The 57,671-nt window shown below is 36.5% G+C and carries 52 protein-coding genes (1 of these 52 running past the window's edge); 25 read left to right on the top strand and 27 right to left on the bottom strand.

What is annotated here, in order from left to right:
* The 3 genes in view from AP75_RS04115 to AP75_RS04105 are tightly spaced (at most 24 nt apart) and all read left to right on the top strand, a layout consistent with a single transcriptional unit that may run on beyond the window.
* Window positions 1-650: the final stretch of a DNA topoisomerase IV subunit B gene (locus tag AP75_RS04115; protein WP_088263667.1), read on the top strand. Its footprint begins 1,234 nt before the window's first position; only the last 650 of its 1,884 coding nucleotides appear in the window; the start codon falls outside the window, past its left edge; it ends in the stop codon at window positions 648-650.
* Window positions 651-674: 24 nt separating this feature from the next.
* A complete protein-coding gene (locus tag AP75_RS04110; RefSeq protein WP_031502794.1) occupies window positions 675-1,154 on the top strand; it encodes a hypothetical protein in 480 nt (159 codons plus the stop codon).
* On the top strand, window positions 1,154-3,757 hold the full coding sequence (locus AP75_RS04105) for a DNA gyrase/topoisomerase IV subunit A (protein WP_088263666.1): 2,604 nt from the start codon (window positions 1,154-1,156) through the stop codon (window positions 3,755-3,757). The genes AP75_RS04110 and AP75_RS04105 overlap by 1 nt, the downstream gene beginning before the upstream one ends.
* Window positions 3,758-3,820: 63 nt before the next feature.
* On the opposite strand, the gene tamL is transcribed toward AP75_RS04105, so the two are convergent.
* The gene (tamL, locus tag AP75_RS04100; protein WP_088263665.1) at window positions 3,821-6,397 is read right to left on the bottom strand and encodes a translocation and assembly module lipoprotein TamL; all 2,577 of its coding nucleotides are present in this window, start codon (window positions 6,395-6,397) and stop codon (window positions 3,821-3,823) included.
* Here tamL and AP75_RS04095 point away from each other — a divergent pair.
* A complete protein-coding gene (locus AP75_RS04095) occupies window positions 6,383-7,111 on the top strand; it encodes a TrmH family RNA methyltransferase (protein WP_031502789.1) in 729 nt (242 codons plus the stop codon). The genes tamL and AP75_RS04095 overlap by 15 nt on opposite strands.
* A gap of 27 nt (window positions 7,112-7,138) precedes the next feature.
* Here AP75_RS04095 and AP75_RS04090 read toward each other — a convergent pair whose 3' ends face one another.
* The 5 genes from AP75_RS04090 to porQ form a co-directional block, all read right to left on the bottom strand.
* Window positions 7,139-7,636 (bottom strand): hypothetical protein, encoded by a 498-nt coding sequence (locus AP75_RS04090; protein ID WP_031502788.1) that lies wholly within the window; start codon window positions 7,634-7,636, stop codon window positions 7,139-7,141.
* A 3-nt stretch (window positions 7,637-7,639) separates the two neighbouring features.
* Entirely contained in the window at window positions 7,640-7,948 is a 309-nt protein-coding gene (locus AP75_RS04085) for a phage holin family protein (protein WP_088263664.1), read from the bottom strand.
* Between the two features lie 76 nt (window positions 7,949-8,024).
* The gene (locus AP75_RS04080) at window positions 8,025-8,408 is read right to left on the bottom strand and encodes a YtxH domain-containing protein (protein ID WP_088263663.1); all 384 of its coding nucleotides are present in this window, start codon (window positions 8,406-8,408) and stop codon (window positions 8,025-8,027) included.
* A 102-nt stretch (window positions 8,409-8,510) separates the two neighbouring features.
* Complete coding sequence (gene cmk, locus AP75_RS04075) at window positions 8,511-9,185, bottom strand: (d)CMP kinase (RefSeq protein WP_031502785.1); 675 nt, start codon at window positions 9,183-9,185, stop codon at window positions 8,511-8,513.
* A 74-nt stretch (window positions 9,186-9,259) separates the two neighbouring features.
* A complete protein-coding gene (gene porQ / locus AP75_RS04070) occupies window positions 9,260-10,258 on the bottom strand; it encodes a type IX secretion system protein PorQ (RefSeq protein WP_031502783.1) in 999 nt (332 codons plus the stop codon).
* Between the two features lie 133 nt (window positions 10,259-10,391).
* Here porQ and pyrH point away from each other — a divergent pair, with 133 nt between their 5' ends.
* The gene (pyrH, locus tag AP75_RS04065) at window positions 10,392-11,105 is read left to right on the top strand and encodes a UMP kinase (RefSeq protein WP_031502781.1); all 714 of its coding nucleotides are present in this window, start codon (window positions 10,392-10,394) and stop codon (window positions 11,103-11,105) included.
* A 114-nt stretch (window positions 11,106-11,219) separates the two neighbouring features.
* Window positions 11,220-11,774, top strand: a complete 555-nt coding sequence (gene frr, locus AP75_RS04060) for a ribosome recycling factor (protein WP_031502779.1) — start codon at window positions 11,220-11,222, stop codon at window positions 11,772-11,774.
* Between the two features lie 57 nt (window positions 11,775-11,831).
* Here frr and AP75_RS04055 read toward each other — a convergent pair whose 3' ends face one another.
* The gene (locus AP75_RS04055; RefSeq protein ID WP_088263662.1) at window positions 11,832-12,488 is read right to left on the bottom strand and encodes an NAD(P)H-binding protein; all 657 of its coding nucleotides are present in this window, start codon (window positions 12,486-12,488) and stop codon (window positions 11,832-11,834) included.
* Between the two features lie 101 nt (window positions 12,489-12,589).
* Between AP75_RS04055 and AP75_RS04050 the strand changes: the two genes are divergently transcribed.
* Entirely contained in the window at window positions 12,590-12,943 is a 354-nt protein-coding gene (locus tag AP75_RS04050; protein ID WP_031502355.1) for an MmcQ/YjbR family DNA-binding protein, read from the top strand.
* Here the strand turns inward: AP75_RS04050 and AP75_RS04045 are convergent.
* Window positions 12,940-13,860 carry a bifunctional riboflavin kinase/FAD synthetase gene (locus AP75_RS04045; protein WP_031502357.1) on the bottom strand — a complete coding sequence of 307 codons (921 nt, stop codon included), beginning with the start codon at window positions 13,858-13,860 and terminating at the stop codon, window positions 12,940-12,942. The two genes, AP75_RS04050 and AP75_RS04045, sit on opposite strands and share 4 nt — an antisense overlap.
* Before the next feature lie 100 nt (window positions 13,861-13,960).
* Here AP75_RS04045 and atpD point away from each other — a divergent pair, with 100 nt between their 5' ends.
* Together atpD and AP75_RS04035 are read left to right on the top strand one after the other, a co-directional pair.
* On the top strand, window positions 13,961-15,472 hold the full coding sequence (gene atpD, locus AP75_RS04040) for a F0F1 ATP synthase subunit beta (protein WP_088263661.1): 1,512 nt from the start codon (window positions 13,961-13,963) through the stop codon (window positions 15,470-15,472).
* An 80-nt stretch (window positions 15,473-15,552) separates the two neighbouring features.
* A complete protein-coding gene (locus AP75_RS04035; protein ID WP_031502359.1) occupies window positions 15,553-15,834 on the top strand; it encodes a FoF1 ATP synthase subunit delta/epsilon in 282 nt (93 codons plus the stop codon).
* Window positions 15,835-15,887: 53 nt separating this feature from the next.
* On the opposite strand, the gene AP75_RS04030 is transcribed toward AP75_RS04035, so the two are convergent.
* The 4 genes from AP75_RS04030 to AP75_RS04015 all read right to left on the bottom strand — a co-directional run bounded on the left by AP75_RS04030 (window position 15,888) and on the right by AP75_RS04015 (window position 21,087).
* Complete coding sequence (locus AP75_RS04030) at window positions 15,888-18,068, bottom strand: B12-binding domain-containing radical SAM protein (protein ID WP_088263660.1); 2,181 nt, start codon at window positions 18,066-18,068, stop codon at window positions 15,888-15,890.
* Between the two features lie 101 nt (window positions 18,069-18,169).
* On the bottom strand, window positions 18,170-18,580 hold the full coding sequence (rnk, locus tag AP75_RS04025) for a nucleoside diphosphate kinase regulator (protein ID WP_088263659.1): 411 nt from the start codon (window positions 18,578-18,580) through the stop codon (window positions 18,170-18,172).
* Between the two features lie 84 nt (window positions 18,581-18,664).
* The gene (locus AP75_RS04020) at window positions 18,665-19,939 is read right to left on the bottom strand and encodes an aminotransferase class I/II-fold pyridoxal phosphate-dependent enzyme (protein WP_088263658.1); all 1,275 of its coding nucleotides are present in this window, start codon (window positions 19,937-19,939) and stop codon (window positions 18,665-18,667) included.
* Window positions 19,940-20,049: 110 nt separating this feature from the next.
* The gene (locus AP75_RS04015; RefSeq protein ID WP_088263657.1) at window positions 20,050-21,087 is read right to left on the bottom strand and encodes a PLP-dependent cysteine synthase family protein; all 1,038 of its coding nucleotides are present in this window, start codon (window positions 21,085-21,087) and stop codon (window positions 20,050-20,052) included.
* 221 nt (window positions 21,088-21,308) lie between these two features.
* Here AP75_RS04015 and AP75_RS04010 point away from each other — a divergent pair, with 221 nt between their 5' ends.
* The 4 genes from AP75_RS04010 to AP75_RS03995 all read left to right on the top strand — a co-directional run bounded on the left by AP75_RS04010 (window position 21,309) and on the right by AP75_RS03995 (window position 28,748).
* Window positions 21,309-24,794, top strand: coding sequence for a glycosyltransferase family 117 protein (locus AP75_RS04010; RefSeq protein WP_088263656.1), 3,486 nt, complete (start codon window positions 21,309-21,311; stop codon window positions 24,792-24,794).
* Window positions 24,795-24,796: 2 nt separating this feature from the next.
* Window positions 24,797-25,321 (top strand): DUF1697 domain-containing protein, encoded by a 525-nt coding sequence (locus AP75_RS04005; protein WP_088263655.1) that lies wholly within the window; start codon window positions 24,797-24,799, stop codon window positions 25,319-25,321.
* Window positions 25,322-25,474: 153 nt separating this feature from the next.
* A complete protein-coding gene (gene kdsA / locus AP75_RS04000; RefSeq protein ID WP_031503963.1) occupies window positions 25,475-26,284 on the top strand; it encodes a 3-deoxy-8-phosphooctulonate synthase in 810 nt (269 codons plus the stop codon).
* Window positions 26,285-26,570: 286 nt separating this feature from the next.
* Window positions 26,571-28,748 (top strand): TonB-dependent receptor plug domain-containing protein, encoded by a 2,178-nt coding sequence (locus AP75_RS03995; RefSeq protein ID WP_242589761.1) that lies wholly within the window; start codon window positions 26,571-26,573, stop codon window positions 28,746-28,748.
* Between the two features lie 56 nt (window positions 28,749-28,804).
* On the opposite strand, the gene AP75_RS03990 is transcribed toward AP75_RS03995, so the two are convergent.
* From AP75_RS03990 to AP75_RS03975, 4 genes are read right to left on the bottom strand one after another with little or no spacing between them, the layout of a single operon-like run.
* The gene (locus tag AP75_RS03990; protein ID WP_031503962.1) at window positions 28,805-30,322 is read right to left on the bottom strand and encodes a carbon-nitrogen hydrolase family protein; all 1,518 of its coding nucleotides are present in this window, start codon (window positions 30,320-30,322) and stop codon (window positions 28,805-28,807) included.
* An 18-nt stretch (window positions 30,323-30,340) separates the two neighbouring features.
* Window positions 30,341-31,387 (bottom strand): anhydro-N-acetylmuramic acid kinase, encoded by a 1,047-nt coding sequence (locus AP75_RS03985; protein ID WP_088263654.1) that lies wholly within the window; start codon window positions 31,385-31,387, stop codon window positions 30,341-30,343.
* A gap of 29 nt (window positions 31,388-31,416) precedes the next feature.
* A complete protein-coding gene (gene lptC / locus AP75_RS03980) occupies window positions 31,417-32,007 on the bottom strand; it encodes an LPS export ABC transporter periplasmic protein LptC (RefSeq protein ID WP_031503960.1) in 591 nt (196 codons plus the stop codon).
* 3 nt (window positions 32,008-32,010) lie between these two features.
* Window positions 32,011-33,285 (bottom strand): hypothetical protein, encoded by a 1,275-nt coding sequence (locus AP75_RS03975; protein WP_088263653.1) that lies wholly within the window; start codon window positions 33,283-33,285, stop codon window positions 32,011-32,013.
* Window positions 33,286-33,553: 268 nt separating this feature from the next.
* Between AP75_RS03975 and AP75_RS03970 the strand changes: the two genes are divergently transcribed.
* Complete coding sequence (locus AP75_RS03970) at window positions 33,554-34,672, top strand: DNA polymerase III subunit (protein ID WP_088263652.1); 1,119 nt, start codon at window positions 33,554-33,556, stop codon at window positions 34,670-34,672.
* Between the two features lie 107 nt (window positions 34,673-34,779).
* Complete coding sequence (locus AP75_RS03965) at window positions 34,780-35,439, top strand: LuxR C-terminal-related transcriptional regulator (protein ID WP_031503956.1); 660 nt, start codon at window positions 34,780-34,782, stop codon at window positions 35,437-35,439.
* A 64-nt stretch (window positions 35,440-35,503) separates the two neighbouring features.
* Here AP75_RS03965 and AP75_RS03960 read toward each other — a convergent pair whose 3' ends face one another.
* From AP75_RS03960 to AP75_RS03935, 6 genes are all read right to left on the bottom strand, one after another.
* Window positions 35,504-37,006 carry a carboxypeptidase-like regulatory domain-containing protein gene (locus AP75_RS03960; protein ID WP_088263651.1) on the bottom strand — a complete coding sequence of 501 codons (1,503 nt, stop codon included), beginning with the start codon at window positions 37,004-37,006 and terminating at the stop codon, window positions 35,504-35,506.
* Between the two features lie 6 nt (window positions 37,007-37,012).
* Complete coding sequence (locus AP75_RS03955) at window positions 37,013-38,392, bottom strand: CsgG/HfaB family protein (RefSeq protein WP_088263650.1); 1,380 nt, start codon at window positions 38,390-38,392, stop codon at window positions 37,013-37,015.
* Between the two features lie 18 nt (window positions 38,393-38,410).
* Entirely contained in the window at window positions 38,411-38,827 is a 417-nt protein-coding gene (locus AP75_RS03950) for a curli assembly protein CsgF (protein WP_088263649.1), read from the bottom strand.
* Between the two features lie 12 nt (window positions 38,828-38,839).
* Window positions 38,840-39,568, bottom strand: a complete 729-nt coding sequence (csgH, locus tag AP75_RS03945; protein ID WP_031503334.1) for a curli-like amyloid fiber formation chaperone CsgH — start codon at window positions 39,566-39,568, stop codon at window positions 38,840-38,842.
* Window positions 39,569-39,580: 12 nt separating this feature from the next.
* Complete coding sequence (locus AP75_RS03940) at window positions 39,581-39,994, bottom strand: hypothetical protein (protein WP_143755806.1); 414 nt, start codon at window positions 39,992-39,994, stop codon at window positions 39,581-39,583.
* A 199-nt stretch (window positions 39,995-40,193) separates the two neighbouring features.
* A complete protein-coding gene (locus AP75_RS03935) occupies window positions 40,194-41,078 on the bottom strand; it encodes a hypothetical protein (RefSeq protein WP_051872658.1) in 885 nt (294 codons plus the stop codon).
* Between the two features lie 279 nt (window positions 41,079-41,357).
* On the opposite strand from AP75_RS03935, the gene AP75_RS03930 reads away from it, so the two are divergent.
* From AP75_RS03930 to AP75_RS03915, 4 genes are read left to right on the top strand one after another with little or no spacing between them, the layout of a single operon-like run.
* Window positions 41,358-41,966 (top strand): TetR/AcrR family transcriptional regulator, encoded by a 609-nt coding sequence (locus AP75_RS03930; RefSeq protein WP_088263647.1) that lies wholly within the window; start codon window positions 41,358-41,360, stop codon window positions 41,964-41,966.
* 39 nt (window positions 41,967-42,005) lie between these two features.
* Entirely contained in the window at window positions 42,006-43,355 is a 1,350-nt protein-coding gene (locus AP75_RS03925) for a TolC family protein (protein WP_088263646.1), read from the top strand.
* A gap of 6 nt (window positions 43,356-43,361) precedes the next feature.
* Window positions 43,362-44,423: an efflux RND transporter periplasmic adaptor subunit gene (locus AP75_RS03920; RefSeq protein WP_031503327.1), complete on the top strand. Its 1,062-nt coding sequence runs from the start codon at window positions 43,362-43,364 to the stop codon at window positions 44,421-44,423.
* Between the two features lie 4 nt (window positions 44,424-44,427).
* On the top strand, window positions 44,428-47,616 hold the full coding sequence (locus AP75_RS03915; RefSeq protein WP_088263645.1) for an efflux RND transporter permease subunit: 3,189 nt from the start codon (window positions 44,428-44,430) through the stop codon (window positions 47,614-47,616).
* A 495-nt stretch (window positions 47,617-48,111) separates the two neighbouring features.
* Here the strand turns inward: AP75_RS03915 and AP75_RS03910 are convergent, their stop codons facing one another.
* The 3 genes from AP75_RS03910 to AP75_RS03900 all read right to left on the bottom strand — a co-directional run bounded on the left by AP75_RS03910 (window position 48,112) and on the right by AP75_RS03900 (window position 51,482).
* Window positions 48,112-49,488, bottom strand: coding sequence for an MATE family efflux transporter (locus AP75_RS03910; RefSeq protein WP_088263644.1), 1,377 nt, complete (start codon window positions 49,486-49,488; stop codon window positions 48,112-48,114).
* 61 nt (window positions 49,489-49,549) lie between these two features.
* Window positions 49,550-50,734: a sigma-54-dependent transcriptional regulator gene (locus tag AP75_RS03905; RefSeq protein ID WP_088263643.1), complete on the bottom strand. Its 1,185-nt coding sequence runs from the start codon at window positions 50,732-50,734 to the stop codon at window positions 49,550-49,552.
* Between the two features lie 79 nt (window positions 50,735-50,813).
* The gene (locus AP75_RS03900; protein ID WP_031501811.1) at window positions 50,814-51,482 is read right to left on the bottom strand and encodes a YggS family pyridoxal phosphate-dependent enzyme; all 669 of its coding nucleotides are present in this window, start codon (window positions 51,480-51,482) and stop codon (window positions 50,814-50,816) included.
* A gap of 92 nt (window positions 51,483-51,574) precedes the next feature.
* On the opposite strand from AP75_RS03900, the gene AP75_RS03895 reads away from it, so the two are divergent.
* From AP75_RS03895 to gpmI, 6 genes are all read left to right on the top strand, one after another.
* On the top strand, window positions 51,575-52,099 hold the full coding sequence (locus tag AP75_RS03895) for a hypothetical protein (protein WP_088263642.1): 525 nt from the start codon (window positions 51,575-51,577) through the stop codon (window positions 52,097-52,099).
* Between the two features lie 11 nt (window positions 52,100-52,110).
* Window positions 52,111-52,788: a hypothetical protein gene (locus AP75_RS03890; protein ID WP_143755804.1), complete on the top strand. Its 678-nt coding sequence runs from the start codon at window positions 52,111-52,113 to the stop codon at window positions 52,786-52,788.
* A complete protein-coding gene (locus tag AP75_RS03885) occupies window positions 52,785-53,555 on the top strand; it encodes a sensor histidine kinase (RefSeq protein ID WP_031502238.1) in 771 nt (256 codons plus the stop codon). Before AP75_RS03890 ends, AP75_RS03885 begins: the two co-directional genes overlap by 4 nt.
* A gap of 5 nt (window positions 53,556-53,560) precedes the next feature.
* Window positions 53,561-54,205: a response regulator transcription factor gene (locus AP75_RS03880; RefSeq protein ID WP_088263640.1), complete on the top strand. Its 645-nt coding sequence runs from the start codon at window positions 53,561-53,563 to the stop codon at window positions 54,203-54,205.
* Window positions 54,206-54,540: 335 nt separating this feature from the next.
* A complete protein-coding gene (locus AP75_RS03875; protein ID WP_088263639.1) occupies window positions 54,541-55,059 on the top strand; it encodes a GNAT family N-acetyltransferase in 519 nt (172 codons plus the stop codon).
* 79 nt (window positions 55,060-55,138) lie between these two features.
* Window positions 55,139-56,668: a 2,3-bisphosphoglycerate-independent phosphoglycerate mutase gene (gene gpmI, locus AP75_RS03870; protein WP_088263638.1), complete on the top strand. Its 1,530-nt coding sequence runs from the start codon at window positions 55,139-55,141 to the stop codon at window positions 56,666-56,668.
* 82 nt (window positions 56,669-56,750) lie between these two features.
* Here gpmI and AP75_RS03865 read toward each other — a convergent pair whose 3' ends face one another.
* Window positions 56,751-57,191, bottom strand: a complete 441-nt coding sequence (locus AP75_RS03865; RefSeq protein WP_031502240.1) for a hypothetical protein — start codon at window positions 57,189-57,191, stop codon at window positions 56,751-56,753.
* A gap of 166 nt (window positions 57,192-57,357) precedes the next feature.
* Window positions 57,358-57,671 (bottom strand): transposase (locus AP75_RS03860; protein WP_143755802.1); only part of this gene is annotated, 314 nt, incomplete at its 5' end.

Raw genomic sequence — 57,671 nt, 5'->3', positions numbered from 1 at the left:
TCATCACTGAGGGAGATTCTGCTTCCGGTTCCATTACCAAATCCCGTGATGTGGAAACCCAGGCGGTATTTTCACTTAAAGGAAAACCTTTGAACTGCTTTGGTTTAACCAAAAGAGTAGTGTACGAAAACGAAGAATTCAACCTGTTGCAGGCTGCATTAAATATTGAAGATTCATTGGAAGACCTTCGTTACAACCACGTAATCATCGCTACTGATGCTGATGTGGATGGTATGCATATTCGTCTGCTGATGATTACTTTTTTCCTACAGTTTTTTCCGGATTTAATTAAGAATGGACATCTTTATATTTTGCAAACTCCACTTTTCAGAGTCAGAAATAAGAAGGAAACCCGCTATTGCTATTCTGAAGCTGAAAGAATAAAAGCGTTGAATGAATTGGGTAAAAATCCGGAAATTACACGATTTAAAGGATTAGGAGAGATTTCTCCGGATGAGTTCAAACATTTTATCGGTAAGGATATTCGTTTGGAACCGGTGGTTTTGGGAAAAGACCAAACAATTGAGCAAATTCTGGAATTCTATATGGGGAAAAATACGCCTGATCGCCAAACATTTATCCTCGAAAATTTGGTGGTGGAAGATCCAGATATCGATAAAAAAGAAATATTAACGGACATGTTAAGCTAAACTAAAGTCAGGAAAACTAATGATATGAGACTCAGCAACCGAAACAAAGCAGGATATTTTCAATTTCTTAGCACGCTTGTCACCGTCGGGCTATTTTTAGGAATTTTTTTGTTTTTTTTGGAGCGGTATCGTTACCATTATTTAGGTTGGTCCGAGTTTCTGTTAATCATTATTCCGATTCTAGGCATTCTGATTTTTTACCTCAGAGGTCGACAGATTTTTGAATATGATAGTGATGGTGAAGCGCTTAATTTCAAGAACAGAAATGTTGTCCTTTTCCTAGACAAAGCATTGAGTGACGAGTTTCCGAAGTATAAACTGAAAAACTATGAAGTCCTGAATGCCATTATTTTAAAAAAATTATACATCACGATTTCAAGTAAAAAAAATCATTCAATCATCTTAAAATATGATATTTCTTATCTTACCAAGAAAGAACTGAATGATTTGAAAATATCCTTAAGTAAAGTGATTAAAACCAATAAAGAGAGAGAAAATAATTGATGGAAGAACAAGAAAATCACCACGAAGAATCGCTGAAAAAGGTTTCCGGGCTTTACAAGGATTGGTTTTTAGATTACGCCTCTTACGTTATTTTGGATCGTGCGATTCCTTCTATTTTTGATGGTTTCAAGCCGGTTCAACGCAGAATCATGCACTCCATGCGAGAGTTGGAAGATGGCCGCTACAACAAAGTAGCGAATATCGTAGGAAATACCATGAAATATCACCCTCACGGTGATGCCTCCATTACCGATGCAATGGTGCAAATTGGGCAAAAGGAACTTCTCATCGATACCCAAGGAAACTGGGGAAATATCTATACTGGAGATTCCGCCGCGGCTGCGAGATATATCGAGGCAAGATTAACGCCTTTCGCTTTGGAAGTCGTTTTCAACCCGAAAACAACGCATTGGTCAAAGTCGTATGACGGACGAAACAACGAACCGGTCGATCTTCCGGTGAAATTCCCGCTCTTGCTTGCATCCGGAGTGGAAGGGATTGGGGTTGGACTTTCTACGAAGATTATGCCTCATAATTTCAATGAGTTGATTAATGCCTCCGTTGCACATTTGAAAGGTAAAAAATTTGAGCTTTATCCAGATTTCCTCACCGGTGGAATGCTCGATGTATCCAATTATAACGATGGTGAACGTGGTGGAAGAATTCGTGCAAGAGCTCGAATTATTCAGAAAGATAAAAATACGCTCTGCATCACAGAACTTCCTTTTGGTAAAAATACCGGCGATTTGATTGATTCCGTTATTAAAGCCAACGAAAAAGGGAAAATAAAAATTAAAAAAATCGAGGACAATACTTCGGATACCGTTGAAATCAATATTCACCTTACCAACGATGTTTCTCCCGATAAGACCATTGATGCGCTGTATGCTTTTACCGATTGCGAGATTCCGATTTCTCCCAATGCATGCGTGATTGTTGGTGATAAACCCGAATTTTTAACTGTTTCGGAAATCCTCAGAAGAAATACCGATCACACGGTTTCTTTATTGAAAAAAGAGCTTGAAATTGAGCTTCATGAGCTGCAAGAAAACTGGCATTTTGCTTCGCTGGAACGAATTTTTATCGAGAACAGAATTTATCACGATATCGAAGAAGTGAAATCTTGGGAAGAAGTAATCGCAACTATTGACAAAGGCCTTAAACCGCATACCAAACATTTGCTTCGTGCAGTAACCGAAGAAGATATTTTGAGGTTAACCGAAATTAGAATTAAAAGAATTTCGCGCTTCGATCTTGATAAATTTAAAGAAAATATCCTCGCTCTGGAAGGGAAAATAGAGCAGGTGAAATACCATTTGGATAATCTAATTGCTTATGCGATAGATTATTATACCAACATACAAAAAAAATACGGTAAAGGTAAAGAACGTAGAACAGAATTACGGGTTTTCGATAACATCGATGCGACCAAAGTGGCGGTGGCTAACGAAAAATTCTATGCAAATTTCGAAGAAGGTTTTATCGGAACTTCATTGAAAAAAGATCAGTATTTGTTCGATTGTTCGGATATTGATGATATCATCACGTTCCAAAAAGACGGAACGATGAAAGTGGTAAAAGTGGAAGCCAAAACCTTTATAGGAAAAAATATCGTTCACGTTGCGGTTTGGAAAAAGAACGATAAACGAACGGTCTACAACATGATTTACCGTGAAGGTAGTACAGGACCATATTATATGAAACGATTTTCCGTAACGGGAGTTACCCGAAATACCGACTATAAACTATCATCCGACAAGAAAGGTTCGGAAATGCTTTATTTTTCGGCCAATCCAAATGGTGAAGCAGAATTGGTAACTGTTTTATTGAAGCCCAACGCCAGAGTAAGAAAGAACAAAATTGAAATAGATTTCTCTGATCTTGCGATTAAAGGAAGAGATTCTAAAGGAAATTTGGTGACGAAATATGCGGTAAAAAAAGTAGATTTAAAAGAGGAAGGTCACTCCACTTTGGCGCCTCGAAAAATTTGGTTTGATGAGACTGTGCGGCGTTTGAATGCTGATGCAAGAGGGACATTGCTCGGAAGTTTCAAAGGAGATGATAAAATCCTCACCATCAATTCCCAGGGAGAAGCTAAATTGGTTTCTTTTGACTTAATGAACCGCTTTGATGATGATTATTTGATCCTCGAAAAATGGAAACCGGAGCAACCGATTACTTGTATTTATTTTGATGGCGAAAAAGGAATTTATTTCATCAAGAGATTTTTGCTCGATAATACCACCAATGTGCAACACTTCATGCCTTCGGACCATCCGAAATCTTTTATAGAAAATGTAATCGTGGCTAATAATTCTACGTTAGAACTTGTTTTTGCGAAAGACAAAGACAAGGTGAAAGATCCGGAAACCATTACCACAGACGAGTTTATCGCGGTGAAAGGAATTAAAGCAATTGGAAATCAGTTAACCAAGAATAAACTGAAAAGCATTAACATCACTATTCCGGAGCCGGAGGAAATCAATGAAGGTTTTGATTCGGTGGAATCTACCGAAGGACATATTAGTTTTATTGACCAAGATGTGAGAGACGAAGATTTCCCCGAAGAAGGAGTCATCGGGGAACTTTTTGATCTCGAATAAAAAACTTGTATAGACACAAAAACCGCCTCCAATGGAAGCGGTTTTTTTATATTAATTGTATCATTAAAAAGGATAACCAAAGGCAAAATTGAGCACAGGTTTCAGAGGTTGCCATTTCTGAATCACCCATCGGTCGCCGACGGGTTTGTTGGGATCATAAACTTTGTAAGCTGCGTCCAAACGAAGCGTGATGTACGCCACATTAATCCTTAAACCAATACCGGTTCCGACTCCCATTTGGGAAAGGAATTTATTGAATTTAAACTCGTCACCAAAACCATTGTCCTTTAAACTCCAGATATTTCCGGCATCGATAAAAGCAGCGCCTTCAAACATTTTGGTAAATGGCATTCGATATTCGATATTAGTCGTGAGTTTTACATTGTCCATGATATAAGCGCGCACTTTTTCGTCCAATTGAGAATCTGCAGGACCTAATCCACCGAAAACTCGCCACGCCCGAATATCATTGGAACCGCCATTGAAATAAGATCGTACGAAAGGCATGGTAGAAGAATTTCCATAAGGAATTCCGATTCCGATAAACTGGCGTAAAGCCAAAGTATGTTTATCATTGAAAAAACTAAAATATTTTCTTACATCAAAATCGAATTTCACAAATTGAGAATAGGGAATGTCGAAAATCTTTTTAGAGCTTCCTGAAACCAATCCTGTTACTTCTTCTCTACTATTGAAGATGCTGAAAATATTCCCGGCAGATTCAAATTTAGCATTCAAATAAAAAGGATTTGGCCTGTCTTTTTTCCCGATTTCATTATAAATAAAATTATAAATGACCGAAGAAATCAAGACATCTTGCGTTTGGCGGTCTTTGTTGATTAAAGTTTGAATAAAAGTGGAATATTGGTTTTGCTGATCTGGGTTAAGACTATTTTGAAAATCTAAGTCATTATTAATCGTCTGCGATACTTGGTCGAAAGTGATTTCTCCATTATTCAATTGGGTTTGTATTTCGGGATGCGACTGAAAATAGATTTGATGAACATTGTCTACCGCCAATCGATCGTTCGGGAAGAAATCGTAGTAACGATCTTTGTTTCGGGTTAAACTCAGCTGGCTGTTGAAAAGCGTTAATCGATGGGAAACAATGTCGTTCACATTTGCAAAATAATTTAAACCAGCATTAAAACCAATTCTTCCCAAACCGATATTATCTTGAACCGAAGCTCCCAAAACAATTGATGAAGTAGGAGAGTAGCGTTTGGGAATCACCTTCCAAGATTTGAATGGTAGCAGAAGTCTTGGAAAATTTAAGGAAGCTTGTGCGGAAATTTCGTATGCTAAACTTCGTTTCGTTTCATCTTTTGTATTCACTACCGAACCGAAAATTCCGGAAACACTGGTCGTAAGGTTTTCTGCGCCACCAAAAATATTTCTCGTCGTTAAATCAACTGACGGCGAGACTCCAAAATTGAGAATTTGCGAGTAGTTGATATCAGTAGCCACTTTGAAATCGTATTTCGCAAGCGGAGAAAGGTAATAACTCACATCCAAAATACTGTCGTTTCCTTTGCGAAGAGTTTCGTTGTACTTTAAAATGTTGAAGTTGTTCATCGAAGCGATGTTTCTTTTGGTAAGATCCAAGTTTCGCTGATTGTAAACTTCACCGGTTTCCAGGATGATTGGTCGCCAAAGTGAGATCGATTTGTACTGATCATCAAGTTTATAGAAATTTATTCCTAAAAGTGAATCTTTCACTGTTTCTAAAGTATCCGATAATTTTTCGACATAATGAACTTTGATGTCTCCAATCGTTGTGATTCGATAAGGAGTATCCAAAGAATCGCTGTGAATGTCCATGATCAGAGGAACTTGCTTTCTGCTTTGAAGCGTATCCGCAGTGAAATATATTTCTTCACTGGAATTATTGAACTTATAATATCCACGATCTTTCACCATTTCGTTGATTCTTTTTACCTCATTTTCCAATGTAGTTTGATCCAGGATTTGCTTACCTTTTACCAAACTTTTAGATAATTGCTCTTCATAGATGCTTTTAATCGCTTGGTCGGGTATATTGTAGTAATATTCGCTAATGTAGGTAGGATCTTTATGAGTAATCAAGTAATCGACTTTCGCTTTTTTCGATGCAGAATCTAAATCGTGACTGAATTTCACATCAGTATCCCAATAGCCTTTAAAAACAAAAAATTTTCGGATGGAATTGGCGCTTGTTTCGGTTTTTCCTTGGTCTAAAATTACCGGTGGTTGCCCAATACTGTGCATGAATCTTTCATAAAAAAGACTTTTACCAACATATTCCGGATGATTGTATTTAATGAAAAGCGAATCCCGAAGTTTCTGGTTTCTCATTTCCGAAGGATACGTCATGTATTCATTCAAAATCGAGTCGTATTTCGGATCCGTTGCATTGTACATCCAAAGTCCGATGGGAAACAGGAAGAGATTTTTTTTATTGGGTTTTTGGCTTACGTAATTGGGGATTTGATCTTCAAAAATTTTCCCGTCTTCAAATCTGTAATTGTTTTTTGTAAGAAGAAATTCACCATCGGGAACCTTTTTTGTAGTGCTGCAGGCATATAGAAATGCTATGGTCATTGCAGAAGCAAAAAATAAGTAATACTTTTGGAAATATTTTGATACATGCTTACGGCTCATAAAATAAAAATTTTACAGTCTTTATACAAAAAGAAGTTCAGACAAAAATACAATTTGTTTTTGGTTGAAGGTAATAAAACCATCAAAGAAATCCCGCTTTCTCGCTATAAAATTCAAGAAATTTTCACAGTAAATCCCAGCGAGTTGGGAATTGATGGTGTGAAAATTATAGAAATTTCGGATTCAGAACTCAAAAAAATAAGTTTTTTGCAACATCCGAAAGATTCGGTAGCGGTTTGCGAACTGCTAGAACCTAAATTTTTGGCTGATGTTCCTATCCAATTGGTTTTGGATGGAATTCAGGATCCTGGAAATTTGGGAACAATTATCCGGCTTGCTGATTGGTTTGGAATCGAACAAATAATTTGCAGTGAAGACACGGTGGATTTTTATAATCCGAAAGTGATCCAAGCGAGTATGGGATCTTTTCTTCGAGTTAATATTAATTATCAGAATATCGAAAATTATCTTCAAAATTCCACTGCAGCAATTATCGGAACCGATATGGATGGGGAAAATTTCTATCAGTTTGATTTCCCAGAAAAGTTTAATTTAATCCTCGGAAACGAAGGAAACGGAATTCGTCCGAATATTGAAGAACTTTTAACCCATAAAATCACGATTCCCCGTTTTGGCAAATCGAAATCTACCGAAAGTTTAAACGTTTCGATGGCAGCAGGAATTATTTTAGGCCAGATTTTCTCAGAAAAATAAAAAAAACCGCTTCATTGCGGTTTAAATTTATATCAATTGCTCAAGACTTGAAGCGGTTTTGTTTCTTTGGTAATTTTCCAGTTTTTCTCGAATAAATCTCAAAACGATTGGCGCTAAATAGATGAGAGCCAAACCGATGATTTTCTTTTTCCAGCTCGCGTTGTAAAGACTTTTTTTAGCATAATTTCCTACAAAAGAAACAGCACCAATTTTTAAGGCATTTTCAACGAGATTCATTCCGGCGTCGCTTTTGGCGAATCCGTAAACGGAATTTCGGTTGAGAACTTTATCCTTCATGCTGTTAGAAAATTCTTTTACAATTTCGTTGGTGTTAATTGCCAGTTTTTTTTCGCCATCGGGTTGGGTTTCTTCCTTCAAATATTTGTCGGTAAATCCGTTGGTGAACGCACTTAAGCTTTCCTTAGTATTATCAAAAGTGATCAAATCCTCCATCTCGGCGATTTCTTTCTTCAGAAGCGCTTTTTTTCTTTTCAGCTCGTCTAAGCTATTGTATTTCGATCCCATAATTTAGTCGTTTAATGATTTAATGATCTTATTGGCGATGGAATTTTTGATAGACTTCCGTGCAAGAATTACAATAAGAAGAATTAAAAGATAAAATCCCGATATAATGAGCAATCCGTATGCATAATTCCCCAAATAGCTTCCGATGAGAAATCCAAGTCCAAAATTGAGTAAAATAATAAAGAAAAAACCTGCAATGGCGACCATTATCAGAATGGCAAGAGTTCCTGCGGTGATGGATGATTTCTCCGTAGCTTCCATTTTCAGGAGGTCTAATCTTTTCGATGCGTATTCTTTTACAAGGTCGAGCATAATATTTTTTTTAAAATTACAAAAAAAGGAACTTAAGAGAAAGTTCCTTTTTATTTTAAAGAATAAAAACGGAATCTTAAGAGTTCAATCCGTCTAATTCGTTTTCTACATCTTTTACAACTTCTGTTGTTTTTGCGATCGCTTGGTCTTTGTATTTATCGTAACCTTCTTTTACTGAAGATACCACTTTATCAGCAGTTTCTTTCACTTGAGAAGAAATATTACCATACTGATCTTTTACTTTTCCGGATACTTCCTGAAATTGCTCTTTTGCTTTTTCTGTAACCTTTCCGTATTGGTCAACTGCTTGATCTTTTAAATCGTTGGCCTTGGTTTTAATTTTTTTTCTAGTTTCTTTTCCTTCCTCAGGTGCGTAAAGCATTCCTAATACTACTCCTGCAGCAGCTCCTGCAAGCAATCCTGCTAATACTCCAGCTGCATTATTTCCTTTTTTAGACATTTTGTTATTTTTTAATAGTTAATAAATTTTTTAATTGCGTTTCCACGACCATAAAGTTACAATTTATATACCAATTAAATTGATTTCAGTCTTAAAATTTTGTTAAATATCAGAAATAAAAGAAAGCATATAATTAATTGTTTGCTCTTTGGTCATTGAAGAATTATCAACTAAGATTGCATCGTCCGCTTTTTTTAAAGGAGCAATTGCTCTTTCACTATCAATTTTATCGCGTGAAATGAGATTTTCTCTTATTTCATCCTCAGTGGTTTCTATTTTTAAACCTTTCAGTTCCAAAAAACGTCTTTTCGTGCGCTCCTCAATACTTGCTGTAAGGAAAAATTTGTAATCAGCATCCGGCAAAACTACTGTTCCGATATCTCTACCATCCATTATTACACCTCCTTTTTCGGCAATCGAACGTTGGGTTTCCATCAAATAATCGCGAACCTCTTTCTGGCTAGCTATTAAACTTACATTGGCAGAAACTTGGTTGGTTCGGATTTCTTTTGAAATATCTTTTCCATTGAGAAAAAGAATAAGTTCTTCATCTATTTTCTTGAATTCCAAATGAATCTGATTCAAATTTTTGAAGAGTTTTTCGAGATCAATTTTTTCGTTTTCGTCAGAGCATTCTTTGATTGCGAAGTAGGTAACGCCTCTGTAAAGCGCGCCGGTATCCATATGAATCAGTCCGAGTTTTTTGGCGATGACTTTGGAGATGGAACTTTTTCCGGTGGAAGAATAGCCATCAATGGCGATTACGGGTTTTCTCATGACGCAAATTTCATCAATTTTTTTGAATTTGAGAAATGATTAAAAAGGAAAAAGATGATTTTTGAATTGAATTTTTAGCGACGGTTTCCGCCCACTTCAATCAGATCCAAGGTAAGCCCAAACATATTAACATTCGAAGAATTATGATATCTCATATGGGAATAATCGAAACGGAAAGATGAAATTTTGATTCCAAAACCGGCAGAAAGTCCGGTGAAGCTTCTCTGATCCAGCACTGCAAGCTCATTTCCGCGTTTTACGTTATAGCCAAACCGAATGTTGAATGCTTGTTGAGGAAATAATTCCGCACCGAAAGAAAAATGATCAGCAAATTTTCTTGTCCAGTTGATTTCTTGGCCGTTATTGTTATAATCCTGAGAAATATTTAGTTTCTGCAAATCGTGTGCGGTAATCGTAAGAGCGACCGGAAATTCATCGAGAATTTTTGTGTAACCCAAATCTACCCGGAAAGCTACATTTTCTCGAACTCCATTGAAGGTTTTAAATTGATATCCGAAATTACGGAAAACTAAAGCCAACGTTTCATTGGTTTTCTCGTTATGATAGGTAATTCCGGCATTTCCAACTACGGCCATCGAAGTATAATTGTCGATTTTTGAACTTACGAAATTGGCGCTTCCGGCGAAAGTCCAATTTTCTTCAAACTGATAAGCGTAACCAACACCTACAGATGCGTCCATCGCTCCGAATTCTCCGTCGATAACGGCACTTTCATCGGTTCTCGGCATCCTTCCATAATCCATGTATTTTGCATTAAATGAAATGAGATGTCCTTCTTGCAAATCTTTTACATAACTGATCGTTCCATATTTTGAATCTGCTAAATAAGAAGCGTAATTCAATGAAATCATTTTGTCTTGTTCCAGATTCATCAAACCGGGGTTAGTTGCAACAAAACTTACATCATAATCCCGAATAGAAACCGCATCACCACCCAACGCTGCTTGTCTTGCAGAAACCGGCGTGTTGAGGAATGCATATACATTGGTTCCTTCCTGAGCCAAAAAAACGGTTGAAATAAGCAGTGCAGAAAAGGCAGTAAGTTTTTTCAAATCTGTATTAATGTTTGCAAAAATAATTTTTTTAATTTTTTTTCAAAATATTTCTCAGTAAATATAAATCTATTAACGGAATTATTTGCGTTTCCTTATATTTGCAGAGCAAAAAAAGTAATACTAGTAAAAAATGAAATACAAACGAATTCTTCTCAAACTTAGTGGCGAAGCTTTAATGGGAAACCGACAATACGGAATTGATAATGACCGACTGAAAGATTATGCCGCAGAAATAAAAAAAGTTGTCGATAAAGGCTGCCAAGTTGCCATCGTAATCGGTGGCGGAAATATCTTCCGCGGTTTAGCCGGTGCTGCAAAAGGGATGGATAGAGTTCAGGGCGATTACATGGGAATGTTGGCAACCGTAATCAACGGGATGGCGTTGCAAGGAGCTTTGGAAGATGCCGGAATTTTTACAAGATTACAATCTGCAATCGAAATGGACAAAGTAGCAGAGCCTTTCATCAAAAGAAAAGCAACAAGACATTTGGAGAAGGGTAGAGTGGTTATTTTCGGAGCAGGAACGGGGAATCCTTATTTTACTACAGATACTGCAGCTACTTTGAGAGCTATCGAAATTGGTGCTGATGTTATTTTAAAAGGAACCCGGGTAGACGGAATTTACGATTCTGATCCAGAAAAAAATGATAATGCGGTGAAATTCAATTCTCTTACTTTTGATGAAGTTTTCGAAAAAGGATTAAAAGTGATGGATATGACAGCGTTCACCTTGAGCCATGAAAACAATTTGCCAATTATCGTTTTTGATATGAATAAAGAAGGCAATTTACTGAAAATCGTAGAAGGCGAAAACATTGGTACTTTGGTGAACAGCAATAAATAAAATAAATCTCCCGTTTTATCGATCGGGATCATTCAATTTAAAAATTAAAAAAGTTTATTCACAACAATATATAATAAGGTGAATAAGATTTTCAACCCCAGAAACTAAACATTTATGGAAGAATTAGAACTTATTGTAAACGTGGTGAAGCAGGAAATGGATGCAGCAATCAAGCATTTGGATCACGCTTTTCAGAAAATCAGAGCCGGGCGCGCTTCAACAGCGATGGTTCAGGATGTAATGGTAGAATATTATGGAGCGCCTACACCTCTTAATCAGGTTGCAAACGTGATGGTTCCCGATGCGATGACGATTTCAATCCAACCTTGGGACAGAACTGCAATTGGTGCCATCGAAAAAGCGATTATCAATTCAAATCTTGGTTTTGCACCGATGAATAATGGTGAAAATATCATTCTTAATGTTCCGCCTTTAACAGAAGAAAGAAGACGCGAACTCGCAAAAACTGCAAAAAGTGAAGCTGAAGCAACGAAAGTAACAGTGAGAAATGCCCGCCAAGACGGCATGAAAGAACTGAAAAAACTAGAAGGTGTTTCCGAAGATTTGATCAAAGGAAGTGAGGCAAAAATTCAGGAACTTACCGATCAGTACGTGAAAATGTGCGATGAACATTTGAAATTGAAAGAAGCTGAAATTATGAAAGTATAACTTTCAATGAGATGTAATACAAATAAAAGCCCTGGATTTCAGGGCTTTCTGTTTTATTTATCCATTGGTTTTCTCCGCAAAAGCAAAAATACTTCCGAGTTTTATTTTGGCATAGCCGTACGATTTTATTTTAGAAGAATTAATCATTGCTTGGGCTAAAATATCGGTTGGCAAAGGCTTTTGCTGAGTCAGAATTCCAAATTTATTAGCGAATTTGATAATTTTTCCGCCCAAAACTTCACCGGTTCTTTCGGTGTCCTTTCGATCGAGCATTCCGGGTTGAAAAATTGTTAGTTTGTTGAAATGAAGTGCTTTTATACTTTCTTCCAGCTCGCCTTTCATCCGCGAATAGAATATTTGCGATGTCGGGCTGGCTCCGTAAGAAGAAACTAAAATAAAATCTTCCACATTATTTTTTTTTGCCATTTTTGCAAAATTGTATTGATAATTATAATCCACTTTTCGCTGAGCTTCCTTGCTTCCCGCTGCTTTCAAAGTAGTTCCTAGACAAGAAAAAGCAACGTCACCTTTTACCAAATCTTTCCATTCTTCGGGTTTATCAAAATCTACAACATGGGTTTTCAGTTTCGGATGCTGTATATTCATCGGTTTCCGAACGAAGATATTTACTTCATCATAATCTTTGTCATTCAATAATTTATAAACCAAATCTTTTCCCGTTGCGCCAGTTGCGCCGATTACAAGTGCTTTCATTTTTATTGAATTATCGTTAATGAATATTTTTCTTTTTTAAAATTACTAAATTTGTTTGAGATAGTTGTTCTAAAAATCAGATTTAATCATTATTTAAAATTATGGATGCCAACGAAATACTGGATTATTGCCTCGCCAAAAAAGGAGTTGAAGAAACTTTTCCCTTTGATAAAGAAACTTTGGTGCTGAAAGTTGGCGGAAAAATGTTTCTGCTTATGGCTCTGGAAAAGCAGCCATTAAGTATTGCGGTAAAAACCGATCCGGAATGGAGCGAAGAACTTCGGGAAAAACATCCGCAGATTACCGGAGCTTATCACATGAATAAAACCCACTGGAATTCGGTGTTGTGTGAAGGTTTGAAACGTGATTTAATAAAAAAAATGATTGATCATTCTTATGTTTTAATCCTGAATTCTTTAACTAAAAAGAAAAGGGAAGAGGTTTTGAATGCTTAGAAATTGAAATTTTCGGTCAGTTTCTGGTCTACATCCAATCTTTCGATCAGTTTTTCAAGAGATTCAAATTTAATTTCATCGTGGAGGAAATCTCTGAAATTCACCGAAATTATTTCATCATAAATATCTCCATTAAAATCTAAAATATAAACTTCCGTGGAAAGCGAATTTCCGTTTACAGTCGGGTTGGTTCCGATGCTTAGCATTCCTTTGTAATGTTTGTTTTTCACAAAAACATCCACAATATAAGCACCTTTTTTTGGCAAAAGTTTCGCTGGATCAGCCGCGATATTTGCTGTAGGATAGCCGATGGTTCTGCCAATTTTTTTTCCGTGAACTACTTTTCCTGAAACGGAATAAACGTAGCCCAACATTTCGTTGGCTTCCTTCACATTTCCTCCCAAAAGCGCATTTCTGATTTGAGTGGAGCTGATGTGTTTGTCCTGAAAATCGACTGCTTCTACCTGTTCCACTTTGAAATCGTATTCGGAAGACATTTTTTGCAACAAACTGAAATCGCCGCTTCGGTTTTTGCCAAAAGTATGATCGTGACCGATAATTAAATGTTTCACGTTGAGTTTTTCGACCAAAACTTGTTTTACAAATTCTTCACCTGTTAAATTGCGGAACTCTTCATCAAACTCTTTTAAAAATAAATTCTGCACTTCTTTTTTTTCCAGAAGATAAATTTTTTCTTCGATGGTATTTAAGAATTTTAAATCGTCATCTGGGTTGAAAATCGTTCTCGGGTGTGGCCAAAAGGTAAGAATTGCAGACTCCAGGTTTTTTCTACGAGCAATAGCATTAAGTTTTTTGATGATAGATTGATGTCCGATATGTACGCCATCAAAAATACCAATGGATAATGCAAGAGGCGTTTTAGAAGAATATTGCGATAAATTTTCAGTGATTTTCAAGAGGAAAAATTTGTTTTGCAAATATGATAAAAATCTTTTTTTTAAGCAATTGTAGATTTGGGAACTTTCATTATATTTGCACTCAAGAAAAAAATTAGCAATGGCAAACCAAATTAAAGGAAAAATTTCTCAAATTATCGGTCCGGTAATCGACGTAGTTTTCACAGATGCAGCAGAGCTTCCGAAGATTTACGACGCATTGGAAATCACTAAAGTTGATGGTAACAAGGTAATTCTGGAAGTAGAACAACATATTGGCGAAGATTCAGTAAGATGTATCGCAATGGATGCTACTGATGGTCTTCAGAGAGGTCAGGAAGTAGTTTCTCAAGGCAGACAAATTACTATGCCAACAGGAGAAGGCGTTTACGGAAGACTTTTCAATGTAGTAGGTGATGCGATTGACGGTATCCAAGAAGTTTCTAAAGAAGTCGGCGGCTTGCCAATCCACAGAGAAGCTCCGAAATTTGATCAACTTTCTACTTCTGCCGAAGTACTTTTTACAGGAATTAAAGTAATCGACCTTGTAGAGCCTTACGCAAAAGGTGGTAAAATTGGTTTGTTCGGTGGAGCAGGTGTTGGTAAAACGGTATTGATACAGGAATTGATTAATAATATTGCAAAAGGACACGGTGGTCTTTCGGTTTTTGCCGGTGTAGGTGAAAGAACCAGAGAAGGGAACGACCTTTTGAGAGAAATGCTAGAATCTGGCATTATTAAATACGGTGATGAATTCATGCACTCTATGGAAAATGGAGGATGGGATTTATCCAAAGTGGATATGGAAGAAATGAAAGACTCTAAATGTACTTTCGTTTTCGGACAGATGAACGAGCCGCCTGGAGCAAGAGCAAGAGTTGCGCTTTCAGGTTTAACAATCGCCGAATATTTCCGTGATGGAGATGGACAAGGACAAGGTAGAGACGTTTTGTTCTTCGTTGATAACATTTTCCGTTTTACACAAGCGGGTTCTGAGGTGTCTGCACTTCTTGGGCGTATGCCTTCTGCGGTAGGTTACCAACCAACTTTGGCATCTGAAATGGGTGCAATGCAAGAAAGAATTACTTCAACTAAAAACGGTTCCATTACTTCTGTACAGGCGATTTATGTACCTGCGGATGACCTTACGGATCCAGCGCCGGCTACAACATTTGCTCACTTGGATGCAACCACCGTATTGGATAGAAAAATTGCTTCATTAGGTATTTATCCTGCTGTTGATCCATTGGCTTCAACTTCTAGAATCCTTACTCCTGAAATTTTAGGTGATGAGCATTACGATTGTGCACAAAGAGTAAAAGAAATTCTTCAGAAATACAAAGCATTACAGGATATCATCGCGATTCTTGGTATGGAAGAACTTTCAGAAGATGATAAACTTTCAGTTTACCGTGCAAGAAAAGTTCAGCGTTTCCTTTCTCAGCCTTTCCACGTTGCAGAACAGTTTACAGGTCTGAAAGGTGCTTTGGTTGATATCAAAGATACCATCAAAGGGTTCAACATGATTATCGACGGCGAATTAGATCATTTACCAGAAGCTGCTTTCAACTTGAAAGGAACCATCGAAGAAGCTATCGAAGCTGGTGAGAAAATGTTAGCGGAAAACGCATAATTAGGCACAAGAACTCAGAAAACAGACATTAGACTTTTTGTCTGAAATCTGAAATCTGAAATCTTTAAATCTAAATAGAAATGAATATAAAGATACTAACCCCGGAATTTGTAGTTTTTGAAGGTGATGTCAAATCAGTTTTACTTCCCGGAAAAAATGGCGATTTCCATATCATGAAAGATCACGCCGCAATAGTAGCGTCATTAATCGGTGGTAAAGTAAAAGTTTTTACTAACGAAATAGATGACAAATACGCGAAAAATTTCACGAAAGAAAACGAAAAAGAAAGCGTATTTTCTTTCCCGGTGAAAAGTGGTGTTATCGAATTCAGTAACAATAAAGGAATTATTCTAGCTGAATAAATTTCTTTAAATAATAAAAAAATCTCATCTTTTAATTAAGGTGGGATTTTTTTTTATAAAAGCAGTATGATTCCGTTTTCCCGAAGTTGTATCACCGGTTTTGAGAACCAAAACAATTCAAAATCATCCATCGTTTCCTCATAATCATCTTTTAGTTGTTGTAAAGTGATTAATTTGGAATGCTGAATTGGGTTTGATTTAATAGTTTTCATCAGCCAGGTTGCTTTTTCCTCTTCCAAAAGGATGGAAAGAACATTGGTTTTCAAATGAATAGTGAGTTTTGTATTTTGATAAGAAATATTTTTTTTCGTTTTAAGGATACTTTCTGCGATGAAATCATTTATCGGGAAAACTATTTTAGAATTGCCATTAAATTTGAAGTTTTCATCATCCAAAAGACAATCATGAATATAATTGGGATCTACCGTAGTTTTTGGAATTTTAAAATCAAACCAATCCTGCAAAGGAATTTCAAAATTGATTCCATGAAGATAATTGAAAAGCGATTTTTTTAGCCCAAAACTGAATTTTGTATGGTCGATATTCGTCTCATCGGTAAACTCAATATCATTATTAGCAAAACTAATCTCTTTTTGCACAGGTGTCACTCCAAACTCCTCGGGTTTCAAACCGATTGGCGAATGTGCAGTTAACGCAAATTGATGCCAAAAACCACTTTGCAGAATTCCCATTTCAAACATTTGTCTTACCATTTCCAATGAATCAACGGTTTCTTGTTCGGTTTGGGTAGGGTAGCCGTACATCAAATAGGCATGAACCATAATTCCCGCTTCCGTAAAATTCCTGGTTACTTGGGCAACTTGGGCTACAGAAACTCCTTTTTTGATGAGCTTTAGCAATCGATCTGAAGCAACTTCCAAACCTCCGGAAACAGCTACACAACCGGAAATTTTCAGTAAGTAGCATAAGTCTGCAGTAAAGCTTTTCTCGAATCTGATGTTGGTCCACCATGTTATCACCAAATATCTTCTCAATATTTCCAAAGCAACTTCACGCATCAAAGCTGGAGGAGCAGCTTCGTCTACAAAATGAAATCCTGTTTCGCCCGTGGTTGCGATTAATTCTTCGATTCTGTCAACCAGAATCTTTGCCGAAATTGGTTCGTAAAGTCTGATGTAATCTAAAGAAATATCGCAAAAAGTGCATTTACCCCAATAGCAACCGTGCGCCATGGTGAGTTTGTTCCATCTGCCATCGCTCCACAAACTGTGCATTGGATTGGCGATCTCGATCACTGAAATATATTGATGGAGTGGGAGATCGGTATAATCAGGAGTTCCAATTTCCGATTGGCGATAATCTTTTTTGGAAGAATTATTTTTATAAACAACCTGATTATTTTCGAGTAAAAACGTTCTTTTAAATTCTGGATTTTCGGCTTTTAAACTTTCAAATATTAATTCTACAGGCAATTCTCCGTCATCCAATGTAATAAAATCAAAAAACTCAAAAACCCGAGGATCATTAACTTCTCTTAATTCCGTATTCGGAAAACCGCCGCCCATCGCGACTTTTGTGTTTTTATAATTATTCTTAATGAATTGTGCACTTCGGAAAGCTGAATACAAATTGCCAGGAAATGGCACTGAAAAACAAACCAATTTGGGTTGAATGACGTCCAATTTTTCCTTTAGAATTTTTAAAGTAATTTGATCAATAAAACTGGGCGATGCGGTAAGCTCAGCATAAATTTCATCAAAAGAATTTGCGCTTCTTCCCAATCTTTCCGCATAGCGACTAAATCCAAAATTTTCATCAATATTTTCAACAATGAAATCGGACAAATCCTCTAAATAAAGTGTTGCGAGATGTTTGGCTTTATCTTGTAAACCCATGTTTCCAAATGCATAATCCAGGTCATCGAGTTGCTGAAAACGAGAAGCTTCCGGCAGAAAATTATGGCTGCAAATCTGTCTTGCCAAAGTAGGATTATTACCTTGTAGAAATAGAATTACTTGATCGATTGTTTTGATGTATTGATCTTTTAATGCAAAAATTCTTTGGGAATTGGGTGAGGAATTTTCAGGAAAATCTTGAATAAAAACATGCTGTAAACCTTCCGCAGAAAATAGTTGCAAAATAACATCAATTCCCAAATCAATTTGAAAATTGGAGATTTGTTTTGTATTAAGAAAACCCTTCAAGTATGCCGTTGCCGGATAAGGCGTATTGAGTTGCGTAAAAGGTGGGGTGATGAGGAGCAAGTCTTTCACAAGAATATTTTTGCAAATTTATTTTAAATCTTTCAGATAAAAGGATTGGTTAGAGTCGAAAAAACCGATTGAAATCATCAACCGGTTTTTAAATTTTGGTTTTATAAGTCGAAATCTCCAGCAGCTTCAGGTTGGTAGATGATTTCGTCGATGATAATTTTTGTCATTCCGGAAGGAACGATCCAATCGATTTCATCTTTCACGCGATACCCAATTAGTGCTGATGCAACCGGTGAAAAAATAGATATTTTTTTTGCTTTAATATCTGCTTGGTCGGGGTAAACAATTTTGAATTCGGTGGTCGTTCTGTTGTTTTCAAAATGAATTTTTACCACAGAGTTCATGGTCACCACATCCGCTGGAATTTCTTCAGACTCTACAATTTTCGCAGAGTGAAGTTCATTCAAAAGTTTTTCAGCTTCTTCTTTCTTGATGCTGTTGTTCTGTTTTGCGTCGCTGATGGATTTATGAATTCGGGTAAAATCTTGTTTGGTAATCAATATTTGTTTCATGATAGTGTATTTTTTGTTAGGGTATAAAAAAACCGCTTGAATTTTTCAAGCGGTTTATAATTTTATAAATTTCTCTGAAAAATTCTATGATGCTTTAAAGGATAAACCTTTTTCTTCCAATAGTTTTTGCTCTTGTTCTTTGTAGAAACCAGAGGTTAATTTATCGTGAATTGCATCAAATGCATCCAATGTTTCGTTGATTTCAGCGTCGGTGTGAGAAGCCGTTGGGATTAATCTCAAAAGAATCATGCCCTTTGGAATAACGGGGTAAATTACCACAGAAGTGAAGATTCCGTAGTTTTCTCTTAAATCTTTTACAAGAAGAGTAGCTTCAACTGTAGAACCTTGCATCATTACTGGAGTTACGCAAGTATTGGTGTTTCCTAAATTGAATCCTCTTTCTTTAAGACCATTTTGTAATTTGTTTACATTTTCCCAAAGTTTTGCTTTGATTTCCGGTCGCGAACGAAGTAAATCCAATCTTTTCAAACCTCCGATTACCATTGGCATTGTTAAGGATTTAGCGAAAACTTGTGAACGAAGATTGTATTTTAAGATTCTGATAATGTCTTTGTCACCAGCGATAAATGCACCGAAACCGGCCATAGATTTCGCAAAAGTTGAAAAATAAACATCGATTTGATCTTGGCAACCTTGCTCTTCACCAGCACCTGCACCAGTTGCTCCTAAAGTTCCAAAACCGTGAGCATCATCAACTAAAAGTCGGAAGTTGAATTTAGATTTCAGCTCACAAATTTCTTTGAGTTTTCCTTGCATACCGCGCATTCCAAAAACGCCTTCAGTAATAACTAAAATTCCGCCGCCTTGTTCTTCTGCTACTTTAGTCGCACGAGCGAGGTTTTTCTCTAAACTCGCAATATCATTATGTTTAAAGGTAAAACTTTTACCCATGTGAAGACGCACCCCATCTACGATACAAGCGTGTGAATCGGCATCATAAACGATAACATCATGGCGGGAAACCAATGCATCAATGGTAGAAACCATTCCTTGGTAACCAAAATTCAAAAGATAAGCTGATTCTTTACCTACAAATTCTGCGAGCTCTCTTTCCAATTGCTGATGTTGTTCGGTTTCTCCGGACATCGCGCGAGCTCCCATTGGATAAAACATTCCGTATTCGGCAGCAGCTTTGGCATCAGCTTCTAAAACTTCTGGGTGGTTACAAAGACCTAAATAATCATTGGCACTCCAGAAAACCACTTCTCTTCCCTGAAATTTCATTCTTGGGCCGATAGGACCTTCTAATTTCGGAAAAACGAAATATCCTTCTGCATAATCTGCAAACTGGCCGAGAGGTCCAGGGTTTTGTCGTAACCGATCAAAAATATCTGTCATTATGTATTTATTTAAGAATAAAAATTAAGTATTGGCAAAGTTAACAAAATTTGATATGAAAAACCTTTTTGTGTGATACAAAAAGGTTTTCCAATGCTTTTATTAATGAATTATTTGATGATTTCTGTTTTGAAAACTTCATCGTAATTATGTACACAATTATTGATGAATCCTTGTTCTTCCATCCACTTATCACTATAAACTTTGGTGATGTATCTGGAACCGTGATCCGGGAAAATTGCAACTACCACATCATTTTTGGAAAATTCGTGAGAATTGGAATATTGCAAAAGCCCTTGAGTAACTGCACCAGTGGTATAACCGCCCATAATTGCTTCTTTTAAAGCGATTTCTCGGGTTCTGTATGCCGACATTTCATCATTTACTCTTACAAATTCATCTACTTTATCAAAAAGTAAAGCGGCCGGGATTAAATTTTTTCCCATACCTTCGATTTGGTAAGGATGAATTTCATCTTTATTGATTTTCCCTGTTTCGTGGAATCCTTTCAAGATTGATCCCGATGCGTCTACACCGATTACTTTGATGTTAGGATTTTTTTCTTTCAAAAATTTAGCAGATCCTGATAGTGTTCCTCCGGTTCCGGTACAAGCTATAAGGTGGGTGATTTTTCCTTCGGTTTGCTCCCAAATTTCCGGACCTGTTGTTTGGTAATGTGCATCAATATTCAATTCATTAAAATATTGATTGATATAAATCGAGTTTGGGGTTTCTGAAGCAATTCTTTTCGCAACTTCATAGTAAGATCTAGGATCGTCTGCCGGAACATTTGCTGGGCAAATATATACTGTTGCTCCTAAAGCTTTTAAATAAGCAATCTTCTCTTTTTTAGTTTTATTGCTTACAGCTAAAATACATTTGTAACCTTTGATGATTGATACCATCGCAATCGAAAAACCGGTATTTCCGGAAGTGGTTTCTACAATTGTAGAGCCAGGTTTCAGAAGGCCTTTTTTTTCGGCAGCTTCTATAATATGGATGGCGATTCGGTCTTTGGTAGAGTGGCCGGGATTATATGATTCTAGTTTGGCATAAACCGTAGCAGGAATGTCTTTGGTAACAGTATTTAGTTTTACTAAAGGTGTTTTACCGATTAATCCCAGAATATTATCGTGAACATTAGTCATTTTTCGTCATTTTTCTCTATAAATCCGTCTGCAAAAATACAAAAATAAAATAAAAAATAACTAAATTAATAGGATATGATTGTTTGGTAGTGATTCTAAACATTTTTTGTAAAATTTTTAGTGAAAATTTGTTGAATTGAAAAACAATTTTTCATTTAAATTTTGTTAAAATCAATTCTTAATAAATTAAAAACCTTATTTTCGCAAGATTGAATTTATATATGAAAAATTGGTCTTTTAAACAATGGAATACCCTTACTGGATGGGTGATTTTCGTAATTGCTTTTATTACTTATCTGTCAACTATTGAGCCTAATTTCAGTTTTTGGGATACCGGAGAATATATTGCTTCGGCTAGCAAACTGGAAGTTACCCATGCTCCAGGCGCGGCTCTTTTCCAGCTGATAGGTGCGGTTGCGGCGATGTTTGCTTTCGGAAATGGTGAAAATTATTCCGTGGTAATCAATGCGATGTCTGCGCTATTCAGTGCGTTGACCGTTCTACTTTTGTTTTGGACGATTACTCATTTGGTGCGAAGACTTCTTAATAAAGATTTTGATCAAATCACTACCCGTCAGGAGATTTCAATTCTCTTTGCGGGAGCGGTGGGAGCTTTGTGTTTCACTTTTTCGGATACTTTTTGGTTTTCGGCGGTTGAAGGAGAAGTTTATTCGATGGCGACAATGTTTATCGCACTTCTCGTTTGGTTGATTACCAAGTGGGAAAACGAATATCATGATGCCGATAACGAAAGATGGATTATCTTAATATTCTTTGTCACAGGCCTTTCCGTAGGTGTTCACATGATGGGAATGCTTGCGATCCCGGCAGTTTGTTTGATTTATTATGCTAGAAATTACGAATTTACTTGGAAGAGTTTTATTTGGGCAAATGTATTTACCTTAATCATATTAGCTATTGTTTTCAAAGGAATTTTCCCTTTGATTATGACGCTTTTTGGCAAGACGGAGATTTTCGCGGTAAATGGAATCGGTTTACCTTTCCATTCAGGAACAATTATCGCATTTATTATCCTAATTTCTATGTGTTATTTTGCTTTAAAATATGCTAAGAAATCCGGTAAAAAAATCTATCAAACCATTGCGCTTTCAGTGATTTTTATGATTATTGGTTTCTCCTGTTGGATGGTCATTCCGATTCGTGCAAACGCTAATCCACCGATGAACCTTAACAATCCGGACAACGCAATCGGAATGCTCGATTACTACAACCGTGAGCAGTACGGAGATTGGCCAACTTTCTATGGACAAAATTATACCGCTTATCTTGATGCGAATGGAATTCAGAAAAACGAAGACGGAAGCTATAAAACCAAAAAAACAGGTGATGTTTATGAAAAAGACGCGCAAACAGGAACTTACCGCAAAGTAGGTGAGCGTTTTAATTACGTGTACAGCCCAGATCATGTGAGTTTCATGCCGAGAATGTTTAATGAAGACAAAGCGGTGATGGCAAACTACATTTCGATGTACGGCGCACCCGATTTTTCATTTAATTATGCCAATGATGAGATCGCAGAAAACCCGGAAGCGCAAAAGATTTTTCAAGATTTAAGAAAGAAATATGAAGAAGGAAGTATTACTGTAGATGATTATCTTTCCGTGAAACCTTATAATTTAATCAATGTTCAAAGACCTTCTTTAAGCCAAAATTTAGATTATTTCATTACTTTCCAAAACGGATATTACTTTGTAAGATACCTGATGTGGAATTTCGTTGGAAGACAAAACGACCTCGAGGGACACATGGAAAATAACCGTGGAAACTGGATTTCCGGGATTCCTTTCATCGATAATGCTTTGTGGGGAGACCAGAGTAAAATGCCCGCGAAATTTAAAAATGAAAGTACGGTTGCGTTTTTCTTTTTACCATTAATTCTTGGGTTGCTTGGTTTCTTTTACCAGCTTAACAGAGATTTCGGAAGATTCTACGCAATTCTGGCATTATTTATCTTAACCAGCGTCGGAATTATTTTTTATACTGGGGTAAAACCCTTCGAGGTGCGTGAAAGAGATTACGCGATGGTAGGTTCATTTTATGCTTTCGCGATTTGGATCGGTTTAGGAGCAGCCGCGATTTTGTGGTTTATTCAGGAAAAAGTAAAATCGAATGTTGCGAATGTCGTTGCAGGAATTGTATTGTTAGGAGTTCCTTTCATGATGGGTTTTCAGAACTATAATGTACACGACAGAAGCGGAAGACGCGCAGCTTACGATTATGCATACTCAACGCTGAAATCTTTACCTAAAAACGATATTCTTTTTGTTTATGGTGATAATGATACCTACCCAATTTGGGGGTTGCAGGAAACTTCCGGCTTTCGAGATGACGTGAAAGTGGTAAATTTCACGCTACTTTCTACACCGTGGAATATCGACCAAGTGAAAAGAAGAACCTATAATTCTATGCCTGTTCCTTCGTCTTTATTGCATCAAGATTATCGCGACGGCACCAATGATCAGGTTTACCTGATGAGCCCGGAAGATTGGAAAAACGTCTTTGCCAACCTGAAAGATCAGGGTGCTCCGGAAACTACTTTTGCCGGTTTCCGAAAGTTCCTTGTCCAAGATTCAATGACTTTAAAAGAAGCCATGAATTTCATCAAGACAAAATCTGATGATAAAGATCAAATCCTAAAAATGCTTTTTGGTGAGGCGAAATATGAAAAATTTAATTTCTTGCCTGTTTCTAAATTTGTTTTACCGGTAAACAAAGCCAACGCCGTGAAGTCCGGAATTATGAAAGCAAGTGATGCCGCACAAGCGGTGGATCAATTCACTATCGATTATAAGAGCAACAGCATGTTCAAAAATAATCTGATGATGCTCGATATTCTGGCAAATTTCGATTGGAAAAGACCTATCAATTTCTCCACCGGCGGAATTTATGATCCTGAAAATATCTTCTATCTCAGCAATTATTTGCAGTATGATGGTTTCAGCTATCGTTTAGTTCCGATTTATACCGAAGAACGCGAAGATGGAGAATTGGGTAGAGTAGATGGAAATTCATTATATAATATTGTTAAAAACTACAAGTGGGGCAATTTCAAGGATTTAAGTACTCATTTTGATGAAACCTGTACCCAGAATATTGTAAGTTACAGAAGTTCAGCAAGTCGTGCAGCAGAAGCGCTTGCACTTTCCGGACAAAAAGCAAAAGCAATAGAAGTTTTAGATTTGGCTTCCAGAGAAATTCCTGTGGCTAAATATGATGATCCTCGCTCGCTGAGTTCAATAGTTTACGGCTACATTGTTTCTGGGCAAGAGCAAAAAGGTCTGCAATTGGCCGAAGAGCTCAAGAAAGGAATATTCACCGAATACGATTATTACAGCAGTCTATCACCAGATGAACAACGATTTGTTGCAAAACAAATGCGCACCAAACCGATGGAATATTCATTGGTGATTGCTGCAGTTTCCGATGCTTACAATAGAATTGGACAAAAAGATAAAGGGTACAATTATTTAGTGAAATCCATCGAACCCATTGATCAGCGCTTTAATGCTTTTACCAAAAATTTGCAGGCGATGGGTAAAGAGAAAGCTTTCAAAGAGGCCGAAAAAGTACAGAAAATTACGCCTTTCTACACTTATCTTTTCGATGTGATGAATCCTTATGATTCCACGTATTCCAAGGAGAAAGAAGAACAGATTACCAATGCGATCATGAAAGCAACTCAGTAAAAGTGAAGTATTGTGCGTTTCTCCGCGGGGTGAATGTCAACGGAACATCTATGAAAATGGCAGAAGTTTGCAAAGTTTTTTCTAATGCCGGAACGAGTGAAGTTTCATCGGTTTTAGCGACCGGAAATCTGATTTTTTCCTCTGATAAATCGGCTGCCGATTTAAAAATTATTTTGGAAAAAGCGATGTCTGATTATTTCAATTATGAAGCTTTTCTTTTCATTAAATCAGAAAAAGAAGTGGTAGCAATCTTTGAAAACAGTCCTTTCACTAAAGCTGATGATTTGCACATTTACGCTTTTGTCGGAACTGAAGATATTGAAAGTGTGCTTTTGGAAGAATTTGATCATTCGCAAAAAACAGAAAATGAAAACGCACAAATCATTGAGCATATTTTCTATTGGCAAGTTCCGAAAGGGAATACTTTGGATTCCGATTTTGGTAAAGTTTTAGGCAAAAAATCTTTGAAAAATAAAATCACTTCCAGGAATTTGAATACCATTGAAAAAATCGTGAAGAAATTTTAGTTCTGAAAAAAATAATGATGTAAGGCGGGCTTTAGCTCGCTTTTTTTATTAAGTTCGATCAATTGGTTTTAGCTGAAACTTAAAAATAGATGCATTGAAAAAATCCGTATTTTTGAAATCTTAATTTAAGATTTTACTTAAAACCGAAAAACAATGATTCAATACTTAGAAAACATCCATCACAAAAATTCCAAAAACTTCTTTCTGATCGCTGGTCCGTGCATTATTGAAGGTGAAGATATGGCACTGAGAATCGCCGAAAAAGTTGTAGAACTTACCAATAAATTCGAAATTCCGTACATCTTCAAAGGCAGTTTTAAGAAAGCCAACCGAAGCCGTGTTGATTCATTCACGACCATCGGTGAGGAAAAATCTTTGGAAATTCTAAAAAAAGTAGGGGAAACCTTCAATATTCCCACTACGACCGATATCCATGAAAATGAACACGCTGCTTTGGCCGCAAATTATGTAGATGTATTGCAGATTCCTGCGTTTTTGGTTAGGCAAACCGATTTATTGGTCGCTGCTGCAAAAACCGGAAAATGCATCACCTTGAAGAAAGGTCAGTTTCTTTCTCCGGAATCCATGAAATTTGCGGTGGAAAAAGTAGTAGATTCTGGCAACAGCAAAACTGCGATTATCGAACGTGGGAATACCTTTGGTTATACCGATTTAGTGGTGGATTTCCGCGGAATTCCAACAATGCAAAATTATGCGCCGGTGATTTTGGATGTAACGCATTCTTTGCAACAACCGAATCAAAATTCCGGCGTTACAGGTGGTCGTCCGGAATTAATTGAAACCATCGCCAAAGCTGGAATTGCTGTTGGAGCAGACGGACTTTTCCTGGAAACACATCCAACTCCGGCTACCGCACTTTCGGATGGTGCAAATATGTTGCAACTTGACAAATTGGAGGATTTGCTTCAGAAATTAACCAGAGTGAGAGAAGCGATTTTGTAATTTTTTGTTATCTTTAAAATCTAAATTACTCGCATTGAAAAAACTCCATTTACTCCTTGTATTTTTACCGGCTTTTGCTTTTTCGCAGATCAATCTTAAAGTTCTTGACGAGAATGGAACTCCTGTTTCGCAAGCTAATGTTTCTTATAATAACCAAAATTTCACAACCGATGGAAACGGTTTTGTGAAGATTCCAATTGCCAGTTCAGAGGAAACGCTTTCGGTACAAAAGGAAACTTTCAGAGGTTTTAGTAAAAATATTAAAACCAGTCCAAAAGTACAGCATATCAATGTTTTATTTGTAAAATCTGAAAGAGAATCGCAAATTCAGGAGGTGGTTTTTCAGAAAAAAGGGAAACCAAAGATTACAGATTTAACTTCTGTTGAAATTTCCGCGAAAGAAGCACAACAGGTTTCTTCGCTTTCCGGTGGTGTTGAAGGATTGTTGAAGACTTTGCCTTCCGTGAATTCCAATACCGAACTTTCTTCGCAATACATGGTAAGAGGCGGAAACTATGATGAAAACCTTATTTACATCAATGATATTGAAATCTATCGTCCTTTTTTGATCCGAAATTCTTTGCAAGAAGGGATGAGCATCATCAATCCCGATATGGTTCAAGCGATTAATTTTTCCGCCGGCGGTTTTGAAGCGAAATATGGAGACAAAATGTCTTCAGCATTGAATATTTATTACCGCCAACCTACTAAATTTGAAGTTGCTGGTGAGGCGAGTTTAATTGGTGGAAGACTTTCAACCGGATTTGCTTCCAAGAATAAGAAGTTTTCGGCTTTGTTTTCCGGACGATACAGAAATACCAATTTGGTCCTTAATACTTTGAATGAAGATACAGATTTCAATCCACAATACATGGATTTTCAGTCGAATATCAATTATAAATTTAATGACAAATGGAATATTTCATTCATTGGATATTACAGCAAGAATGATTATGAAATGGTTCCCAAGGTAAAAGAAGTCGATTTCGGAAGTTTGCAAACGCCTTTGAAACTTACCGTTTTCTACAATGGAAAGGAAGATGATGCCTACAAAAATATGATGGGAACTGCATCAATCAACTTTAAACCCAACAATAAATGGTCTTTTACCTTAGATAATTTCGCCTACCAAAACCGTGAAAGAGAATATTATTCGATTGCTTCTGCATATCGCTTACAAACTTTCGATCCAATTACCGGCGAGCCTGTAACTTCGTATGATGTAGGAGGACAAATCGATCACGCGAGAAACGATTTATTGGTAAAAACCTACGGAACACAACTTAAATCTCGTTTTTCTCCTGATATAAATACCGATTTTGAAGTCGGATTGAAATTCGAAAAAGAAAATCTAAAAGACCTTACTAATGAATGGCAACTTGTGGATTCTTTGGGATATAGCACCCCGATTGATTACACGACGCCGGGAACTTTAAATGCTGATGATTTGCGTTTGAAATTCAATATTGCAGGTTCCAATCATATTCAGCCGACCAGACTTTCCGGATATGCACAATTTTCAAAAAAATTCTATTGGGGAACCAACAGAGTTTTCGTAAATGCCGGTGTGAGGGCTTCTCATTGGGATTTCAATGATGAAACCATTATTTCACCGAGAGCGCAATTCGCCATAAAACCAGATTGGGATATGGATATGCTTTTCAAAATTGCAGGAGGAATTTATTATCAATCGCCTTTCTATAAAGAGATTAAAGATTTGGATGGGAATTTCAATTCGGAAATTAAATCCCAACGTTCGATGCAGGTTATTCTGTCCAATGATTTTGAATTCCGAATGGTTGATAGACCTTTCAAACTAACTACTGAAGCGTATTACAAGAAAATGGATAACTTAATTCCGTATTATTTGGACAATGTGAGAATTCGCTATTCCGGTAAAAATAATTCGGAAGGGTATGCGTATGGAGTGGATGCGAGGTTATTCGGAGAGTTTGTTCCCGGAGTTGATTCATGGGTTTCTGCGAGCTACGCAAGAGTGTATGAAAATATCGATGGAAAAGGATATATTCCAAGACCGACGGACCCGCGTTTCCGATTCTCGATGTTTTATCAGGATTATATGCCTAAATTCCCTTCAATGCGCGTAAATCTTACCTTAACTTACGCTAACGGATTGCCTTCCGGAACCCCAATTTCTTTGGATGAAAATGGTAAACCCGATTTTGAAGCGCCTTATCAATACCAAAGAACTTTGCCTTCTTATAAAAGAGTCGATATTGGTTTGTCCAAAGTTTTTATCGATCAAAAAGACAATAAAGTGAACGGCGGTTTCTGGGGGAATTTCAAGGAATTGACTTTGGGAGTGCAGATTTTCAATGCATTTAATATCAGTAATACCGTTGCAAACCAGTGGATTAATGATGTTTCTACCAATTACAATTATCCGGTTCCGGTTCGCTTGACAGGCAGATTCTTCAATGTGAAACTCGATTTTAAACTATAATAATTTAAACTTTAAACATAAAAAATCCCGAAATTAAAAACTTCGGGATTTTTCTTTTATTCTGCTTCCGTATTGAGATTGACAGTGTCGTACAAGTCTCTTCTTCGATCCGACATCGTTCGAACTGCACCGTAATGATGAAGTTCTTTCAACAAATTCAAATCTACATCAACGATGAGTGTAGTTTCCGTATTCGGCGTCGCTTCTCCCTTGATTGCATTCGAAGGAAACGCAAAATCTGATGGGGTGAAAACCGACGCTTGACCAAACTGGATGTCCATATTATTCACCCCCGGCAAATTTCCTACACAACCCGCGATGGCGACATAACACTCGTTTTCTATGGCTCTTGCTGCAGCACAATGACGAACTCGGGTATAAGCATTCTGCGTGTCGGTAAGGTAAGGAACAAATAGAATTTTCATTCCTTGATCTGCCAAAATCCTCGGTAATTCCGGGAATTCGACGTCATAACAAATCACCAAACCAACTTTTCCGCAATCGGTATCAATCACTTTTATTTCGTTTCCACCTTTCATTCCGTAATATTTCTTTTCGTTCGGTGTGATGTGGATTTTTCTATGTTCATCTATTTTACCGTCACGGTGAAGCAAATAACTGATGTTGTAAAGTTCTCCATTGTCCACCAAAGGCATACTTCCGGCGATAATATTGATATTGTAACCGATTGCAAATTCCGAAAGTTTCAATTTAATTTCTTCGGTGAGTTCAGCCAATTTAAACATACTTTCTCTTTCCGAAAGATGGTTGAAAGGCGCAAGCAAAGGCGTGTTGAAAAGTTCCGGAAACAAAATAAAATCTGATTTGTAATCTGCCATTACATTCACGAAAAATTCCACTTGTTCATAAAATGCATCGATGGTTTTGAAATGTCGCATTTGCCATTGTACCAATCCAAGTCGGATTACCGAATCCTGCATGGTATTTGGTTTTTTGCTGTAATAAATGTTGTTCCATTGCAGCAAAACCGCATTCTCTTCTGAATGTACATCTTCCGGAAGATAGTTTTTTAAAATTCTTACCGGCAAAAAATTATTGGCCAACTGAAAACTCAAAACAGGATCATAAATTTCCTTATTTCTCACCTTTTGGATGTACGCTCTCGGCGAAAGTTCAGCGCTGTGAAGATGATAATTTGGAATTCTTCCACCTACCATAATCGATTTTAAATTCAAGGTTTCGCAGAGCTCTTTTCTTACGTCATAAAGTCTGCGCGCCAAACGCAATTTTCGGTATTCTGGATCCACAAAAACTTCAATTCCGTATAGCACATTTCCGGTGTCGGAATGTGTGTTGAACGTGTAATTTCCTGTAATTTCTTTATAGGTATGGTCGTCTCCGTACAGTTCGTATTGAACAATTAAAGAAAGCGCAACTGCAGCAATTTTCCCATCAACCGTGATACAGATTTGTCCGTCACGGAAGATTTTAAGCAGTTTTTGGATGCTTTTTTTGGACCAAATACTTTCCGACATCGTGGGATAAGCTTTTTGCATCGTTTCTTTCAGTTCGTCATAATCGTCGATCGATAATTTTCTGATATCTATTTGCATAAATTTTTATTTTTTAAGTTAAATTAATATTCCGGTAGAATGATCTGCAGAACTGCCTGTCGCGGAACTCAATACATTTATTTCGTTATTAAGTTTTAAAACTCCCATCAATGCAAAGATTAGAGCTTCTTTGAAATCAATAATTCTTTTGTCGGGAACAATGATTTCGGTTTCAGTTTTGAGTTTTATTTTCTCCAGCAAAAAGGAATTATATGTTCCGCCGCCGGTAAAAAATACGTTTTTCAATTGATAATCATTGAAAACAGTTGCAATTTGATCCGCAATATGTTCGGTAAAAGTTGCCAAAATATTTTCTGGAGTTTCATCAAATAATTTCGGGAAAATATTTTCATTCACCCACTCAATTCCTAAAGATTTTGGTGGTGTTTTTTGATAAAATTCAATGGAATTTAATGTTGCTAAAATCTCTTCATTGATGATTCCATTTTTAGCTAGATTTCCATATTCATCATACTTTTGGTGAAGAAGTTGCGCAAATTTATTCAAAACAATATTCACCGGACAAATATCAAAAGCGATTCTTTTTCCATCTTTTTTAAAAGAAATATTCGAAAATCCACCGAGATTTAAGCACGCGTCAAAATCGGAAAACAGCAATTCATCACCAATAGGAACTAGTGGAGCCCCGTTTCCGCCCATCAATACATCCTGACTTCTGAAATCGTAAACGACCGGAATTTTATTTAACAGTTTTATTGCTCTTCCGTCGCCGATTTGCAAAGTAAATTTTTTTTCAGGTTGATGAAAAACAGTATGACCGTGAGATGCGATTATATCTATGTTTTTTAAAGAATTACTGGTGATGAATTCCTTTACTTTTTCGCCCAAATAAAATCCATATTCTGAATTGAAAGCCAAAAGTTCTTCCGCATTTAAATGAATGGCATTTCGAAGTGATTCCTCCCAAAAATCTGAATAGGGAAGTGTTTCTGCATGCTGAATGTGGAATTTCCACCGGGAATTTTCTTTGGTGCAGGTTGCGCAACAAATATCAAGCCCGTCAAGGCTTGTTCCCGACATTAAGCCGATTGCGTTAAAGGTCATAGAAAATATTTCCCCGAATTTACGAAAAATTATTTTCCTTTTTCAGGAATTTTCTGTGCGTTGATGTTCCCGGAATTGTTGTAGAACGTGTATGCCGAGAAATCGTCTTTTGCACGCATTCCGTTGGTGCCAACAAGTGTGGAACCGTCTTTATCGGTTACAAAAACGGTATCGGAGGTGTAAATTTCTTTTTTTATTTGATCCCAATACACCGATTGCATCGCGAAAATCTGATTTTCGTTAGTGATGATTCTCACATTTCCTTTTGCTTCGTAGAACTTCTTTTTCTCGTCGAATTTAGCGTATTTGGCATTGATTTTCCCAGGAACTGTAGGTTTTTTCTTGTCGTAAAAAAGAATGTTGATTCCTTTTTTTGCTACGCTGTAGGGCGAGTCGATAAACTCGTATTTTTCAATTAATGGTGCGGTAGCACGCAGCTTTACCATCCCGGAATCGCGTTGTACAATCTTTGCATTATTAATGATTTGCGAAGGGAAATTGGTGTTTTTGTTTTTATTGACCTGAGTAAGGTCTTCGTCGCATGAAATTAAACCAAAAAATATAGCACAACCTAGGAAGGCGGCTATATTTTTAGATATTATTTGCTTATAAAATTTCATTTTTTAATCATAAAGACGTTTCACAAACCATTTATCGGCAAAGTTGATTCCGACTTTTAGGTTGATGAAATTTTGGCGGATCAAATTGTTATCCAAAGTTCCTCTTTTCCCGATTTCAACACCCAAATCGATGCCGCTCATTCTGCTTGCACTTCTGTTTTCGAAAGGCAAAGTAACGCCTCCGGTTAAAGCGAACTGATTGATATTGGTTCCGTTGATTGCTAGATTTCCTTTTTCGTAATAAGCTCCGTAACGGTAAGTAACTCTGGAAAAATAGTTTCGGAAGTTGTTGTAATTTGGTAAAAACCAACCACCTGCAGCAATTCTGTAAGAATTTTCATTAGCAAAAGGTTGTCCCAAGAATTGAATAGTTTCCCCTTTTTTGAAGTCGAACTGAGTTCCTACAAACCATTTTGTATCGCGACCATAACCGGCTCCCAATGAGAATTCCATAGGAATTAGGTTTTTGTCTGAACTGAAATCTTCGTCGATAATGCTTACGTTATTTTTGGTAACACCATCGGTATAATAATAGGTACTGTTGGTATAATTGGTTTCCATTTTCCCGGTAGTACCAAAAGTATAAGTTGCTCCTAAAGTCAATTTTTTATCAGTGCCGTATTTTTTCTGATAAGCAGAACCAAGGGTAAAATTAAAGGTTTTAATTTTATTTTTGGTCTCGTAACCATTGATCAACTCGGCGTTGCTATAGGTAAGTTCGTTGATATCATAAAGATTTCCAAAGTAGAAATTGGTTCTAAGACCAAATCCTAATTCCGGAGAAGCCTGATAAGAAAATGCCGCTTGCACAGTACTCAAAGTTCCTTCACCACGGAAAAGATTCGCTTTGATAGTTTCATCGGCTAGTGTTTCTTTGTTAAGTATCGAATATTTTTTGGAGCTGTAGGGTTGGTAACCTAAACCAAATTTTATTTTACTAGAAATAGGGAATGCTACTGTAATATTCGAAAGATAGGTAGAATGTTTGGTCACATTCATATTATCATAATCCGCTTTGAAAAAGTTGTTTTCATTGGTTGCTTCTACTTTTACAGTGGTAAGTTCCAAATTTTTATTCGCAGCAGGGTTACTGAAATTGAAATTGTTGTTGAAATCCCAGATATATGCAGTAGAAATGCCGCCCATCGCATTCACATCAGTTGTGTTGTCGTACTTCACATCCCCGATTCCGAAGGCAGCGTAAGGAGAATTACCAATCGATTGCGCATTGAGGAAAAATCCTGCTGCGATCAGCGGTAATACAAAAATTCTTTTCATTCTCTATTTTTAAAAATAATGCGCAAATATCCTAAATATTACTGAATTGAGGAAATTTACTTTGGTTAAAGTTTGTTAAGGGCTTCTAGAACGGATTTTTCATTTGAAAAGATACCAAAATTCAAAAAAAATATAAAAATTAATCTATAATTATTTGAATGAATAAAGAAAAATAATTGAAAATCTTGTCATAATAGAAGCATTAACTAAACGATTATGCTCATTAAAACGCTATGAATTGCTTCTAAAAATTATTTATCTTTGAAAAATGAATTGGGAACAAATCGTCGGTCAGGAGAAACTCAAAAACCTCCTTATAGAAAGTATTGAAGACAAGAGAGTGGGTCATGCGCAGCTCTTCGTAGGTAAAGCTGGTTATGGAACTTTGCCGTTGGCAATGGCATTTTCTAAAGAGATTTTCCGAAGAGAAAACGAACTATCTTCCTCCAAGGTAGAACACCTCAACCATTTAGATTTGCATATAAGTTTTCCAGTTTTCAAAGAAAAAAACAGCGGACTTACCGATCCGTTCCGGCAAAGTTTTCGGGAAATGATCCTCGAACATCTGTATGCCAACGATGAAGATTGGAGCGGAATTTTGGAATCTCAGAACAAGCAACTCTCTATTTTCGCTGACGAAATTGAAGAATTGAACCAGAAATTCTCTCTTAAAAGTTTCGAAGGTGGCAGCAAGATTCTCATCATTTGGCAAGCCGACAAAATGAATAATGTTGCAGCCAATAAATTCCTGAAATTTCTAGAAGAACCACCGAAAGATACCTACATCATCCTCACTGCCGAGAATATCGATAATATTTTGCCTACCATTCTTTCGCGAACTCAGCTGGTTGAAATCCCAAGAATTCAGGATGAGGCGATGGAATCTTTTATTCAAAATCAATATAAAATCAGTGCAGAAAAACTTCGCGAAATCGTTTTTCAAGCGCAAGGAAATTGGAACATCGCTCAAAAGCTTTTGAACACGGAAAACACAGATAGCGAGTTCGAACAGCTGTTTATCAACTGGGTCCGCGAAGCATTTCAGGTAAAAAAGAAACCCGAATTCCTGAAAAATATTGTATTCTGGGCAAAAAATATCGCCGACTGGAACCGCGAAAAACAGAAAAACTTCCTGGATTATTGTTCAGAAATGTTTCGATTGGCTCTGCTCCAAAATTACGGAAGCGAAAATTTAGTCTATAAAAAAATAAATTCCGGAGGTTTCAAGTGGGAAGGGTTCTCGAAATATATCCACGGAGCTAATATTGAAGCGATTTTAGAAGAAATTTCCGCCGCCGATTATCATTTAGGAAGAAATGCAAATCCCAAAATTGTGTGGACCGACCTGGGAATCAAGCTCTCCCGATATATCCATAAATCTGCTTAATTAAGGCGTTTATTCCATCATCAATTATTCTTTTTTTATTAACGAAAAAAGGGTTATTTCACCATTTTGTAATTAGATGATTTTTAGTAATTTAGCGAAAACACATAATGATGAAAAAGAATATTACAATTTATGGAAACCATCAGTTTCTTCTAGAATTAATGAGGGATTTCCTCGACGCAAATGGATTTTCTAAATTACATCCTATTTATTTAGTCTCTTCTAATCAGGAGATTGAGCAAATTGATGTAACAAAAATTGATTTTTTAATACTGAATTTAACTGCAGAAAACATTAATGAAAAATTCGAATTGATCGATAAATTGTTACTGCTAAATAGTGAAATGAAAATCATTGTACTTTCCGGAAATTCTGATGTGAAAATAATTAAGAGACTTTTTGATAAAGGAATAAAAGCATATTTGGGCAAAAATACCGACTCCGAAGAGTTCCTGAAATCCATACAATCTGCTAAAAAAGGATTGGTTTATATTAATGAAGATACTAAAAACGATCTCTTCAATTACATTTGTAGCGTAAACGATCCGGATCGGGAAAAACCTTCAGGAGCTGACGAATTGACTGCTAGAGAAATGGATGTGTTGAGTCTTATTTGCGAAGGATTGCGGACTAAAGAGATTGCTGAGAAGCTTTTTATCAGTGTTCACACCGTAGAATCTCACAGACGTAATATTATGCTGAAGCTGAATATTAATAATTCATCACGATTGGTGAAATACGCTATAGACCATAGTTTGGTGAAATAGATAAATATCAATATCAAAAAAAAGCAGAATTGAAAAATTCTGCTTTTTTATTTTAAAGTTATGACTATTCCCAATCTGGCATTTCTCCATTGCTGAAAAGACTTGCTCTTTCAGATTCCGTGTCAGAAGAAATAGAAATAACCATAATGTTTTTCACAGAAATTCCGTCATTTGAGGTATTGGTGAAAATAATTTGTGAATTGTTGGGTGATAATCTTGGATCCAAATCATTGGTTCCATTTTCTTTTTCACTTTCTACGGAAAGGTCACGGGCAGTGTTGGTGGTAAGATTGTACAAGAAAATATGCGAATCCAGTTGTCGGTAATGATTATCTTGATATCCAGAAACATCATGACAATACACTAAATAATTACCATCTACCGAGAAATTGAGGCCTCCTGAAGCTCCGTTTGCGTCTGATAAAACGGTTTTGAGGGTATTTCCGAGCATATCAATGACGATAATTTTAGAATTGTAACCATGTAAATCATTCGTTTTTAGAGCTATTTTACTTCCATCGTAACTCCAGTCGCATTCTGAAATCAAGCTTCCATCGGTGTTCGTGTATAGTAATTCCTGGCCGCTACCGTCTTTATTGATTTTATACAATTTATTAAAATTCGGATAAATGAATTTTTCGCCATTGGTGCTCCAAGCAAAGTCGAGTTCGGTATTATTAAATCCAGCAACAGGAATTCCAGTAACTTTAAAAACTTCGGTTCCGTCGGGTTTTGCCGTGAAAATGTGAGAATTTCCACCTTCTGTTCTCAGAAAAGCGATCAAACCGGCGTTGTTGTTCTTTCTCGGTCGCCAACTGTTGAATGAATTGGAGGTGAGATTGAAACTCGTTCCCGCTTCGTCACTCGAAACAATATAGGAATTTCCGTTTTCTTTTCTTACAAAATGATAGCGATTTTGCGGAACTTTATTCGTGGTGAATTTATAAACAGGGCTGTAAACATCGTTGTGAATCCCATCGTTTACCACAACTTGCCAAAAATAACTTGCTCCGTAAACCAAATCTTCCAAGGTGTAGGTGGTTGCTTCCAAATCCTTTATTTCCAGAACATTGGTGTTGAAATTGTTTTTCACGATCAATCGATATTTTAAAACATCCAGTGAATCAGGATCCGTAGATCTCCAGGAAAGTTGTACGGTGAGCGGTTGATTTTCTGCGTTGTCAGTTGGGCTCAATAATTCCGGAATTGAAGGAGCTGTATTTAAAGATTCATCATCATCCATTTCAAAGGCGAGAGTAACTGCTTGACCGGAGTTTTTTAAATTAGCAGATTGAAAATTATTGAGATATCCGGAAACTTCTGCTTTTACAGAATAATCCCCCATGGGAACTTCTGTAATTTCAAAACTTCCGTCAGCTGCTGTAAAAACTGTATTGGTGGACGGTGAAGTCGTTATTTTCACGTTTTTCAGAGGAGTATTCGTTCCTCTTGTTACCACTTTTCCTTTGATGGAACCTGTTTGAACTTGATCCACAATTTCTTCTTTACAGGAAAAAAGCGTGAGCGAAAATAAACCGATTAGTAGGTAAGTATATAAATTTTTCATGAGTTTCTATTTTTGTTGATTACCGAAATAATAGTTGATTCCAAAACCTATTCGCATGATATTATCATTTTGTTTTCCACTGACGAAACCGTCTAATTTGTCTTTAAAACCAAAATCGTATTGAAAATAAGTTCTTGCAGAGAAATTGTCGCTAATTAGGTAATCCAACCCTCCGCCTAAATTGGCTTTGATAAATGGATCATTGTCGGAAAACAACGCACCGAAACCAGCATACACAAAAGGTGTAAATTTGAACTGAGGCAAAAAGAGATATTGAATATTAAACTCAGGGCCGAAATAATCTCTTTCTATGATGCCGGTATTTTTTATTTTAACGGTATTTACGCTGGCTTCCAAATTGATGTTTTTATTAAGAAAAAAGCCAATTCCAACCTTACTTCCGATGGTATTTGCAGCATTTTTGTAATCACCATTTATTTGTTGACCTTCTACATTGAGGGTGATGAAATTTGATTTTCTTACTGCATTTTCAACTTTATTTCCAAGAAGTCTTTGTTTATTTACTTCTTTTTCTTCTTTATATCCGGAAATGAGATTATTGTAAGGAACTTTATTTTTATCGATTCCGTTTCCCCAAATATCATTTTGCAGACCTTCGATGATAAGGGTTTTTACAGCTTTTTCAATGGCTTCGGTTACAGCGAGCTGTACCGGTTCGTTTTGTGTAAAACCGACTTCAGATTCTAACAGTCTTTCGGTATCGATATACTTAAAAAAATTTCCACTAACGCCTGTAGAAAGGATGTTTTTGGAAACATAAACTGTTTTCAGTATTTCTCCGTTCAGCGTTGAAACTGCTCTAAGATAAACGGTAATTCGATCTTGTCGGTATTGTGTAGAACCACCGATTCCGAAATAGCGGGCTCCAACGCCGCCAGTCATCACATTACTATCATAAGAAATGATTCCACCTTCCAGCAAAATCCCGGCATAGAGTAGAGGAGGCAGCATTTGCGAATTTTTATCACCGTCTTTTGCATATTCTTGTCTGGTTGATCGTATGATCTGTCTTTCGTTCAATAAATTGGCAATATTTTCCCTTTCGATGGGGATAAACCATTTGCTGTCCTCTAATGCTTTGATAAGGATTGTAGTGGTTCCTTGGGGAACGGCGGTGCTCCAGTTACTCCCGGTTTCAGAAGGTTTGTATTGCCCGGTTTGATCTCTGAATTTATAAACTCCAACAACGATTTTGTCTTTTGGTGGTGGAATTTCCTTCAGCTCTGTTGTTAAATTGGTGACTTCTCCTAAAGTGGATTTTTCTCCGTTTGCGGGCAAATTAAATAAGGTACTGCAACTTTGCAACGAAAAAACAATAGGCAGAAAGTATAAAATTTCCTTTCTGAAATGAATTTGTATTTTCATGGTAGGAGTTTTTTTTGATTATCGAGGAATGATGATTTGCGACTGCTCGCCGGTTTGAGTATCGAGAATGTTGATAACTAAACCTTGTGAGGCCTCGGAAACATCAAGAAAAAGCGATCCGAACATGTATTTTCCGGGAGTCATACCGCCACTGGTACCAAATTTATCGTCGATTAATTTACCTGAAAGTTGGCTTAATAGTTGGCGGTTGAGACTTTGGGTAAAACTATCCATAGAATCGAAATCTTTTAACAGATCACTATAATTATTATCTCCGTCATCAAATTGATTTTGGGCATTTGCAGAACTCAGCATCCATTGATAATTGAAAGTATCGCCTCCAAAAGCAGGATTGATGGGCTTGTAAACCAATTGCTGACCGAACAAATAAGTCGTAGCAAAGCAGAAGATTAAAGGAATAAAAAAAGTTTTCATGGTGTGTTTTTTTTAATATCGGAACTCATTTTTGAGCAAGCTGGTCTTGCGGTGATAATCTAGAATAATCTTAATACACACGTTAGCTTGTTCTGTGAGGTATTCGTCGTTTGGATTAGCCGCAAAGCTGTACAGCGTTCTGTCATCCACTTCTACAGAAATTTGGCTGCCTCTTCCCATAGTGGGCAATTCTCCAATGGTAACAGCTGTGTTCATCTTTTCGGGTAATTTGCTGTATTCAAGGTAAAAAAGATCGTAGAAATCTTTACCCGTTTTGGTTTTTGTTTGGTCAATGGTAAGACCTTTCAATTCAAAAATTTCATTTTCATTAACGTTGCTTACTTTGCGAGTAAAAGTTTTGGCGTTGATTTCGAGACTGTCTTTGGAAATCAGTTGGCCGGTTTGTTCATCTTTAATAAAAAGAAAAACCGTCAAAGCATCATTTTTCTGTATATTCACACTTATTTGAGAAAGTGTTTTGGTCTCTTCAGGTTTTAGTGTGAACTTCCCGGATTGCTTATTATTGGAAAGATTCCCGGAATTGCCTTTTTTTATGGAAACGAATAGGTAATTAAGTTCAGAATAAGTGTCTGAAGGATTAGTCGTAGTTGCTTTCAAGGTTAATTGGCCTTCCACGAAACTGCTTTCGATTTTTGAAGTAATCGTTTTTTTTTCTTGCTGTGCAAACGTTAATTGTACTGCGAAAAATAGGATAAAGGAAATGTAAAGTAGCGTTTTCATTTTAATGGATATTTAATAGTTCCTCATAAATATCGTCATATTGTCACCTTTCACATGGAGCTGAATTTTTTCGGATATGCTGTTGCTTCCTGTGATATCGATAATATTGTTATTACCTTGAGTAGTGATTGTAGGATCCGCAGATTTTTTATCGAACATATTGTTAAAGTTCAAATAATTATAATCCCCAATTTGTATCGTTGACAAGTCCGTTTTGCTATTGGTGTAAATTTCAGAAAAGTTGTGATTTCCATACTGATAGTTGATGCTTTCTGAACTGGTGCCTTCCTGAGGTGTTGGTTGTAATTGCGTAATAATAGCCAGAGCGTTATTACTATTGACGTTCTCAAAATAAATTTGTTGAGAAGAAGCGAAGTACGCAACTACCAACAAGAAAATAGTTGATATTCTGGTTATAGTTTTCATGATTAGTTTGATAAAATTACTTATTAATAGTGACTTGAATATCACCTTAAATACTAGTTTTGAATTTGGTTATTTTTAATTACGACTATGGGGTGTAAAAACCCTTTTTAAGAAAAATTTTATATGAAATAATATTTTTTATTAAAAAAAATAGGAGAAACTAAAGTTTCCCCTATAATCATTTCAGTTTGATCCGCTATTAGTTAGATTGGAATGTAAATAAAGTGTTGCCATTACCAACTTGAGTTCCTAAGTGGAAATGATTTGTTCCTAATTGAAGTACAGATGTGTAGTTGCTGCTACCGATCTGTAAATCGATTGCTGTATTGTCATTACCAAATTGCCATTGGTGTAATTCGTTATCACTTCCAACTTGCAAACCTGTGGTGCTGTTACGATTTCCAACTTGCCAAGAATCAGCTACGTTGTCGTTACCCAATTGTATATGACTAGCCTCGTTTCTGTTTCCATCTTGTGTTTGCCAAATAAAGTTATCCGAACCTACTTGCAATGCGTAAGCCTCGTTTCTATTACCCCATTGTTCCTGTATTACATCATTATTGACACCTAATTGTATAGAAGAAGCCTCGTTTCTGTTACCAATTTGTTCTTGGTCAGATTCGTTTAATGCACCAACTTGTAGCGTACTAGCTTCATTTCGGTTTCCCTGTTGGTATTGGCTTGCAACATTTAGCATCCCTAATTGTGTAGAAGAAGCAACATTTCGATTTCCAATTTGCATTTGAGAAGTAGCATTAGCTAAACCAACTTGGAGTGTAGAAGCTTCGTTTCTATTTCCGTACTGTTCAACTTGATTCATGTTAAGAATACCATATTGATCAACATCAATTACATTTCGGTTTCCATCGCTCAATGCAAAATTCATATTACCGGCACCTACCTGATCGATAGTGGCAAAATTAAGATTCCCATCCTGTGTAAGGAAGTTCATGTTCACGAAACCGGTTTGGTTTACATAGGCCTCGTTTAAATTACCTAACTGAGTAGATACATCAATGTTCGCTTGTGAGTAAGCAAATCCGAAAGACATAAGTGCGCAGGCACTTGCAAATAATTTTTTCATGGTTAAAAAATTTTATTGGTTAGTTTGTGATACAAATGTAGAACGATTATAAAGTAAAAGAATCACGAATAACGTCTATATTATAAAAATCCATGTAAATTATGAGAGGCATAGTAAAATCACCCTTTTTGTTTTTCATTTTTGGCTATTCTTTAATGACCTATTAAAATTTTTTCATAGAAAAAACATTCATGGAAAGGGAAAATATTTAAAATAAACTAGGAAACTTTTTTTGTTTTTAAGTTTTCTTTTGTAACTTCGCAGCCGAAATTTGTAATAATGGATGTAAAATTTTTAGAAAAAGTAGCTGATTTGTTTGTCGTAAACGGTGCAAAAACTTTGACAATGGATGATATTGCGAAAGAATTCGGGATGTCTAAAAAAACACTTTATCAAAAATACACCAACAAAGAAGCTCTTTTAAGCGATGTTCTTCAGTTCAAATTAAAAGAAGTCATCGAAAAACTCAACGAACTGGATATCAAAATTGAAAATGCCATCGAAAGAATGTTCTGCCGTGATGAACAGATCGAAAAGGCAGTGCAAACCAATAGATCATTATTTATTCGACAGATAATTAAGTATTATCCGACGATCTTTAATCAACATATGATGCATTTTTCTGAAAAATTTACCGAGGTAATCATTCATAACATAAAAAGAGGTAGAGAACAAGGGTATTATCGGGACGATTTCGATGAGAAATTATTTGGTACGATGTTTTTTCAACTTATTATGTCCTACGACAGTTCACCATTTTTCAATACTGAAGAAATCGATAGAACCCACTTTAATAATGAAGCGATGAAATTTTTCATGTATGCCATCACTACTGAAAAAGGCAAAAATTACTTAAAAAATATAGTCTGCAAATCCGAAACGGTTTGATTACCATAAAATTTATAACAAATAATAACTCAATATACAATGACCAACTGGAGAAACATGGCGCTCGGTGCGCTGCTCTTTGCCTTCTCGATTACCGAGTTGCAGGCGCAGGAAACCGTTACCCTAAAACAAGCCATCGAGTATGCGCTGCAAAATAAGGCAGAAGCACTGAATGCCAAACTAGATGTCCGCAATGCTGATTATCAAATCATGGAAGCAAAAGCAGGTGCTCTTCCGAAGATTAATGGTGTTGCTAACCTAACTTATAACCCAATTTTGCAGTCTACCGCATTAGATGTAGGCGCATTCAGCGGGGGTCCAAGTAATATTCAGCTGATCACAATGGGCCAAAAGTGGAATGCCGGAGCAGGAGTTCAACTTTCTCAGGCTTTATTTAATCAGCAAGTATTTGTTGGACTTAAAGCCGCCAAATCAACCAAAGAATTCTATCAACTGAATGCAGAACTCACCGAAGAGCAGATTATCGAAAGAGTTTCTAATGCTTATTTTCAAGTTTTTACAATTCAGCAAAAGAAAGAAACTTTAGAAAATAGCTATGCAAGCACAGAAAAGGCCAGAAATATTATTAAAAGTCTTTACGATAACGGTCTTGCAAAAAAGGTAGATTTGGACAGAACCAATGTGAATCTTACCAACATCAATACGATTCTCAAGCAGCAGCAAAACGCCATCAATCAAGCAGAAAACGCATTGAAATTCTATATGGGAATGCCGATTGAGAACAAGATAGAGCTGGTAAAAGCCGATATGGAAATCACACCTCATTTGCTGGATGAAACAGTGGCAACCGATCAAAGATCTGAAATTAAAATATTAAACAAGCAAAGAGAACTTCTGCAGTACAATAAAAAAGCGGTAGAAGCTGCGTATTATCCGACAGTAAATCTCAATGCCAATTATAGCTGGCAAGGATTGGGTGATAAGTTTCCTTTAACCAATGGTGAAAAAAATGGCGTTTATTGGGCCGATTATTCTGCGATTACTTTGGGAGTTAATATCCCTATTTTTAATGGATTTGCTACAAAAGCTCGTGTAGAAATGGCGCAAATAGAATTGGATAAACTGGATGTAAGCATCAAAGACACTAAACTGGGCTTAGATTTATCCTATCAAAATGCAAAATCGCAAATCGAGAACAGTCTTTTGGCCTTAGAAAATCAAAAAGCCAACGTTAGTCTTGCTGAAACCGTAACTTCAAATACCAAACATAATTATCAATACGGTTTAGCAACCCTAACAGAATTATTGGAAGCGGAAAACGCATTGGTAGAAGCCAAAAACAACTACAGCACTGCTATTTTAGAATACAAAATCGCGGAAATTCAATATTATAAAGCAAAAGGAGAACTTAAAAATTATATAAAATAAACTATCATGAAGAAATCTTTAATATATATCATCGTTGCAGCACTACTGATCGGTTGGGGAGCATACACTATTGTGGGAAACAAAACCAAACAAGAAAAAGAAGTTGCTGAGGTAGCGAAACAAGTCGATAAAATCAACGTGAATGTAGTTACCGCAAACCGGGAAAACATCAATACCGATTATTATGCAAACGGAACTTTCATCCCGAAACAGGAAAGCAATCAGTCTGCGGATATTTCCGGTCGTGTGGTGAGTGTTTATGTAAAAGAAGGTTCGCGCGTAGGAGCCGGACAAGTGTTGGCAAGTATAAAGAGAGATGCAATTGAAGTAGATGTTACCCAAGCTCAAAATAATTTACAAAATGCCATTATCGACAACCAACGTTACGAAAACGCTTACAAAACAGGTGGTGTTACCAAGCAACAATTAGATAATTCCAGACTCCAGCTGAAAAATGCACAAGCTGCTGTGAGATCGCAAAGCGTAAGAATGAACGATACCAAAGTAAGAGCGGGTATCAGCGGAACGATCAATAAGAAAATGGTAGAGCCGGGAGCTGTAGTTTCACCGGGAACGCCATTGTTTGAAATCGTGAACATCAACAGTTTGAAACTCGCTGTTTTGGTGGATGAAAGCCAAGTCGGGAGAATCCAACTCGGGCAGCAAGTTGCTATTAATGTTAATGTTTTGCCTGATGAAAATTTCAGCGGTAGAATTTCTTTTATCGCTCCAAAGAGTGATGCTTCCCTCAATTTCCCTGTAGAGATAGAAGTTGCTAATAATGGAAAACTGAAAGCCGGGATGTATGCCACCGCCATATTCAAAACCAATTATGGTGCTGAAAATCAAAATATGCTTGTGGTACCCGCAGAAGCTTTCGTAAATGGAGTTAGTTCAGGTCAGATATTCATCGTTCAAAATGATACTGCTAAACTCGTGAAAGTACAGACAGGAAAAGTATATGGCGATAAAGTGCAAATTATCAGTGGTTTGAATGGTGGTGAACAAGTAATTACCAGCGGACAAATCAACTTAGAAAACGGATCAAAAATTAATATCGTAAAGTAGTACAATGAAATTAGCAGAAATATCAATTAAAAGACCGTCGCTAATTATCGTATTGTTTACGATACTTACTTTAGGTGGTTTGCTGAGCTATTCCATGATGGGATACGAGCTCATCCCAAAATTTGAAACCAACATGGTGACGATTTCCACGGTATATCCTGGAGCTTCCCCTAGTGAGGTAGAAACTTCGGTTACTAGAAAAATCGAAGATGCAGTGGGTGCATTAGAAAATGTAAAAAAAGTAGAATCATCATCTTACGAAAGTCTTTCGGTAATTATGGTGCAACTAAATGCCGGAGCCGATGTAAATTATGCGTTGAATGATGCTCAACGTAAAGTAAATGCAATACTTTCTGAACTTCCCGATGATGCGGATGCGCCTTCCCTAAATAAATTCTCATTAGATGATCTTCCGATTATGACCATGAGTATTTCCAGTGATAAGCTGAACAGCAAAGAACTATATGATTTGTTGGATAAGAAGATCGAACCTATTTTTTCCCGTGTAAATGGGGTGGCTCAGGTTGATCTTGTCGGTGGTCAGGAAAGAGAAATTCAAGTGAGTATTGATGATAAAAAACTGGAAGGTTATGGCCTCAGTATCGGAGAGGTACAGCAGGCAATTCTTTCATCAAACTTAGATTTTCCAACGGGAAGTTTAAAATCCAGAACTTCAAGATCGACCATTAGATTATCCGGAAAATACAAATCTGTTGAAGAATTAAACAACCTTGTTATTTCTTCTAAAAATGGAGCACAAATTCGTTTGTCTGATATTGCAACGGTATTTGATACACAGAAAGATGTTGAAAAAATTGCGAGATACAATCAGAATCCAACAATTCTATTACAAGTAAAGAAGCAATCTGACGCAAATGCAGTAGCAGTTTCCGAAAGTATTCAGAAAACAATGGCCGAGGTAACCGATAATTATAAACTTCAAGGAATAAAATTGAACCTTGTAGACGATACTACGGATTTCACGTTAGATTCAGCGAATCATGTAATTTTCGATTTGGTGTTGGCGATTGTGTTGGTAGCGATTGTGATGTTGCTATTCCTACACAATATCCGAAATGCATTTATTGTAATGGTGTCCATTCCAATCTCGTTGATCGCGACGTTCATTGGAATGTATTTAATGGGATATACGCTGAACTTGATGAGCTTACTTGGGCTTTCCTTGGTAGTAGGTATTCTTGTGGATGATGCGATTGTGGTTTTAGAAAACGTGTATCGTCACATGGAAATGGGCAAAAGCCGTATTCGTGCAGCGTACGATGGGGCATCCGAAATTGGCTTTACAGTAACTGCAATTACTTTGGTTATTGTAGTGGTATTTTTACCAATCGCGATGAGTTCCGGTTTGGTATCAAATATTTTAGCTCAGTTCTGTGTCACCGTCGTTATTGCCACATTATTTTCTTTGTTATCGTCATTTACCATTATTCCATGGTTGTCATCAAGATTTGGAAAAGTAGTACATCTTACAGGTAAAAATCCTTTTGAGAAATTTATTCTTTGGTTTGAAACTAAATTAGATCAATTTACCCATTGGATTACAGAAATTCTGGAATGGTGTTTGAAAACAGGTTTTAGAAGAATCATGACGGTAATTGTAACCTTTGTTGTTTTGATTTCATCAATGCTATTGGTAGCTTTCGGATTTATCGGAGGCGAATTCTTCCCGAAAATGGACCGTGGACAGTTCCTCGTGCAAATGGAATTGCCTAAAGATGCTACCATCGAAAAAACCAACCAGGTTACCCTTCAGGTTGAAAAATATCTGAGAGACAACCCGAATGTGGTGAATTTAATTACCACCGTCGGGCAGCAATCTACCGGTTTTGGTGGAGCACAGGCAACGGCTTACCAATCCGAAGTTCAAGTAATTTTGACGGATAAATCCGAGCGTTCGGAAAGCACCGATATCATGTCAGCGAAGATCAAAAGAGATTTGGAAGAAAAATTCACCGGAGTGGAATTTAAAACTGCACCAATCGGTTTGATGGGAGCGGATAATGCCCCAATAGAGATGGTAGTAACCGCACCAGATAACGAAACAGCGAACAAAGAAGCTGCGAGAATCCTCGAGTTACTGAAAAAAGTTCCTGGATCTGTAGATGCCGAATTGTCTACTGATACCGGAAGTCCCGAAGTAAAAGTGAATATTGACCGTGATAAAATGGCTGCGTTAGGTTTGAATCTTTCAGGTGTGGGACAAGCGATGCAAACGGCATTTAATGGAAATACCGACGGAAAATTCAGAGCAGGTGAGTACGAATATGACATCAACATTCGATTTGCAGATAACAGTAGAAAATCGATCGATGATGTTAGAAACTTAATGTTCACCAATGCTAATGGCGAACAAATCCGACTCAGCCAGTTTGCAAATGTAGAAATGAGTTCAGGACCTAGTTTGCTGCAACGTAGAGACAAATCACCTTCCGTGAAAGTCCTTTCCAAAGTGGTAGGTCGCCCCGTAGGAGATGTCGCAAATGAATGGTCGGCGATTTTTATGGATAACGAAAAAACAAAACCTGCAGGCGTGAACTACATCTGGAGCGGTGATATGGAAAACCAAACAGAAGGTTTCGGTACTTTAGGGATCGCTTTATTGGCGGCTATTGTCCTAGTTTATCTGGTAATGGTTTCGCTGTACGACAGTTTTGTTTATCCTTTCGTGGTATTGTTTTCAATTCCATTAGCATTGATCGGAGTAATGGTAATTCTTGCCCTTACAGGAAATTCACTGAATATCTTTACCATGCTCGGAATGATTATGTTGATTGGTTTGGTTGCTAAAAACGCGATTATGATTGTCGATTTCGCTAACATGAGAAAAGCCGCAGGAGCAAGTACTCATGACGCACTTATCCAAGCGAATCACGCACGTCTTCGTCCAATTTTGATGACCACCATTGCGATGATCTTTGGGATGCTTCCGATTGCATTGGCAAAAGGAGCAGGAGCCGAAATGAACAACGGATTAGCGTGGGTAGTAATCGGTGGTTTGATATCTTCATTGTTCCTTACATTGATTATCGTTCCGGTAGTGTATTCCCTGTTCGATTCATTACTTAGAAGAATGGGTAAACATGAAAAAATCGATTATGAAGAGGAAATGAAAGCTGACTATGAACACCAGGAATTAAGTGACGACGGGTTTACCCCGAAACATATCGTATAATTTATAGTTTTTTTATTGTTAAGAGAAAGCCGTTTCATTCATTTGAAGCGGCTTTTTTTATTTAATTGGTTGATGATAATTAATGATTTCATTAAAAAGAACTTAACAGTGAATTTAAAAGATTCAGCAATGAGTTAAAAAGGCTCAATGTTGAATTAAAAAGGCTCAATGTTGAATTAAAAAGGTTCAATGCTGAATTAAAAAGGTTCGATGGTGAATCAAAAAGGTTCGATGGTGAATTGAAAATATTCAACGATGAGTTAAAAATGCTCAAAATTGAATCAAAAAGGTTCAACGATGAGGTGAAATGGTTCGTAAATAGGAAAATAAAATTTGACTAAAGCCGATTGTTTTGGTTAATTGATAAACGGGCTAAAGTATGTTCCTATTAATATCATTAATTTTCAGTAAGAAATATTTAAACAAAAAAAAAGAGTCTGAAGCCAATGTTCAAACTCTGATTGTTTTTAAATCTTGATGAATTCCGAAAGATAACTATGCAAGTTTGTGTTTTTCGAAGGCATTAATTTTCTTTTGAGAAAGGGTAAGGAACCTCATTACCAAAAGAACCGCGGAAACCGTAAGTCCTAATCCCAAAGCGATCCACATTCCGAAAGCGCCCATTTTTAGGGTAACACAAAGAATGTATCCCAGCGGAATGGCGATAACCCAATATGCAATGAAAGTGATAACAGATGGAATTTTCACATCCTGAATTCCTCTTAAACTACCGAGAGCAACTACCTGAATACCATCTGAAAGCTGAAAAAGCGCCGCAATAATCATCAATTGAGCTGCCAATTGAATTACTTCTACATCTTCTGCTTTGGTGACAAAGGTAGGCAAAATATGTCTGCCAAAAATGAAAACCAATCCACATGCGAGCATGAAGATGAAAACAATTTTTAAATTATTGATTCCTACTTGTTTTAATCCAACATAATCTTGCTCACCCAGCTTTCTTCCTATTAAAACCGTAGATGCAACGCTGAATCCGACACAAAGATTAAAGGTGAAAGAGGCCATAGAAAGTGCGATTTGATGCGCTGCGATGTCCTTCGCAGAAATTAATCCGCAGATAAAAGCTGCTCCGGCAAAAGCGGTTACTTCAAAAAACATTTGCAAAGCCGTAGGAAAACCGATTTTCAACATTTTGGTGAACATCGCCTTTGAAAACTCTGAAACTTTCAATGAAAAATCTTTAATATATCTTCTTGTTTTTTCTTCTTTTAATAATACATAATAAAGAAAAATCATCATGAAAATCCGTGCAATTAAGCTCGCAAGAGCCGAACCTTCCACGCCCATTGGTGACATTCCGAACATTCCTTTAATAAAAACATAATTTAAGGCCACATTGATCACATTGGCGATAATCGTGGCTTTGGTAACTCCGATGGTATAAGACAAACCTTCGGATACTTCGCGCAACGTTTGAAACGCCATAAAAGGAATAATGCTGAGTGTCATAATACTCAAAAAACCAATGGTATCGGGGATGATTTCCTTTGGCTGATCCATATGATAGAGCAGTGGCATGAGTAAAAATAGCAACAACATGAGCAGAATCCCAATTCCTATGTTGATGATAAAACCGTGGCGAAAAACCGAGTTGATCGTGTCGTGTTTCTCCTGAGAATGCGCCTCGGAAACCAAAGGCGGAATAGCAAATGAAAACCCTAAAGCGAATACAAAAATGGAGAAAAATACGGCATTTCCTAAGGAAACGGAAGCCAAAGCCTGTGCGCCCAAAAGTTTTCCTACAATGATATTATCGAATAAATTAACAGAAACCTGGCCGACTTGCGTGATCATCACGGGAAGTGCGAGCGTGAGGCAAGCTTTGGTGTATTCTTTATTAAGTATTTTCATAAAAAAAAGTTTGCGGCAAAAATACAGCAAACTTCTTCGATTTCGGTTAAAATTAAGACAATTATTTTCTCACAAAACTCGCTACATCTTCTGCGGAAACGGGATTCGATCCCAAAATAATCAACCTTTCTACTACGTTTCTCAATTCTCGGATATTTCCGGTCCAGCTGAAATCTTCGAGTGCCTTGATGGCTTTTTCGTCGAATTCTTTTTTGGCAGTTCCGTGTTCATCGGAAATCGTTTTAGCGAAATGCTCCACCAAAAGTTTGATGTCTTCTTTTCTCTCATCCAAAGGTGGTACATAAATTTCAATTACAGAAAGGCGGTGATAAAGGTCCTCACGGAATCTTCCTTCGGCGATTTCTTTCTGCATATTTTTATTGGTAGCTGCCAAAACTCTTACATCTACCTTGATTTCTTTCTCGCTTCCCACCGGCGAAACTTTGCTTTCTTGAAGTGCACGAAGGACTTTTGCCTGAGCAATCAGACTCATGTCACCAATTTCATCCAGGAAAATAGTTCCGTTATGTGCAAGTTCGAATTTTCCTTGTTTGTCTTTAATAGCTCCGGTAAAACTCCCTTTCACGTGACCAAAAAGTTCAGATTCAATTAATTCAGAAGGAATTGCGGCGCAGTTTACTTCAATCATCGCTCCTTTACTACGGTCGCTTTGGGAGTGAATGGCATGAGCTACTAACTCTTTTCCAGCCCCATTTGGACCTGTGATCAGCACTCGAGCATCAGAAGTAGCTACTTTTTCGATCATATCCTGAATTTTTTTCAAAGCAGGAGAGCTACCAATCATTTGGTATTTTTTGTTGACTTTCTTTTTTAATGTTGAATTTTCAACATTGAGAACCTGGTTGGTTTTCTGAAGATTTTTTTTATCTAAAGCATTTTTAACACTGATAATCAATCGGTTGATATCGATGGGTTTTGAAATAAAATCATAAGCGCCTTCTTTCAGGCAGGCAACAGCGGTATCGATATCCGCGTGGCCGGAAATCATTACAAAAGTGGTGTCGGGTTTAATTTGTAGTGCTTGTTTCAGCAATTCAGTGCCGGAAAGTTTCGGCATTTTTATATCTGATATTACTAGAGCGAAATCTTCTTTTTCAATATTTTTATAGCCCTCCAGTCCGTCCTCGGCAATCACGAATTCGTATTCAGGCAGTTCATCGGATAAAATACTTTGGAGTACACCCGAAATGGCTTTTTCATCTTCTACAATTAAGATCTTTTGCATTAATTAGAAATTTATGGATTTAATAAAAATTCAGTTTAAAATTTGCAGATCATTCAGCAATAATCATACCTAAATAAGCTTATACGCCATATTGTCTGCTACCGAAAATAGCCGAACCAATCCTCACGGAATTGGCTCCACAAGCTATTGCTTCTTTGTAATCACCGCTCATTCCCATGGAAAGCGTGTCGAGTTTTTTGAGTAGCGAAAGCTTATCGAAAATCTGCTTGAGTAGGGTAAATTCTTTGGTGACTTGGTTATTGTCATCCGTGAAAGTTGCCATTCCCATCAAACCCGTAATTTCGATATTGGGGTATTTTCCGTTGAGATCATCTTGGAAGATTTCTTTGGCTTCATGAATTTCAAGCCCGAATTTGGTTTCTTCTTCGGCGATTTTCACTTGCAACAAAACTTTTATTTTTCTTTGAAATTTTGCGGCTTGTCTATCGATTTCTTCTAAAAGTTTTTCGGAATCTACACTCTGAATAGTGTCGATAAATTCAGCAATATATTTTACTTTATTGGTTTGCAGATGGCCAATGAGATGCCATTGAATATCTTTGGGAAGTTGTGGATATTTTTCTGCGAGTTCCTGAACTTTATTTTCACCAAAAATACGTTGCCCCAAATTGTACACATGCTGTATATGTTCTATCGGATGGGTTTTCGATACAGCTACGAGTTGCACATTTTGGGGTAAATCATTAATTGTTTTTTGGTAATTGCTTGAAATATTATCTAAAGACATTTGAAAAAAAAATGAAAATTTGTATAAAAAAGGGTGTTTTCACCTGAAATTGTTTCCAAATATAAAGTAATTTTGATTAAATATTAAAAACCATGAAATTAAAATTACCTACCTCCGTGCCTGCAATTTTATTGTGTGCAATTTTTTTGACGATTTCTTGTGGTGAAAAACCCAACCTGATGAACGAAAATTTCAAAGAGAAATTGATTGATAAAAAATTAATGACCGAACTCGATAATACTTATGCTTCAAATAATTACTTGATTATCAATTCTGCACGCGGAGATGGAAGCAAAGATTCTCGGGAATATTGGTATTCTATTGAGGATTTAGAAGGCTATATTGCTTTTGTAAAAAAAGAAGCGGCGCTGAAAAATCATAAAGTTTTAGGAATGAAAATAAAAATGGGACAATACCCTATAAATGGGAAATTTGATCCGAGATTAAATCCTAAATATGCTGGCTATCAAGCGGTTTATCTCGTTCCAACAGGCCTTCAGGTTGGTGGAGATCTTCCGGAACAGAGAGAAAAAAAGACACAAGATTTGGTAGCTAGAGGCCAGGAAATCAACGGGATTCCAGGAATGGATCTCTCATTGACACATCCGCCGTATTAATTGAGTAAATTATGGAAATTAATAGAATATTGCTTTCTAGTATTTTGATTTTTATTTATTTTCTAATCATCTTATTTATGGTGATTAAAAGGAAAAAATTAGGAAGCCAAATTCATTATTTTATTATCGCGATGTTGTTCGTTTTTCTCTCCGAGTCTTTGTCTTTACTCGGAACTATTTTGTATGGTGATAGCTTCAGAGTCAATAGAATCAACGTTGTAGGCGTCATTATTTTATTTTTTCTTTCGGTATTTGTTTATTTTTATAAAACGTTGGAAAACAAAAGGTTAAAAACAATACAACTGGGAATTATCGGTTTAGATATTTTAAATATTATATTTTCTCTCATCTTTATCGAAGATTTTTTCATTTATCTGCCGTATCCAACTTATTTTGTAACGATTTTTTTGTTACTAGCGAGTGTTGCTTTGTTTTTCTTTGAGACCTTCAACTCCGAGAAAGTCCTTAATATCATGGATTATTATCCGTTTTGGATCGCAATTAGCCTCGTAGTTTTATATGTTGGTATGCTTCCGTTGATGATTATTAGCAAAAATGCCATGGAATTATCAATTTCACGAAATATTTTCTTAATTTTACTTTATACTGTTAACTTTACTGGTTACACGATCATGCTTGTCGGGATTTTTTTTAGTAAAAAAACAAACCTAAATGAAGATAATCATTGAAAACAAATGAAGTTGATATTTTAATTATTTTTTCTACCATTATCATTTTGTTCGTAGTATTGATGATGGTGGCGATTTACGGCATTTTCGTGAAAAAAAAATCTCAACTCCTGCTTAGCCAACAACGCAAAGAAGCGATTTTTGAACACGAATTGGCCAAATCTCAAGTTGAAATCCAGGAACAAACGCTAAATTATATCGGTCAAGAGCTGCATGATGATCTAGGGCAAAAACTATCAGTCGCACGGTTGATGACCAATAAAATTTCATTTTCAGATGATAAGGTCCGAGTTGAAATCGCGGAAGAAATAAATTTGCTTTTGGGAGAATGTATTCAGGATATCAGGAATCTTTCGAAAGTTTTCATCACCAAACAGGTCAAACAATTTGGCTTTATCGAGTCGCTCGAGCGGGAAATTTTTAGGATCAAAAGGCTAGATTTATTGAATGTCGATTATCAAAACAATAATCAGGAATTGAAAATAAACTCCAATCATGCGCTCATTTTGTTTAGAATCGTACAGGAATGTATCAATAACGTAATTAAGCACTCCCAATCAAAAGATTTGCAATTGTTGGTAATAGATTCTCCGGAAAATCTTAACATTGAAATCAATGATAATGGAGTAGGATTTAATTCTGCTTTAGAAAACGACGGAAGCGGAATTAAAAATATGGGAAGCCGGGCAAAACTCATCAATGCTGAATTGTTGATCAATTCTTTAGAAAATATCGGTACAAAAGTATGTGTTTCTTATAAAAAATAATTCTTATGGATAAAATAAAAATTGCCATTGTGGATGATCATAAGTTAGTTTCCAAAGCTTTGGAAAATATGATTTCCTTCAATCCAAATTTTCAGGTCATTATGAATTGTTTCAACGGGCAAGAGTTTTTGGAAGAATTGAGAAACCATAAAAGACATCCCGAAGTGGTGCTAATGGACATCAATATGCCCGTAAAAAACGGAATCGAAACTACGATGCAACTTACCAAGGAATTTCCAAATCTAAAAGTAATTGCCCTCACGATGGAAGACAATGAAACTACGATAATCAGAATGCTAAAAGCCGGAGCCAAAGGTTATTTGCTGAAAGATATGTCTCCTGAAATCCTATTTAATGCCATCAATATCGTACATGAAAAAGGAATTTTCTATACCGATTTGCTTACCCAAAGCCTATTAAAAATTAAAACTGAAGAAAAATTCCTTCATGAAATGGATGAAAGATTAAAAGACAGGGAACTAGAATTTATTCGAATGGCCTGCTCTGAACTTACTTACAAAGAAATTAGTGAACAAATGTGTGTAAGTCACAGGACAATAGATGGTTATAGGGATTCTGTTTTCCTAAAGTTAAATGTAAAAACCAGAGTAGGAATCGTATTGTTTGCGATAAAACACAACTTAATGTAAAAAAGGGTGTTTTCACCCTTACTTTGTAAACTTTGTTGTTGTAATTTTGTCTCACTGAATTACAGAAAAACACACAAACACAGATGTTAAAAAGAAGACCGGTTTCTAAAACCGGTTTTTTTAAGCAAAAAAAGGGTGTTTTCACGGATTTCCGATCGAAAATTTTAGTTTAATTTTGAAGCTACAAAAGAAGCAATTCTTTCTTTATATTTATTTTTTTTTAAAGCAATTGGAGAGGCTGTCCTTTGGGGCAGTCTCTTTTTTTATTTATTAATGCTGTATTTTGTGCGATTTCGAGATAATCATCGATAAATTTGCAATATTAAAAATCGAAAATGCAATCACAAGAAAACTTTATTCTAAGAAAAGCAACCCCAGCTGATCAAGCAGTGATTTGGGAAATAGTACAACAAGCAATTTTAAGAAGAAAGAACGATGGCAGTTCGCAGTGGCAAGATGGATATCCCAATCCCGATACTATTCGTGAAGATATAGAAAACGGTTTTGGTTATATTTTTGAAATCGATGGTGAAACTGCAGCTTATTCAGCATTAATTTTTAATAATGAACCTGCTTATGAAAACATTGACGGAAAATGGCTGAGTGAAAATGATTTTTTGGTGATACATCGAGTAGCCGTTTCAGATGGGTTTCTAGGAAAAGGAATTGCCTCAAAATTATTCTTGGAAATTGAAAATTTTGCCAAACAGCAACAAGTCTTCAGTATAAAATTAGATACCAATTTCGATAATCTTGCGATGCTTAAAATTCTAGAGAAACTGAATTACACCTATTGCGGAGAAGTTTATTTCAGGGGTTCTGCAAGAAAAGCATTCGAAAAATTGCTTCGCTGATTAAGTCAAAAGAAAATGTCAATTAAAAGCATTATTGGTCAAAATTTACTAAATTTGTACTCATTAAAAATAAAAAGAAATGTCAAAAAAAGCCCTTTTAGCGATACTTGACGGATGGGGAATTGGCCTCGATCCGGAAGTTTCTGCCATTGCGCAGGCAAACACGCCATTTATAGATTCTTGTTATCAAAAATTTCCGAATACCACGTTGGAAGCGAGTGGAACTGCAGTAGGATTGCCTTTCGGGCAGATGGGGAATTCAGAAGTTGGGCACATGAATCTCGGTGCAGGTAGAGTGGTTTATCAAAATTTGGTAAAACTCAATATGGCTGTGGAAAATGCAACTTTAGGCAAAGAAAATACTATAACACAAGCATTTGAGTACGCCGCGAAAAACAATAAAAAAGTTCATTTCATAGGATTGGTTTCGGATGGAGGAGTGCATTCCCATATCAACCATTTGAAAGGTTTGCTTACTGCAGCACACGAGTATGGCTTAAATGATAATGTTTATGTACACGCTTTTACAGATGGTCGCGATTGTGATCCGCATTCCGGGAAAGAATTTATCGCAGATTTACTCCAGCACATGCAACAAACGACTGGGAAATTAGCAAGTGTAATAGGTCGTTACTATGCGATGGACCGCGATAAAAGATGGGAAAGAGTGAAGTTGGCCTACGATGTAATGGTAAACGGCATAGGAATCGAAACCACTGATGTTATTTCATTAATAGAAAAGTTTTATGCAGAAGGTATTTCCGATGAATTTTTAAAGCCTATTGTATGTCTTAAAGATGGGCATCTTCCGGTAGCAACAATTGATGAGGAAGACGTAGTTTTCTGTTTTAATTTCCGTACAGATCGTGGAAGAGAAATCACGCAAGTGCTTTCACAGCAGGATTTCCCGGATTTTGGCATGCATCACCTCAATCTTTATTATGTGACGATGACCAATTATGATAAAGATTTCAAAAATGTGAAAGTGGTTTTCGATGAAAACGTTTTGGAAGGAACATTGGGAGAGATTCTTGAAAGAAATGGAAAAACTCAAATCAGAGTTGCCGAAACTGAAAAATATCCTCACGTAACCTTTTTCTTTTCAGGTGGTCGTGAAGATGAGTTTTTGGGAGAAAGAAGATTGCTTTGCCCAAGTCCGAAAGATGTACCAACCTACGATTTCAAACCAGAAATGTCCGCCTACGATATCACCGAAAAAATACTACCAGAAATTGAAAACGAAACGGCAGATTTTATTTGTTTAAATTTCGCCAACACCGATATGGTCGGACATACCGGAGTTTTTGAAGCGGCAGTAAAAGCTGCAGAAACCGTAGATAAATGTATCGAAAAAGTAGCAACTGCGGCTTATGAACATGGTTATGCGGTATTCATTCTTGCGGATCACGGTAATTCGGATGTGATGAAAAATCCGGATGGAAGCCCTAATACGCAGCATACTACCAATTTGGTTCCATTGATCGTGATGGATAAAGATAGAAATTGGAATTTAAAATCTGGTAAATTAGCAGATATTGCTCCTTCAATATTGAAAGTGATGGGTCTAGAAATCCCGGAAATCATGACAGGAGATGTTTTGGTGAGCTAAATCAGATTCTGTAAAAATTATTGTTAAATAAAAGCCGCCTCAAATGTTGAGACGGCTTTTTTGTAAAAACTTGTTATTAGAACTATGTTAACATTGAAATTCCTTCATTAGAATGATGATGTTTGATAGTAGGTATTCTTGGAATTTCGGATTTGGCATGAAGACCAATCAATTTCCTAATAAATTCCCTGGATTTTGTTTCGCTTTTAGACATGTTTTCGAATGAAAAAACTTTGATTGCACCCGCATTTTTTAAGATAGCAGTTGCGTTTTCTATTTTTGTGATATTATTAGTAGAAATCCCTGCAACAAGGTTTTCAGAGTAGTTTTCAATTAACATTTTTCGTTCAAAACCGATAATATTTATGAGGGAATCTAAATATCTTTGAAAATGGTTTTTTCTTTTTGCGGAAAAGTCTTTACAGCTTAGTTTAATAATTTTAAATCCAGTATTCTTCAAAATATTTGCTGCGCTCAGAGCTTGTTCACAATTCGAAAATAAACCTACAATTGTTGTTTTCATTGTAATTTATTTTTATTGTTAAAAATTTTTCCTCTGGCAAATGTAGGAAAATACAAAGTTTTGAGGTAGGGTGAAATAACCCTTTTTTATGTTAGATTTTGATTAATAGCAAACGCAATTAGTACTGTTAAAATTAATAAAAAAACGCGAAACCTTTAGAGCCTGTTTAAATTTTATTCAATAAATTTTTTATAGCGGATAATTTTACCATATTTTCAGAATTTTCCATTAGTAATTCGTAATTCCTGCATAATCTCCTGTCGTTATCAAACCAGGAAAATGTCCGTTCAATAATCCATCTTTTAGAAAAGGGCTTAAAATCTGTTTTCTTTTCATCATTTCTCATCACCACATTGATTAGATAAGCAAACTTATTTTTCACCTGTTCTATGATTTCTCCTCTGTAACCTCCATCAGCAAGAATAATCTTCACAGGACTTAAGAAATATGCCAAAGTTCTCATGAGAAAATCAACAGCTT

This window comes from Kaistella haifensis DSM 19056 (assembly GCF_000735695.2).
GTDB lineage: Bacteria > Bacteroidota > Bacteroidia > Flavobacteriales > Weeksellaceae > Kaistella > Kaistella haifensis.
Note: the sequence above shows the minus strand (reverse complement) of the source record. Positions and strands in the feature narration are given on the sequence as shown.

Bases quoted from the DNA above. Each gene is read 5' to 3' on its own strand.
- AP75_RS04110 (WP_031502794.1), top strand. From the start codon at position 675: ATGAGACTCAGCAACCGAAACAAAGCAGGATATTTTCAATTTCTTAGC.
- AP75_RS04105 (WP_088263666.1), top strand. From the start codon at position 1,154: ATGGAAGAACAAGAAAATCACCACGAAGAATCGCTGAAAAAGGTTTCC.
- AP75_RS04095 (WP_031502789.1), top strand. From the start codon at position 6,383: ATGCTTACGGCTCATAAAATAAAAATTTTACAGTCTTTATACAAAAAG.
- tamL (WP_088263665.1), bottom strand. From the start codon at position 6,397: ATGAGCCGTAAGCATGTATCAAAATATTTCCAAAAGTATTACTTATTT.
- AP75_RS04090 (WP_031502788.1), bottom strand. From the start codon at position 7,636: ATGGGATCGAAATACAATAGCTTAGACGAGCTGAAAAGAAAAAAAGCG.
- AP75_RS04085 (WP_088263664.1), bottom strand. From the start codon at position 7,948: ATGCTCGACCTTGTAAAAGAATACGCATCGAAAAGATTAGACCTCCTG.
- AP75_RS04080 (WP_088263663.1), bottom strand. From the start codon at position 8,408: ATGTCTAAAAAAGGAAATAATGCAGCTGGAGTATTAGCAGGATTGCTT.
- cmk (WP_031502785.1), bottom strand. From the start codon at position 9,185: ATGAGAAAACCCGTAATCGCCATTGATGGCTATTCTTCCACCGGAAAA.
- pyrH (WP_031502781.1), top strand. From the start codon at position 10,392: ATGAAATACAAACGAATTCTTCTCAAACTTAGTGGCGAAGCTTTAATG.
- frr (WP_031502779.1), top strand. From the start codon at position 11,220: ATGGAAGAATTAGAACTTATTGTAAACGTGGTGAAGCAGGAAATGGAT.
- AP75_RS04055 (WP_088263662.1), bottom strand. From the start codon at position 12,488: ATGAAAGCACTTGTAATCGGCGCAACTGGCGCAACGGGAAAAGATTTG.
- AP75_RS04050 (WP_031502355.1), top strand. From the start codon at position 12,590: ATGGATGCCAACGAAATACTGGATTATTGCCTCGCCAAAAAAGGAGTT.
- atpD (WP_088263661.1), top strand. From the start codon at position 13,961: ATGGCAAACCAAATTAAAGGAAAAATTTCTCAAATTATCGGTCCGGTA.
- AP75_RS04035 (WP_031502359.1), top strand. From the start codon at position 15,553: ATGAATATAAAGATACTAACCCCGGAATTTGTAGTTTTTGAAGGTGAT.
- rnk (WP_088263659.1), bottom strand. From the start codon at position 18,580: ATGAAACAAATATTGATTACCAAACAAGATTTTACCCGAATTCATAAA.
- AP75_RS04020 (WP_088263658.1), bottom strand. From the start codon at position 19,939: ATGACAGATATTTTTGATCGGTTACGACAAAACCCTGGACCTCTCGGC.
- AP75_RS04015 (WP_088263657.1), bottom strand. From the start codon at position 21,087: ATGACTAATGTTCACGATAATATTCTGGGATTAATCGGTAAAACACCT.
- AP75_RS04010 (WP_088263656.1), top strand. From the start codon at position 21,309: ATGAAAAATTGGTCTTTTAAACAATGGAATACCCTTACTGGATGGGTG.
- kdsA (WP_031503963.1), top strand. From the start codon at position 25,475: ATGATTCAATACTTAGAAAACATCCATCACAAAAATTCCAAAAACTTC.
- AP75_RS03990 (WP_031503962.1), bottom strand. From the start codon at position 30,322: ATGCAAATAGATATCAGAAAATTATCGATCGACGATTATGACGAACTG.
- AP75_RS03985 (WP_088263654.1), bottom strand. From the start codon at position 31,387: ATGACCTTTAACGCAATCGGCTTAATGTCGGGAACAAGCCTTGACGGG.
- lptC (WP_031503960.1), bottom strand. From the start codon at position 32,007: ATGAAATTTTATAAGCAAATAATATCTAAAAATATAGCCGCCTTCCTA.
- AP75_RS03975 (WP_088263653.1), bottom strand. From the start codon at position 33,285: ATGAAAAGAATTTTTGTATTACCGCTGATCGCAGCAGGATTTTTCCTC.
- AP75_RS03970 (WP_088263652.1), top strand. From the start codon at position 33,554: ATGAATTGGGAACAAATCGTCGGTCAGGAGAAACTCAAAAACCTCCTT.
- AP75_RS03965 (WP_031503956.1), top strand. From the start codon at position 34,780: ATGATGAAAAAGAATATTACAATTTATGGAAACCATCAGTTTCTTCTA.
- AP75_RS03960 (WP_088263651.1), bottom strand. From the start codon at position 37,006: ATGAAAAATTTATATACTTACCTACTAATCGGTTTATTTTCGCTCACG.
- AP75_RS03955 (WP_088263650.1), bottom strand. From the start codon at position 38,392: ATGAAAATACAAATTCATTTCAGAAAGGAAATTTTATACTTTCTGCCT.
- AP75_RS03950 (WP_088263649.1), bottom strand. From the start codon at position 38,827: ATGAAAACTTTTTTTATTCCTTTAATCTTCTGCTTTGCTACGACTTAT.
- csgH (WP_031503334.1), bottom strand. From the start codon at position 39,568: ATGAAAACGCTACTTTACATTTCCTTTATCCTATTTTTCGCAGTACAA.
- AP75_RS03940 (WP_143755806.1), bottom strand. From the start codon at position 39,994: ATGAAAACTATAACCAGAATATCAACTATTTTCTTGTTGGTAGTTGCG.
- AP75_RS03935 (WP_051872658.1), bottom strand. From the start codon at position 41,078: ATGAAAAAATTATTTGCAAGTGCCTGCGCACTTATGTCTTTCGGATTT.
- AP75_RS03930 (WP_088263647.1), top strand. From the start codon at position 41,358: ATGGATGTAAAATTTTTAGAAAAAGTAGCTGATTTGTTTGTCGTAAAC.
- AP75_RS03925 (WP_088263646.1), top strand. From the start codon at position 42,006: ATGACCAACTGGAGAAACATGGCGCTCGGTGCGCTGCTCTTTGCCTTC.
- AP75_RS03920 (WP_031503327.1), top strand. From the start codon at position 43,362: ATGAAGAAATCTTTAATATATATCATCGTTGCAGCACTACTGATCGGT.
- AP75_RS03915 (WP_088263645.1), top strand. From the start codon at position 44,428: ATGAAATTAGCAGAAATATCAATTAAAAGACCGTCGCTAATTATCGTA.
- AP75_RS03910 (WP_088263644.1), bottom strand. From the start codon at position 49,488: ATGAAAATACTTAATAAAGAATACACCAAAGCTTGCCTCACGCTCGCA.
- AP75_RS03905 (WP_088263643.1), bottom strand. From the start codon at position 50,734: ATGCAAAAGATCTTAATTGTAGAAGATGAAAAAGCCATTTCGGGTGTA.
- AP75_RS03900 (WP_031501811.1), bottom strand. From the start codon at position 51,482: ATGTCTTTAGATAATATTTCAAGCAATTACCAAAAAACAATTAATGAT.
- AP75_RS03895 (WP_088263642.1), top strand. From the start codon at position 51,575: ATGAAATTAAAATTACCTACCTCCGTGCCTGCAATTTTATTGTGTGCA.
- AP75_RS03890 (WP_143755804.1), top strand. From the start codon at position 52,111: ATGGAAATTAATAGAATATTGCTTTCTAGTATTTTGATTTTTATTTAT.
- AP75_RS03880 (WP_088263640.1), top strand. From the start codon at position 53,561: ATGGATAAAATAAAAATTGCCATTGTGGATGATCATAAGTTAGTTTCC.
- AP75_RS03875 (WP_088263639.1), top strand. From the start codon at position 54,541: ATGCAATCACAAGAAAACTTTATTCTAAGAAAAGCAACCCCAGCTGAT.
- gpmI (WP_088263638.1), top strand. From the start codon at position 55,139: ATGTCAAAAAAAGCCCTTTTAGCGATACTTGACGGATGGGGAATTGGC.
- AP75_RS03865 (WP_031502240.1), bottom strand. From the start codon at position 57,191: ATGAAAACAACAATTGTAGGTTTATTTTCGAATTGTGAACAAGCTCTG.